59 protein-coding genes (2 of these 59 only partly in view) are annotated in these 57671 nt (G+C 67.9%); 48 read left to right on the forward strand and 11 right to left on the reverse strand.

Annotation, left to right across the window (positions count from 1 at the left end; genetic code table 11):
* The 27 genes from AC5Y39_RS10235 to AC5Y39_RS10365 form a co-directional block, all read left to right on the forward strand.
* Positions 1–131: the end of an aldo/keto reductase gene (locus AC5Y39_RS10235; RefSeq protein WP_500017386.1), read on the forward strand. The gene continues 736 nt to the left of window position 1, outside the view; 131 of the gene's 867 nt are visible here — the last part of the coding sequence; the start codon falls outside the window, past its left edge; its stop codon occupies positions 129–131.
* Between the two features lie 13 nt (positions 132–144).
* Complete coding sequence (locus AC5Y39_RS10240) at positions 145–720, forward strand: carboxymuconolactone decarboxylase family protein (RefSeq protein ID WP_500017384.1); 576 nt, start codon at positions 145–147, stop codon at positions 718–720.
* A gap of 12 nt (positions 721–732) precedes the next feature.
* A complete protein-coding gene (locus AC5Y39_RS10245) occupies positions 733–1356 on the forward strand; it encodes a PaaI family thioesterase (RefSeq protein WP_500017382.1) in 624 nt (207 codons plus the stop codon).
* Positions 1353–1757, forward strand: a complete 405-nt coding sequence (locus AC5Y39_RS10250) for a TIGR02611 family protein (RefSeq protein ID WP_500017380.1) — start codon at positions 1353–1355, stop codon at positions 1755–1757. Before AC5Y39_RS10245 ends, AC5Y39_RS10250 begins: the two co-directional genes overlap by 4 nt.
* A gap of 58 nt (positions 1758–1815) precedes the next feature.
* A complete protein-coding gene (gene thrS, locus AC5Y39_RS10255; protein ID WP_500048214.1) occupies positions 1816–3858 on the forward strand; it encodes a threonine--tRNA ligase in 2043 nt (680 codons plus the stop codon).
* Entirely contained in the window at positions 3855–4424 is a 570-nt protein-coding gene (locus AC5Y39_RS10260; protein ID WP_499912408.1) for an ATP adenylyltransferase, read from the forward strand. Before thrS ends, AC5Y39_RS10260 begins: the two co-directional genes overlap by 4 nt.
* Positions 4425–4441: 17 nt before the next feature.
* Positions 4442–5095, forward strand: coding sequence for a phosphatidylinositol phosphate synthase (gene pgsA / locus AC5Y39_RS10265; protein ID WP_500017376.1), 654 nt, complete (start codon positions 4442–4444; stop codon positions 5093–5095).
* Between the two features lie 20 nt (positions 5096–5115).
* Positions 5116–6042: a phosphatidylinositol mannoside acyltransferase gene (locus AC5Y39_RS10270; protein WP_500017527.1), complete on the forward strand. Its 927-nt coding sequence runs from the start codon at positions 5116–5118 to the stop codon at positions 6040–6042.
* Positions 6042–7166, forward strand: a complete 1125-nt coding sequence (locus tag AC5Y39_RS10275; RefSeq protein ID WP_500017374.1) for a glycosyltransferase family 4 protein — start codon at positions 6042–6044, stop codon at positions 7164–7166. The genes AC5Y39_RS10270 and AC5Y39_RS10275 overlap by 1 nt, the downstream gene beginning before the upstream one ends.
* A 38-nt stretch (positions 7167–7204) precedes the next feature.
* On the forward strand, positions 7205–8191 hold the full coding sequence (locus tag AC5Y39_RS10280) for an NUDIX hydrolase (RefSeq protein WP_500017525.1): 987 nt from the start codon (positions 7205–7207) through the stop codon (positions 8189–8191).
* A gap of 136 nt (positions 8192–8327) precedes the next feature.
* Positions 8328–9218, forward strand: coding sequence for a pyridoxal 5'-phosphate synthase lyase subunit PdxS (gene pdxS, locus AC5Y39_RS10285; protein WP_499912399.1), 891 nt, complete (start codon positions 8328–8330; stop codon positions 9216–9218).
* Between the two features lie 9 nt (positions 9219–9227).
* The gene (gene tesB / locus AC5Y39_RS10290; protein WP_500017372.1) at positions 9228–10064 is read left to right on the forward strand and encodes an acyl-CoA thioesterase II; all 837 of its coding nucleotides are present in this window, start codon (positions 9228–9230) and stop codon (positions 10062–10064) included.
* The gene (gene pdxT, locus AC5Y39_RS10295; protein WP_500017370.1) at positions 10061–10657 is read left to right on the forward strand and encodes a pyridoxal 5'-phosphate synthase glutaminase subunit PdxT; all 597 of its coding nucleotides are present in this window, start codon (positions 10061–10063) and stop codon (positions 10655–10657) included. The genes tesB and pdxT overlap by 4 nt, the downstream gene beginning before the upstream one ends.
* A gap of 284 nt (positions 10658–10941) precedes the next feature.
* Positions 10942–11697: a YebC/PmpR family DNA-binding transcriptional regulator gene (locus tag AC5Y39_RS10300; protein WP_500017368.1), complete on the forward strand. Its 756-nt coding sequence runs from the start codon at positions 10942–10944 to the stop codon at positions 11695–11697.
* A 202-nt stretch (positions 11698–11899) separates the two neighbouring features.
* Complete coding sequence (locus AC5Y39_RS10305; protein WP_500017523.1) at positions 11900–13501, forward strand: GAF domain-containing sensor histidine kinase; 1602 nt, start codon at positions 11900–11902, stop codon at positions 13499–13501.
* A 95-nt stretch (positions 13502–13596) separates the two neighbouring features.
* Positions 13597–14151 (forward strand): crossover junction endodeoxyribonuclease RuvC, encoded by a 555-nt coding sequence (gene ruvC, locus AC5Y39_RS10310; protein WP_500017366.1) that lies wholly within the window; start codon positions 13597–13599, stop codon positions 14149–14151.
* Positions 14148–14738 (forward strand): Holliday junction branch migration protein RuvA, encoded by a 591-nt coding sequence (gene ruvA, locus AC5Y39_RS10315; RefSeq protein WP_500017364.1) that lies wholly within the window; start codon positions 14148–14150, stop codon positions 14736–14738. Before ruvC ends, ruvA begins: the two co-directional genes overlap by 4 nt.
* Positions 14735–15799, forward strand: coding sequence for a Holliday junction branch migration DNA helicase RuvB (gene ruvB / locus AC5Y39_RS10320; protein ID WP_500017362.1), 1065 nt, complete (start codon positions 14735–14737; stop codon positions 15797–15799). Before ruvA ends, ruvB begins: the two co-directional genes overlap by 4 nt.
* 24 nt (positions 15800–15823) lie before the next feature.
* Positions 15824–16459: a hypothetical protein gene (locus tag AC5Y39_RS10325; RefSeq protein ID WP_500017360.1), complete on the forward strand. Its 636-nt coding sequence runs from the start codon at positions 15824–15826 to the stop codon at positions 16457–16459.
* Positions 16460–16528: 69 nt separating this feature from the next.
* Positions 16529–17206 carry a hypothetical protein gene (locus AC5Y39_RS10330; protein WP_500017358.1) on the forward strand — a complete coding sequence of 226 codons (678 nt, stop codon included), beginning with the start codon at positions 16529–16531 and terminating at the stop codon, positions 17204–17206.
* 151 nt (positions 17207–17357) lie between these two features.
* The gene (gene yajC, locus AC5Y39_RS10335; protein ID WP_500017356.1) at positions 17358–17690 is read left to right on the forward strand and encodes a preprotein translocase subunit YajC; all 333 of its coding nucleotides are present in this window, start codon (positions 17358–17360) and stop codon (positions 17688–17690) included.
* A 76-nt stretch (positions 17691–17766) separates the two neighbouring features.
* Positions 17767–19542: a protein translocase subunit SecD gene (gene secD / locus AC5Y39_RS10340; protein WP_500017354.1), complete on the forward strand. Its 1776-nt coding sequence runs from the start codon at positions 17767–17769 to the stop codon at positions 19540–19542.
* Positions 19543–19544: 2 nt separating this feature from the next.
* Positions 19545–20822 carry a protein translocase subunit SecF gene (secF, locus tag AC5Y39_RS10345; RefSeq protein WP_500017352.1) on the forward strand — a complete coding sequence of 426 codons (1278 nt, stop codon included), beginning with the start codon at positions 19545–19547 and terminating at the stop codon, positions 20820–20822.
* 50 nt (positions 20823–20872) lie between these two features.
* Positions 20873–22459: an ABC transporter substrate-binding protein gene (locus AC5Y39_RS10350; RefSeq protein WP_500017521.1), complete on the forward strand. Its 1587-nt coding sequence runs from the start codon at positions 20873–20875 to the stop codon at positions 22457–22459.
* Positions 22456–22983 carry an adenine phosphoribosyltransferase gene (locus AC5Y39_RS10355; RefSeq protein WP_500017351.1) on the forward strand — a complete coding sequence of 176 codons (528 nt, stop codon included), beginning with the start codon at positions 22456–22458 and terminating at the stop codon, positions 22981–22983. The genes AC5Y39_RS10350 and AC5Y39_RS10355 overlap by 4 nt, the downstream gene beginning before the upstream one ends.
* Before the next feature lie 31 nt (positions 22984–23014).
* Positions 23015–25363 carry a RelA/SpoT family protein gene (locus tag AC5Y39_RS10360; RefSeq protein WP_500017349.1) on the forward strand — a complete coding sequence of 783 codons (2349 nt, stop codon included), beginning with the start codon at positions 23015–23017 and terminating at the stop codon, positions 25361–25363.
* 300 nt (positions 25364–25663) lie between these two features.
* Positions 25664–27043 (forward strand): acyl-CoA dehydrogenase family protein, encoded by a 1380-nt coding sequence (locus AC5Y39_RS10365; RefSeq protein ID WP_500017346.1) that lies wholly within the window; start codon positions 25664–25666, stop codon positions 27041–27043.
* A gap of 12 nt (positions 27044–27055) precedes the next feature.
* On the opposite strand, the gene AC5Y39_RS10370 is transcribed toward AC5Y39_RS10365, so the two are convergent.
* Positions 27056–27937 carry a peptidylprolyl isomerase gene (locus AC5Y39_RS10370; protein ID WP_500017340.1) on the reverse strand — a complete coding sequence of 294 codons (882 nt, stop codon included), beginning with the start codon at positions 27935–27937 and terminating at the stop codon, positions 27056–27058.
* Between the two features lie 114 nt (positions 27938–28051).
* Here AC5Y39_RS10370 and AC5Y39_RS10375 point away from each other — a divergent pair, with 114 nt between their 5' ends.
* The 3 genes from AC5Y39_RS10375 to AC5Y39_RS10385 are packed head-to-tail and all read left to right on the forward strand — an operon-like array spanning position 28052 to position 30412.
* Positions 28052–28717 carry an MBL fold metallo-hydrolase gene (locus tag AC5Y39_RS10375; protein ID WP_500017338.1) on the forward strand — a complete coding sequence of 222 codons (666 nt, stop codon included), beginning with the start codon at positions 28052–28054 and terminating at the stop codon, positions 28715–28717.
* The gene (gene hisS / locus AC5Y39_RS10380; RefSeq protein ID WP_500017336.1) at positions 28714–29967 is read left to right on the forward strand and encodes a histidine--tRNA ligase; all 1254 of its coding nucleotides are present in this window, start codon (positions 28714–28716) and stop codon (positions 29965–29967) included. The genes AC5Y39_RS10375 and hisS overlap by 4 nt, the downstream gene beginning before the upstream one ends.
* A gap of 31 nt (positions 29968–29998) precedes the next feature.
* On the forward strand, positions 29999–30412 hold the full coding sequence (locus AC5Y39_RS10385) for an Rv2576c family protein (RefSeq protein WP_500017334.1): 414 nt from the start codon (positions 29999–30001) through the stop codon (positions 30410–30412).
* Here AC5Y39_RS10385 and AC5Y39_RS10390 read toward each other — a convergent pair whose 3' ends face one another.
* Positions 30413–30751 carry a gamma-glutamylcyclotransferase family protein gene (locus AC5Y39_RS10390; protein WP_500017332.1) on the reverse strand — a complete coding sequence of 113 codons (339 nt, stop codon included), beginning with the start codon at positions 30749–30751 and terminating at the stop codon, positions 30413–30415. It lies immediately after the preceding gene.
* A 64-nt stretch (positions 30752–30815) separates the two neighbouring features.
* Here AC5Y39_RS10390 and AC5Y39_RS10395 point away from each other — a divergent pair, with 64 nt between their 5' ends.
* On the forward strand, positions 30816–31826 hold the full coding sequence (locus tag AC5Y39_RS10395) for an Rv2578c family radical SAM protein (protein ID WP_500017330.1): 1011 nt from the start codon (positions 30816–30818) through the stop codon (positions 31824–31826).
* 77 nt (positions 31827–31903) lie between these two features.
* Here AC5Y39_RS10395 and AC5Y39_RS10400 read toward each other — a convergent pair whose 3' ends face one another.
* The 6 genes from AC5Y39_RS10400 to ypfJ are packed head-to-tail and all read right to left on the reverse strand — an operon-like array spanning position 31904 to position 38007.
* Entirely contained in the window at positions 31904–32809 is a 906-nt protein-coding gene (locus AC5Y39_RS10400; protein WP_500017328.1) for a MerR family transcriptional regulator, read from the reverse strand.
* Between the two features lies 1 nt (position 32810).
* A complete protein-coding gene (locus AC5Y39_RS10405) occupies positions 32811–34310 on the reverse strand; it encodes a flavin-containing monooxygenase (RefSeq protein ID WP_500017326.1) in 1500 nt (499 codons plus the stop codon).
* A 2-nt stretch (positions 34311–34312) separates the two neighbouring features.
* The gene (locus AC5Y39_RS10410; protein WP_500017324.1) at positions 34313–35233 is read right to left on the reverse strand and encodes a ferritin-like domain-containing protein; all 921 of its coding nucleotides are present in this window, start codon (positions 35231–35233) and stop codon (positions 34313–34315) included.
* A 9-nt stretch (positions 35234–35242) separates the two neighbouring features.
* Positions 35243–36076 (reverse strand): SDR family NAD(P)-dependent oxidoreductase, encoded by an 834-nt coding sequence (locus AC5Y39_RS10415; protein ID WP_500017519.1) that lies wholly within the window; start codon positions 36074–36076, stop codon positions 35243–35245.
* Positions 36077–36078: 2 nt separating this feature from the next.
* Positions 36079–37074: an alpha/beta hydrolase gene (locus AC5Y39_RS10420; RefSeq protein WP_500017322.1), complete on the reverse strand. Its 996-nt coding sequence runs from the start codon at positions 37072–37074 to the stop codon at positions 36079–36081.
* 51 nt (positions 37075–37125) lie between these two features.
* Positions 37126–38007 carry a KPN_02809 family neutral zinc metallopeptidase gene (gene ypfJ, locus AC5Y39_RS10425; protein ID WP_500017320.1) on the reverse strand — a complete coding sequence of 294 codons (882 nt, stop codon included), beginning with the start codon at positions 38005–38007 and terminating at the stop codon, positions 37126–37128.
* A gap of 36 nt (positions 38008–38043) precedes the next feature.
* Between ypfJ and AC5Y39_RS10430 the strand changes: the two genes are divergently transcribed.
* Positions 38044–39498 carry a carboxylesterase/lipase family protein gene (locus tag AC5Y39_RS10430; RefSeq protein ID WP_500017517.1) on the forward strand — a complete coding sequence of 485 codons (1455 nt, stop codon included), beginning with the start codon at positions 38044–38046 and terminating at the stop codon, positions 39496–39498.
* A gap of 86 nt (positions 39499–39584) precedes the next feature.
* On the opposite strand, the gene AC5Y39_RS10435 is transcribed toward AC5Y39_RS10430, so the two are convergent.
* A complete protein-coding gene (locus AC5Y39_RS10435) occupies positions 39585–40514 on the reverse strand; it encodes an oxidoreductase (protein WP_500017318.1) in 930 nt (309 codons plus the stop codon).
* Here AC5Y39_RS10435 and aspS point away from each other — a divergent pair.
* From aspS to AC5Y39_RS10480, 9 genes are read left to right on the forward strand one after another with little or no spacing between them, the layout of a single operon-like run.
* Complete coding sequence (aspS, locus tag AC5Y39_RS10440; RefSeq protein WP_500017515.1) at positions 40513–42312, forward strand: aspartate--tRNA ligase; 1800 nt, start codon at positions 40513–40515, stop codon at positions 42310–42312. The two genes, AC5Y39_RS10435 and aspS, sit on opposite strands and share 2 nt — an antisense overlap.
* Positions 42309–42740 (forward strand): nitroreductase family deazaflavin-dependent oxidoreductase, encoded by a 432-nt coding sequence (locus AC5Y39_RS10445; RefSeq protein ID WP_500017316.1) that lies wholly within the window; start codon positions 42309–42311, stop codon positions 42738–42740. Before aspS ends, AC5Y39_RS10445 begins: the two co-directional genes overlap by 4 nt.
* A 58-nt stretch (positions 42741–42798) precedes the next feature.
* The gene (locus AC5Y39_RS10450; protein ID WP_500017314.1) at positions 42799–43062 is read left to right on the forward strand and encodes a hypothetical protein; all 264 of its coding nucleotides are present in this window, start codon (positions 42799–42801) and stop codon (positions 43060–43062) included.
* A 25-nt stretch (positions 43063–43087) separates the two neighbouring features.
* Entirely contained in the window at positions 43088–44020 is a 933-nt protein-coding gene (locus AC5Y39_RS10455) for a DUF389 domain-containing protein (protein WP_500017312.1), read from the forward strand.
* Positions 44017–46623, forward strand: coding sequence for a circularly permuted type 2 ATP-grasp protein (locus AC5Y39_RS10460; RefSeq protein ID WP_500017310.1), 2607 nt, complete (start codon positions 44017–44019; stop codon positions 46621–46623). Before AC5Y39_RS10455 ends, AC5Y39_RS10460 begins: the two co-directional genes overlap by 4 nt.
* The gene (locus tag AC5Y39_RS10465) at positions 46620–47516 is read left to right on the forward strand and encodes a transglutaminase family protein (RefSeq protein ID WP_500017308.1); all 897 of its coding nucleotides are present in this window, start codon (positions 46620–46622) and stop codon (positions 47514–47516) included. Before AC5Y39_RS10460 ends, AC5Y39_RS10465 begins: the two co-directional genes overlap by 4 nt.
* The gene (locus AC5Y39_RS10470; protein ID WP_500017306.1) at positions 47509–48540 is read left to right on the forward strand and encodes a zinc-binding metallopeptidase family protein; all 1032 of its coding nucleotides are present in this window, start codon (positions 47509–47511) and stop codon (positions 48538–48540) included. Before AC5Y39_RS10465 ends, AC5Y39_RS10470 begins: the two co-directional genes overlap by 8 nt.
* Positions 48541–48580: 40 nt before the next feature.
* Positions 48581–48889 carry a DUF4333 domain-containing protein gene (locus AC5Y39_RS10475; RefSeq protein ID WP_500017304.1) on the forward strand — a complete coding sequence of 103 codons (309 nt, stop codon included), beginning with the start codon at positions 48581–48583 and terminating at the stop codon, positions 48887–48889.
* A gap of 6 nt (positions 48890–48895) precedes the next feature.
* On the forward strand, positions 48896–50245 hold the full coding sequence (locus tag AC5Y39_RS10480) for a replication-associated recombination protein A (RefSeq protein ID WP_500017302.1): 1350 nt from the start codon (positions 48896–48898) through the stop codon (positions 50243–50245).
* Between the two features lie 3 nt (positions 50246–50248).
* Here AC5Y39_RS10480 and AC5Y39_RS10485 read toward each other — a convergent pair whose 3' ends face one another.
* Both AC5Y39_RS10485 and AC5Y39_RS10490 read right to left on the reverse strand, forming a co-directional pair.
* Entirely contained in the window at positions 50249–50569 is a 321-nt protein-coding gene (locus AC5Y39_RS10485) for a GlsB/YeaQ/YmgE family stress response membrane protein (RefSeq protein WP_499911763.1), read from the reverse strand.
* A gap of 94 nt (positions 50570–50663) precedes the next feature.
* Positions 50664–51299 (reverse strand): antibiotic biosynthesis monooxygenase, encoded by a 636-nt coding sequence (locus AC5Y39_RS10490; RefSeq protein WP_500017300.1) that lies wholly within the window; start codon positions 51297–51299, stop codon positions 50664–50666.
* Between the two features lie 122 nt (positions 51300–51421).
* Between AC5Y39_RS10490 and AC5Y39_RS10495 the strand changes: the two genes are divergently transcribed.
* The 7 genes from AC5Y39_RS10495 to aroC form a co-directional block, all read left to right on the forward strand.
* Positions 51422–51823, forward strand: a complete 402-nt coding sequence (locus tag AC5Y39_RS10495) for a secondary thiamine-phosphate synthase enzyme YjbQ (RefSeq protein WP_500017298.1) — start codon at positions 51422–51424, stop codon at positions 51821–51823.
* A gap of 110 nt (positions 51824–51933) precedes the next feature.
* Entirely contained in the window at positions 51934–54627 is a 2694-nt protein-coding gene (gene alaS, locus AC5Y39_RS10500; protein WP_500017296.1) for an alanine--tRNA ligase, read from the forward strand.
* Positions 54628–54644: 17 nt separating this feature from the next.
* Complete coding sequence (gene ruvX / locus AC5Y39_RS10505; RefSeq protein ID WP_500017294.1) at positions 54645–55130, forward strand: Holliday junction resolvase RuvX; 486 nt, start codon at positions 54645–54647, stop codon at positions 55128–55130.
* Positions 55123–56355: an endolytic transglycosylase MltG gene (locus AC5Y39_RS10510; protein WP_500017293.1), complete on the forward strand. Its 1233-nt coding sequence runs from the start codon at positions 55123–55125 to the stop codon at positions 56353–56355. The genes ruvX and AC5Y39_RS10510 overlap by 8 nt, the downstream gene beginning before the upstream one ends.
* Complete coding sequence (locus tag AC5Y39_RS10515) at positions 56352–57143, forward strand: shikimate dehydrogenase (protein ID WP_500017291.1); 792 nt, start codon at positions 56352–56354, stop codon at positions 57141–57143. Before AC5Y39_RS10510 ends, AC5Y39_RS10515 begins: the two co-directional genes overlap by 4 nt.
* A 9-nt stretch (positions 57144–57152) precedes the next feature.
* A complete protein-coding gene (locus AC5Y39_RS10520) occupies positions 57153–57581 on the forward strand; it encodes a prepilin peptidase (protein ID WP_500017289.1) in 429 nt (142 codons plus the stop codon).
* A 50-nt stretch (positions 57582–57631) separates the two neighbouring features.
* Positions 57632–57671 carry the 5' portion of a chorismate synthase gene (gene aroC / locus AC5Y39_RS10525; RefSeq protein ID WP_500017287.1) on the forward strand. Its footprint extends 1163 nt past the window's final position, so the window shows 40 of its 1203 coding nt (coding positions 1–40); the start codon lies at positions 57632–57634; its stop codon lies off the right edge, out of view.

The following is a 57671-nucleotide window of genomic DNA, read 5'->3' on the forward strand; positions in this document are numbered from 1 at the left end:
TGAAACGGTCGCCGGTGATGCTGCCCATCCCCGGCACGTCGAAGGTCGCGCATCTCGAGGAGAACGTCGCCGCCGCCCGAATCACGTTGAGCGACGAGGAATTCGACGCGCTCAGCAGCCTCGCTGACTGACCGGCGTGACGCGGTGACCGAATCGCGAGTACCACGCCTGTCGGTCGAGGAAGCCAAGGCCGCCGCCGACGAGGCCGGCGTGCCGGACTACATGGCCGAGCTGTCGATCTTCCAGGTGCTGCTGAACCATCCGCGGCTGGCCCGCACCCTCAACGACTTATTGGCCACCATGCTCTGGCACGGCTGCCTCGACACGCGGCTGCGCGAGCTGGCGATCATGCGCATCGGCTGGCTTACCGCGTCCGACTACGAGTGGACGCAGCACTGGCGCGTCGCCACGCGGCTCGGCGTCTCGGCCGACGACCTCGCTGGTGTACGAAACTGGTCGTCCCACAACGGGTTTGGGCATGTGGAGCGGGCGGTGCTCGCCGCAGTCGACGACGTCGTACGCGACGGTGCGGTCAGCGCGGAGAGCTGGTCGGCCTGCGAACGCGAGCTCGGCAGTGATCCCGCGGTGCTCGTCGAACTGGTCACGGCGATCGGGGCATGGCGCATGGTCGCCTCGATCCTGCAGAGCCTCGCTGTTCCGCTGGAAGACGGCGTGGGCAGCTGGCCCCCGGACGGACAGGGCCCTGCGACGCTCGGATAGTAGCGTGACCGGGTGGCCACTGGAGTCGACGAGCACCCCGGCGGCGGGTTCAACCCGCCGGTCCCCACCACCAAAGGCGGCCCGGACTACGGCCGGTTCATCGACGCCGTCCGCGACCTCCAGGACCACGCGAAGGCCGCCGACGCGCCCGACGACGTCATCACCCGCGCGGCCGAGCTGATCGAAAACGTCAACGCACTGCTGGCCCCCTATTGGGCCGACGAATGGGCGTCGCCGTCGGGCCGTCGACTCGACCTGCCGAGCCGCGGCAACATCTTGCAGATCCCGGCCGAACTCGAGAAGACCGACGACGGACGCGTGCGCGGCACCGCACGGTTCCGCCGGTTCCATCTGGGCCGTAACGGCGCCGCCCACGGCGGGGCGATCGCGATGCTGTTCGATTCGCTGCTGGGCTACACCGCCGCCAAGCTCACCCGCAGCCCGTATCAGCGCACCGCGTTCTTGCACGTCAACTACCGCCAGATCGTGCCCGTCGAAAAGCAGCTGCACGTCGACGCGGGAATCGAGCGGGTCGACGGACGGAAGATCTTCGTCGAGGGGCAGCTGACCGACGGTGACACGGTGCTCGCCGATGGTGAGGCGCTGTTCGTACGGCTGCGACCGGGGCAACCATGAAGCACAAGCTGGCGCGCGGCCGCGAGAGACTGCGGCAACGCCCGGCGGCGGACTTCCTCTACCGGGTCGTCGTCGCCGTCGTCGGTATGGCAGTGCTCGCGGTCGGGGTGCTTGCGATTCCCTATCCCGGCCCGGGCTGGGCGATCGTGTTCCTGGGTCTCGGCGTGTTGGCCACCGAATTCGTGTGGGCGCGCCGTGTCCTGAGGTTCGCGCGGGACCGCTACAACACGGTGATGGAGTGGTTCCGCCGGCAAGGACTGTGGGTGCAGGCCGTCGGCGTGGCCGTCACCACCGCGGTGGTGCTGGCGACGCTGTGGCTCGTCGGCGCAATCGGCTGGGCGGCGGCGCTGCTGGGCATCGAATCGGAGCTGTTGCGCAGCCCGATCGGCGTGGGGGCGTAACTGCGCCCACGGATAGCATGGTGCGCGATCGAACACTGTTGAGACTGGAGATTTCGCGATGACTGCCGCCCCACGTGTCAGCCCTGCAGCCCCGGTTCGGGTGCCTGCCGGGACCAGCGCGGGGGCAGCGGTGCGCGACGCGGGCCTGCCCGGCCGCGGCGAGCCGAACGCGATCGTGGTGGTGCGCGACGCCGAGGGCCGGTTGCGCGATCTGAGCTGGACACCCGACACCGACGTCGAGGTCGTGCCCGTCGCCGCCGACACCGAAGAGGGCCGCAGCGTCATCCGTCACTCAGCGGCGCACGTGCTGGCCCAAGCGGTGCAGGACATGTTCCCTGAGGCCAAGCTCGGCATCGGGCCGCCGATCACCGACGGCTTCTACTACGACTTCGACGTCGCCGAGCCGTTCACCCCCGAGGATCTGGAAGCGCTGGAAAAGCGGATGCGCCAGATCGTCAAAGAGGGGCAGCTGTTTTCCCGCCGCGTGTACGAGTCGAAAGAGCAGGCGCGCCGAGAGCTCGCCGACGAGCCTTACAAGCTCGAGCTCGTCGACGACAAGTCCGGCGACCCCGAGGTGATGGAGGTCGGGGGCGACGAATTGACCGCCTACGACAACCTCAATCCCCGTACGCGCCAAGCGGTTTGGAGCGACCTCTGCCGTGGCCCGCACATCCCGACCACGCGCTACATCCCGGCGTTCAAGTTGACCCGCAGCTCGGCGGCGTACTGGCGCGGCGACCAGAACAACGCCAGTTTGCAACGCATCTACGGCACGGCGTGGGAATCGCAGGAGGCGCTCGAGCGGCACCTGCAGCTGCTCGAAGAGGCGCAGCGGCGTGACCACCGCAAGCTCGGTACCGAGCTGGACCTGTTCAGTTTTCCTGACGAAATCGGTTCGGGCTTGGTGGTTTTCCACCCCAAGGGCGGCATCGTGCGCCGCGAACTCGAGGAGTATTCGCGGTGCAAGCACATCGAGGCGGGCTACGACTTCGTCAACACCCCGCACATCACCAAAGCGCAGCTGTTCCATACGTCCGGCCACCTCGACTGGTACGCCGACGGCATGTTCCCGCCGATGCACCTCGACGCCGAACTCAACGACGACGGCACTGTGCGCAAACCGGGCCAGGACTACTACCTCAAGCCCATGAACTGCCCCATGCACTGCCTTATTTATCGGGCGCGCGGACGTTCATATCGGGAACTTCCGTTGCGGCTCTTCGAATTCGGCACGGTCTACCGCTACGAAAAGTCGGGCGTGGTGCACGGCCTGACCCGGGCGCGCGGGTTCACGATGGACGACGCGCACATCTTCACCACGCGTGAGCAGATGCGCGACGAGCTGGCCTCACTGCTGCGGTTCGTGCTGGAACTGCTCGGCGACTACGGGCTCACCGACTTCTATCTGGAGCTCTCCACCAAGGATCCGGACAAGTTCGTCGGCTCCGACGAGGCATGGGAGGAAGCGACGTCCACGCTGGCCGACGTCGCCACCGCGTCCGGCCTGGAGCTGGTGCCCGACCCCGGCGGCGCGGCGTTCTACGGCCCGAAGATCTCGGTGCAGGCGCGCGACGCATTGGGCCGGTCCTGGCAGATGTCGACGATCCAGCTGGACTTCAACTTTCCCGAGCGCTTCGGGCTGGAATACACCGCCGCCGACGGCACGCGGCAGCGGCCGGTGATGATCCACCGCGCGCTGTTCGGGTCGATCGAGCGGTTCTTCGCCATCCTCACCGAGCATTACGCCGGGGCGTTTCCCGCATGGCTGTCACCGGTGCAGGTGGTCGCCATCCCGGTTGCCGACGACCACGTGGCATACCTGGAAGATGTTGTGGCGCAGCTGACGTCGCGCGGCATCCGGGCCGAGGTGGATACCAGCGACGACCGGATGGCCAAGAAGATCGTGCACCACACCAACCAGAAGGTGCCGTTCATGTTGCTGGCCGGCGATCGCGACGTGGAGGCCGGCGCAGTGAGCTTCCGGTTCGGCGATCGCAGCCAGCTCAACGGCGTGCCGGCAGCCGAAGCGGTCGACGCGATCGCCGACTGGGTGCAGCGGCGTGAGAATGCTTCTCCCACAGCAGATCTGGTGAAGCCGTGAGCGAAGCGGCCGAAGGCGACAAGACTATCGTCGACCGCGGTGCGGGAGAGCCGGACCACCTGCAACGGCTGTGGACCCCGTACCGGATGAACTACATCGCCGAAGCGCCGGTCAAGCGGGACAACGCGGCCGAGCGACCGTTCACCGACATCCCGACGCTGTCGGACGAGGAGGGCCTGGTGGTGGCCCGCGGCGAGCACGTGTACGCCGTGCTCAACCTCTACCCGTACAACCCCGGGCATCTGATGGTGGTGCCATACCGGATGGTCTCCGAGCTGGAAGACCTCACGGAGGCCGAGAGCGCGGAGTTGATGGCGTTCACGCAGAAGGCCATCCGCGTGATCAAGGCGGTGTCGCGGCCGATGGGTTTCAACGTCGGGCTGAACCTGGGCAAGGTGTCGGGCGGCTCGCTGGCCGAGCATCTGCACATGCACGTCGTACCGCGCTGGGTGGGCGACGCGAACTTCATCACGATCATCGGCGGCACCAAGACCATTCCGCAGCTGCTGCGCGACACCCGCAAGCTGCTGGCCACCGAATGGGCGAAACAGTCCGAGAAGGCGTAGCGACGGGGGGTGGACCGGTGAGCAATTTCTACCTGATGACACGCGCGGCGTACGTCAAGCTCTCCACGCCGGTGGCCAGGGCCGCGCTGCGCATTGGGCTGACCCCCGACAGTGTGACGATCATCGGCACCGCCGCGTCGGTGATCGGCGCGCTGACCCTCTTCCCGATCGGCGAGCTGTGGTGGGGGGCCGTCGCCGTCTGGCTGTTCGTGCTCGCTGACATGCTCGACGGCGCAATGGCGCGGGTACGCGGCGGCGGCACCCGGTTCGGGGCGGTGCTGGACGCGACCTGCGACCGGATCGCCGACGGCGCGGTGTTCTGTGGGCTGCTGTGGTGGGCGGCGTTCGGGCTGGAAAGCCCGTCGCTGGTGGTGGCCACGCTGATCTGCCTGGTCACCTCGCAGGTGATCTCCTACATCAAGGCCCGCGCCGAAGCCACCGGACTGCGCGGCGACGGCGGGCTCATCGAACGGCCGGAGCGGCTGATCATCGTGTTGGCGGGTGCCGGGCTGTCGGACTTCCCGTTCTTCCCGCTGCCGTGGGCGCTGCCGATCGCGATGTGGGTGCTGGCGGCGGCGAGCCTGATCACCGTGGCCCAGCGGCTGCACACCGTGCGGTCGTCTTCGGGGGCGACTGACACCATCGAGAACCGGGAGAAAAGCGAGCCGTGATTCCGACGACCCCTCGGCTCATCCCCAACCGGCGCTTCAAGCTGAGCCAGCAGGTCACCGACTGGGGCTTCGCCGCCGGCTGGCGCGTAGTCCGGGCGATGCCGGATGTGTTGGCCCGCAGCACATTTGACGCGGGTGCGTTCTACGCCTCGCTGGGCGGCGGTCCCGAACAGCTGCGCAAGAACCTGGCCAGGGTGATCGGTGTGCCCGCGCCGGAGGTGCCTGACGCGCTGATGCGGGCCTCCCTCGCGTCGTATGCGCGCTACTGGCGGGAGGTGTTCCGGCTGCCGTCGATGGACCACGCGAAGATCGGCCGGGAGTTGTCCGTGCCGGGGATCGAGAACCTGTTCTCGGCGCTGGACGCCGGTCGGGGCGCGGTGGCGGCGCTGCCGCACAGCGGCAACTGGGACATGGCCGGCGTGTGGCTGGTGCAGAACCGCGGCACCTTCACCACGGTCGCCGAACGGCTCCAACCCGAATCGCTGTATCGCCGGTTCATCGCCTACCGCGAAACGCTGGGCTTCGAAGTTCTTCCGCTGTCGGGTGGTCAGCGGCCGCCCTACGAAGTGCTGGTCGACAGACTTCGCGCCAACGGCGTGGTATGCCTGATGGCCGACCGGGACCTCACCCGCAGCGGCGTGCCGGTGGAGTTCTTCGGCGAGCCCACTCGCATGCCCGCCGGGCCCGCGCGGCTGGCCATCGAAACGGGCGCCGCACTGTTTCCCGCGCACTGCTGGTTCGAGGGCGACGGCTGGGGAATCCGCGTGAACCCGGAAATCGACGTGAGCTCTGGTGACGTCCGCGCAATCACGCAGGCGCTGGCCGACCAGTTCGCCGTCGACATCGCTGCACACCCCGAGGACTGGCACATGATGCAGCCGCTGTGGCTCGCGGATCTGTCCGACGAGCGACGGGCGCTGCTCGCTGCCCCGGGAGACACTTCCTGATGCGCATCGGGATGGTGTGCCCGTACTCGTTCGACGTTCCGGGCGGCGTGCAGTCGCACGTGCTGCAGCTGGCCGAGGTGATGCGCGCCCGCGGCCACGAGGTGAGCGTGCTGGCGCCGTCGTCGTCACACGTCAAGTTGCCCGACTACGTCGTCTCCGGTGGCCGCGCCGTGCCGATCCCGTACAACGGCTCCGTCGCGCGGTTGCGGTTCGGCCCGGCCACCCACCGCAAGGTCAAGCGCTGGCTGGCCGAGGGCAACTTCGACGTGCTGCACCTGCACGAGCCCAACGCGCCCAGCCTGTCGATGCTGGCGCTGCAGGCCGCCGAAGGTCCGATCGTCGCGACCTTCCACACGTCCACCACCAAGTCGCTGACGTTGTCGGTGTTCCAAGGGATTCTGCGGCCGTATCACGAGAAGATCGTGGGCCGCATCGCGGTGTCCGACCTGGCGCGGCGGTGGCAGATGGAGGCGCTGGGCTCCGACGCGGTGGAGATCCCCAACGGCGTCGACGTAGCGTCGTTCGCGAATGCCCCTCTGCTGCAAGGCTATCCACGCCCAGGCAAGACTGTGCTGTTCCTCGGCCGGTTCGACGAGCGCCGCAAAGGCATGGACGTGCTGCTGCGTGCGCTGCCTGCGCTGGTGGAGAAGTTCCCGGACGTGCAGGTGTTGGTCGTCGGCCGCGGCGACGCCGACGAACTCTGCGAGGAAGCCGGTCCGCTGGCCGACCATCTGCGGTTCCTCGGCCAGGTCGACGATGCGGAGAAGGCCTCCGCGCTGCGCAGCGCCGACGTGTACTGCGCCCCCAACACCGGCGGCGAGAGCTTCGGCATCGTGCTCGTCGAGGCGATGGCCGCCGGCACGGCCGTGGTGGCCAGCGACCTCGACGCGTTCCGCCGGGTGCTGCGCGACGGCGAGGCAGGCCGGCTGGTGGCGGTGGATGACGCCGACGCGCTGGCCGCCGGCTTGATCGAGGTGCTCAGCGACGACGCGCTGCGGGAGCGCTACGTCGCGGCCGGCCGGGTCGCGGTGCGCCGCTACGACTGGTCGGTGGTGGCCCAGCAGATCATGCGGGTCTACGAGACCGTCGCCGCGACGGGCGCCAAAGTCGAGGTGGCCAGTTGACCGTCTGGCTCGTCGCAGCCGCGGCGCTTGCGCTGGTGATGGTCGTCGTCGTCGCGGTGTGGGCGTACCAGACCGCCAACCGGCTGGACCGGCTGCACGTGCGCTACGACCTGTCCTGGCAGGCGCTGGACGCCGCACTGGCGCGCCGTGCGGTGGTCGCGCGGGCGGTGGCCGCGGACGCATACGGCAACAGCGAGCGGGGGCGGCGGCTGACCGCACTGGCCGACGCCGCCGAACGCGCGCCACGGGCCGCGCGCGAGACCGCCGAGAACGAGCTGTCCGCCGAGCTGGCGATGGTCGACACCGCGGTACTGCGGCCGGCCTTGATCGCCGAGCTCGCCGACGCGGAGGCGCGGGTGCTGCTGGCCCGCCGGTTCCACAACGACGCAGTCCGCGACACCTTGGCGCTACGCGAGCGCCGTGCGGTGCGGTGGCTGCGGCTTGGCGGAAGGGCGCCGCTGCCAACGTATTTCGAGATCGCGGAGCGCGCGCAGGTTGTCGACGGCGACGACGGCGCGGTGACCGTGCGCACGTCGGCGCGAGTGGTTTTGCTCGACGAGTACGGGCGCGTGCTGCTGTTCTGCGGGTCGGACCCGGCCCGCGGCGACGGCGACGCACCCACCTGGTGGTTCACGGTCGGAGGTCAGATCCGCCCCGGCGAGGACGTGCGCGCTGCGGCGGCACGCGAGGTGTTCGAGGAGACCGGGCTGCGGGCCGACCCCGCGGACATGGTCGGCCCGGTGTGGCGGCGCGACGCGATCCTGGATTTCAACAATGCCGTCGTGCGCAGTCACGAGTTGTTCTTCGTGTACCGCACCAAGCGGTTCGACCCGTCGACCACCGGCCGCACTGCGCTCGAGCGGCGCTACATCCACGGGTATCGGTGGTGTGACTCTTCTGACATCGCCGCTTTGGTGGCCGCAGGGCAGGCGGTCTACCCCGAGCAGCTCGCCGAACTGCTGGCCGAGGCCAACGCCATCGCCGACACAGGTACACAAGCGCGCGAGCCGCAGCCGATCCGCTGACTTTTGCCCGCTGACACTGCGTACAGATCGCGATCCGCGCGGATTCTGCGATCTGTACGCAGTCTCGACGCGAAAAGCGCTGGTGCCCACCCACTAGACTGATGCGGTACCACGGGTTACCGACGGGAGAGCAGCAGTGGAGCACGGGCAGACCGGGACCGCGCGGGTCAAGCGCGGCATGGCCGAGATGCTCAAGGGCGGCGTGATCATGGACGTCGTCACGCCTGAGCAAGCCCGCATCGCCGAGGGTGCCGGCGCCGTCGCGGTGATGGCGCTGGAGCGCGTGCCCGCCGACATCCGCGCGCAGGGCGGTGTGTCCCGGATGAGCGATCCGGACATGATCGAAGGCATCATGGCCGCGGTCACCATCCCGGTGATGGCCAAGGTCCGCATCGGCCACTTCGTCGAGGCGCAGATCCTGCAGAGCCTCGGCGTCGACTACATCGACGAGTCAGAGGTACTCACTCCCGCCGACTACACCCACCACATCGACAAGTGGAAGTTCACGGTGCCGTTCGTCTGTGGCGCGACCAATCTCGGCGAGGCGCTGCGCCGGATCAACGAGGGCGCGGCGATGATCCGGTCCAAGGGTGAAGCCGGCACCGGCGACGTCTCGAACGCCACCACCCACATGCGGGCCATCAGTGGTGAAATCCGCCGTCTCGCATCGCTTTCCGACGACGAACTGTACGTCGCCGCCAAGGAACTGCAGGCCCCCTACGAGCTGGTGGTCGAGGTCGCCCGGGCGGGCAAGCTGCCGGTGACGTTATTCACCGCCGGCGGCATCGCCACCCCGGCGGACGCGGCGATGATGATGCAGCTCGGCGCCGAGGGCGTGTTCGTCGGCTCCGGGATCTTCAAGTCAGGGGACCCCGCCCAGCGGGCGGCCGCGATCGTCAAAGCGACCACGTTCTACGACGACCCGGACGTCTTGGCCCGGGTGTCGCGCGGGCTCGGAGAGCCGATGGTCGGCATCAACGTCGAGGAGATCGCGCAGCCGCACCGACTCGCCCAGCGGGGCTGGTAGCCCAGCGGTATGGCGATCGAAGAGATCCTGGATCTGGAGCAGCTCGAGGTCAACATCTATCGCGGCCGCATGGCCGGTGTCGGGCCCGGTGTGCCCACGCGCACGTTCGGCGGCCATGTCGCCGGGCAATCGCTGGTGTCGGCGGTGCGCACCGTCGACCCGCATTTCCTGGTGCACTCGCTGCACGGCTACTTTCTTCGACCCGGAGATCCCAAGGCGCCCACCGTGTTTCTGGTCGAGCGGCTGCGCGATGGCGGCTCGTTCTGCACCCGGCGGGTCAACGCGATCCAGCACGGCGAGACCATCTTCTCGATGTCGGCCTCGTTTCAGACCGACCAGAGCGGCATCGAGCACCAGGACGCCATGCCCGTGGCGCCGGCACCCGACGAGCTCGACGAGGTGCACGAGACCGACTACATCGACGCGGACGGCTGGACCCAGTTCCGTGAATGGGATCTGCGGATCGTGCCGCGCGCCAAGCTGAAGACGTTGCCGGGCAAGGCATCTCAGCAGCAAGTGTGGTTCCGGCATCGCGATCCGCTGCCGGACGACCCGGTGCTGCACATCTGTGCTCTGGCCTACATGAGCGACCTCACGCTGCTCGGGTCCGCACAGGTCAACCACCGCGCCGAGCGCAAGCATCTGCAGGTCGCGTCGCTGGATCACGCGATGTGGTTCATGCGTACGTTCCGCGCCGACGAATGGCTGCTGTACGACCAGTCGTCGCCCTCGGCCTGCGGCGGGCGATCGCTGACCCAGGGCAAGATCTTCAACCAGTACGGAGAGATGGTGGCGGCCGTGATGCAGGAAGGACTGACCCGCTACCCGCGCAACTACAAGCCGTGAGCGATCCACACGTCGGAGTGCTTGCGCTGCAAGGCGATACGCGTGAGCACCTGGCGGCATTACGGGAAGCGGGCGCGGAGGCGACAACGGTGCGCCGCCGGGCTGAACTGGACGCGGTCGACGCGCTGGTGATCCCGGGCGGGGAGTCCACCACGATGAGTCACCTACTCGCGGAGTTCGAGCTGCTGGAGCCGCTGCGTCAGCGGGTGGCGGATGGCCTGCCGGTGTACGGGTCATGCGCCGGAATGATCCTGCTTGCCAGCGACATCGTGGACGCGGGCGCCGACGGCCGCCGCGCTCTGCCGCTGTCGGGCATCGATATGACAGTGCGGCGCAATGCTTTTGGGCGTCAGGTCGACTCCTTCGAGGAAGACATTCCGTTCGACGGGCTCGACGGGCCGGTGCACGCGGTGTTCATCCGGGCGCCGTGGGTGGAACGCGTCGGACCAGGCGTGCAGGTGTTGGCTTCGGCTGCGGGTCATCCCGTCGCGGTGCGACAGGGCCGGACGCTGGCCACTGCGTTCCATCCGGAGATCACCGGGGACCGGCGGGTGCACCGACTGTTCGTCGACATCGTCACCGGCCGGGCATAGCGCCGAGTGTGCGGTTTCGTATGCGACACACCGGTCAGGCCGTACGAAAACGCACAGTCGCGGCAGGCATCGGGTGCGGGCACAGTCTTCCGCTGACTCGACGCCGCGCTCGCTCGTTTCGAGGAACTCAGCGCATCGGCCCCAAACGTCGGGTTGTGACACGCCCCGGGGCCGAAACCGCGCCCTAACTCCTCACTCGGGCAATTGCCGGAGCACCGGCAGCGCGGCGGCGCCGGAATCGCGCCCACGTAGACTCGTCCCGTTGTCACGGGAGGTAATCACTGATGAGCGGCCATTCGAAGTGGGCCACGACCAAGCACAAGAAGGCCGTCGTCGACGCACGCCGCGGCAAGATGTTCGCCCGGTTGATAAAGAACATCGAGGTGGCCGCCCGTGTCGGCGGCGGTGACCCGGCCGGCAACCCGACGCTCTACGACGCGATCCAGAAGGCCAAGAAGAGCTCGGTGCCCAACGAGAACATCGAGCGTGCCCGCAAACGCGGCGCCGGCGAGGAAGCCGGCGGCGCCGACTGGCAGACCATCACCTACGAGGGCTACGGACCCAACGGCGTCGCCGTGCTGATCGAATGCCTGACCGACAACCGCAACCGCGCCGCCAGCGAGGTGCGCGTCGCGATGACCCGCAACGGCGGCAACATGGCCGACCCCGGATCGGTGTCCTATCTGTTCTCCCGCAAAGGTGTGGTGACGCTGCCTAAGGACGGATTGACCGAAGACGACGTGCTGGCCGCGGTACTCGACGCCGGCGCTGAGGACGTCAACGACCTCGGGGATAGCTTCGAGATCATCACCGAGCCGTCCGATCTCGTCGCGGTGCGCACCGCGCTGCAGGAGGCCGGCATCGACTACGAGTCCGCCGAAGCCGGGTTCCAGCCGTCGGTCACCGTGCCGCTGGACACCGAAGGCGCGCGCAAGCTGCTCAAGCTCGTCGACGCGCTCGAAGACAGCGACGACGTCCAAGACGTCTACACCAACGCCGATATCCCCGACGAGGTGATGGCCGAACTCGACGAGGAGTAGCGGCCTGGTCGCAAACCTGCGATGGCGTCGAAGGCCTGCTACGTGAGTTCAAGGTGAGTTAAGGTAAGCGGGATCGACGACGCGCCTGAGAGGTGGGGTCGTGACGAGCAAGCGGACTACGTCAGACTCTGATCGGCCGCGCGATCGCCTCTTCGACCGTATCCGCCAGCAGCTCGACGAGCTTCAGAACGCCCGCGACCAGATGGACATGCTGCTCGAGGCGGTCGTCGAAATCGGGTCGGACCTCAACCTGGATTCCACGCTGCGCCGGGTGATGACCGCCGCGCAGCGACTGACCGGTGCCCGCTACGCAGGTCTGGGGATTCGAAGCGCCGACGGCAAGATAGCGGAGTTCCTGCATGCCGGAATCGACGACGCACTGGCGAAGCGAATCGGCCACCCGCCTGTGGGCAAAGGGCTGCTGGGGCTGCCGATGTACCGCAACGACACCGTGCGTATCGACGAGGTGGCGCACCATGGTGCCGCGGTCGGCTTCCCTGAGCATCATCCGCACATGCGGGCATTCATGGGAGTGCCAATCACCATCCGCGGCAAGATCTTTGGCAGCATTTACCTGGCAGACGACCGGCCGGACCATGTGTTCAAAGAATCGGACGAGATCGCTGCCCGCGCGCTCGCGTCGGCAGCCGGGGTGGCGATCGACAACTCACGGCTGTTCGAACGCTTACGGGCGTCGGCGAAGTGGATGCGGGCCAGCCGCGAGATCACCACAGCGCTGTTGTCCGGAGCCGACCCTCACGTCCGGGCACTCCGCCTCGTCGCCGAGCACGCCCGGGAACTGACCGACTCCGAACAGGCGATCGTGCTGGTCCCGGAAACGCCCGATCAGCCTGCCGCCGAAGTGGACACGCTGGTGGTCTCGACGGCCGTCGGCGTGCACTCGTCTGAGGTGATCGGCCAGCGCGTCCCGGTGAGCGAATCGACCACGGGTGCGGTTTATCGCTCGGGCGCTCCAGTGATCACCGACTCATTGCGCCACCCGATTCCGGGTTTCACCGACGTGGGCCAGCGGCCGGCGATCGTGATGCCGCTGCGTGTGCAGAACACCGTGACCGGCGTCATCGCCGTGGCCCGCAACGCTCACCAACCGGTGTTCGACGCCGTCCACATGGGGCTCATGGCCGACTTCGCAGACCACGCTGCGATGGCGCTGACGTTGGCCGAGGCCCACGAGCGCAGCCGCGAGCTCACGATCTTGGCGGATCGCGAGCGCATCGCACACGACCTACACGACCACGTCATTCAGCGACTCTTCGCTGCCGGCATGGATTTGCAAGGGACACTTGCGATTTCGCGATCACCGGAGATCGCATCCCGGCTCAACCGTACGGTGGACACGCTGCAGTCGGTGATCGACGAGATTCGCACTGCGATCTTCAACCTCCAGGCGTCCGCAGACATCAGCGGCGATCTGCGCCAGCGCATCCAGTCGGCGCTCACCAAGATGACCGAGAACACCGACCTGGCGACCACACTGCGGGTGGTGGGTCCGTTGATTGCGATCGGTCCGCAGCTGGCCGCCCACGCCGAAGCGGTGGTCACCGAGGCGGTCAGCAACACCGTCCGGCACTCGGGGGCCACCAGCGTCACGGTCGAAATCACCGTGGCCGACGAACTCGTCCTGGAAATCACCGACGACGGGCACGGCATACCCGCCCAAATCGACCGGCGCAGTGGGCTGAACAACATGCAGCGGCGCGCCGAACAGGTCTCCGGCAGCTGCCACATCAGCGCATCGGCGAACGGCGGAACCAGGGTTCGCTGGAGCGCGCCGCTGATCTGAACCGCGCGAACGGACACGTGTCGTTGCCCGGACTTGTCGGGTCAACCCGCTAAGGTTTCGTCGAACAGTTGTTCGGCATCGACGGAGGGCGGCGCGTGCGCGTCATGGGAGTGGATCCGGGGCTGACGCGCTGCGGGCTGTCACTGATCGAAAGCGCGGGCGGCAAGCAGGTGATCGCGCTCGACGTCGACGTGGTGCGCACGCCCACCGACATGCCCCTGCCGCAGCGGCTACTGGCGATCAGCGACGCCGCGGAATATTGGATGGACACTCACCACCCGGACGTGCTGGCGGTCGAGCGGGTGTTCTCCCAGCAGAACGTGGCGACGGTCATGGGCACCGCCCAGGCCGGGGGAGTGATCGCCCTGGCCGCCGCCCGCCGCGGTATCGACGTGCACTTCCACACGCCCAGCGAGGTGAAGGCGGCGGTCACCGGCAGCGGCGGTGCGGGCAAGGCGCAGGTCACCGCGATGGTCACGAAAATCCTTGCGCTGCAAACCAAGCCGACACCCGCTGATGCTGCCGACGCGCTCGCGCTGGCGATCTGTCACTGCTGGCGCGCGCCTATGCTGGCCCGGATGGCCGAGGTGCAGGCACGGGCAGCCGAGCAGCGCAAGACTTTCGAAGCCAAGCTGAAGGCGGCCAGATGATCGCATCGATCCGCGGGGAAGTCCTCGAGGTGGCCCTCGACCACGCCGTCATCGAGGCGTGCGGGGCCGGCTACCGGGTGAACGCCACACCGTCGACGTTGGCCACGTTGCGGCGCGGCACCGAGGCCCGGCTCGTCACGGCGATGATCGTGCGCGAGGATTCGATGACGCTCTACGGGTTCGCCGACACCGACTCACGGGACCTCTTCCAGACCCTGCTGTCGGTGTCGGGCGTCGGGCCCCGGCTGGCCATGGCAACGCTGGCCGTGCACGAGGCGCCCGCGCTGCGACAGGCGCTGGCCGACGGCGACGTCACCGCACTCACCCGGGTGCCCGGCATCGGCAAGCGCAGCGCCGAACGCATGGTGCTCGAACTGCGTGACAAGGTCGGTGCCGCCGCGACGGCCGGTGCCCCCGTCACCAACGGTCATGCGGTGCGCGCACCAGTGGTGGAAGCCCTTGTGGGACTTGGCTTTGCGGCCAAACAGGCGGAGGAGGCCACCGATGCGGTGCTGGCCGGCGGCGACGGCGCCACCACGTCCAGCGCACTGCGGGCGGCACTTTCGCTGTTAGGAAGAAGTAAGTGAGCCGCTTCGAGCCGGGCGACGACGACGAGCGCGAGGTCTCGGCGGCGCTGACCGTCGGCGAAGGCGACATCGACGCCAGCCTGCGGCCCCGCTCGCTCGACGAGTTCATCGGCCAGCCGCGGGTCCGCGAGCAGCTTCAGCTGGTCATCCAAGGCGCCAAGAACCGCGGCGGCACACCGGATCACATCCTGCTGTCGGGGCCGCCCGGGCTCGGCAAGACGTCGCTGGCCATGATCATCGCCGCCGAGCTGGGCTCCTCGCTGCGGGTGACGTCGGGGCCTGCACTGGAACGGGCCGGCGACCTTGCCGCGATGCTGTCGAACCTGCTCGAGCACGACGTGTTGTTCATCGACGAGATCCATCGCATCGCGCGGCCGGCCGAGGAGATGCTGTACCTCGCGATGGAGGACTTCCGCGTCGACGTCGTCGTCGGCAAGGGACCCGGCGCCACGTCGATCCCTCTCGAAGTCGCGCCGTTCACGCTCGTCGGCGCCACCACCCGCTCCGGCGCACTCACCGGCCCGCTGCGCGACCGGTTCGGCTTCACCGCGCACATGGACTTCTACGAGCCGCGCGAGCTGGAGGCGGTGCTGGCGCGGTCGGCGGGCATCCTCGGGATCAGCCTCGACGCGGACGCGGGCGCGGAGATCGCCCGGCGATCTCGGGGCACGCCGCGCATCGCCAACCGGCTGCTGCGCCGGGTCCGCGACTACGCCGAGGTGCGCGCCGACGGGGTGGTCACCCGCGACGTCGCCAAGGCGGCGCTGGAGGTCTACGACGTCGACGAACTCGGCCTGGACCGGCTCGACCGCGCGGTGCTGGCGGCGCTCATCCGCAGCTTCGGCGGCGGCCCGGTCGGGGTGTCCACGTTGGCCGTGGCGGTCGGTGAGGAAGCGGCGACGGTCGAGGAGGTGTGCGAGCCATTTCTGGTGCGGGCCGGGATGATCGCCCGCACCCCACGGGGACGCGTCGCGACGGCGTTGGCCTGGACGCATCTGGGTATGACCCCGCCCAGCGGTGTGCACGGTTTGGGACAGGCCGGGCTGTTCGACGCGCTCTAGCCGGCCTGACGGGAGGAGGCGACGGTGGACAGCACGACGGTCAGGATCGGTGGAGCGTTCGGCGTCATCTGCGCGCTGGCGATGGTCCCGGCCTACATCGTCGGATCGCCCGACGCTCCGCGCACCCCGCAGGCGGCCCGCGACTATTACGACAGCGGTTCGGCCTTCGTCGCCGCCAACGGCGTGGTGCCGCTGCTGCACATCTTGTTCGGGCTGGCGTTCCTGGGTGTGCTGGTGGCGATGCTGCGCCAGGCATCCGGGCCCAGCGCCGCGTCGTACACCGCGCTGGCCGGCGGTGCGTTCTTCTTTGCGCTGACCGCGGGCGGGTTCGCTGCCGAGGTGGCTTATCCGGCGGCGGTGGTGCGGTTCGGGGATGCCACGATCACCGAATTCAACGAGCCGCTTCTGACGTTGTCGACGTGGCTTTACCACTACTGCCAAATCGGCGCCGTCGCAATGATTTTCGCGACGTCGGTGGTGATCTGGCAGACGGCCGTGCTGCCGAAGTGGGCGGCGTGGCTCGGAGTGTTGGGCATCCTGCCGCTGCTGCATCTGTGGATTCCGGTGTTTGCGGCGGTGTCCAGTCTGGTCTGGATTTTTGTGATCGGCCTCGTGATGCTCTTCGCGCCGGTGTCAGAGCGGTCGTCACCTGTCGCCTGACCTGCGAAGTTACGGTTACGGGCCGCCCAGATCGGGGTACTCATGGCGGATTACGACAAAGGAGACGTCATGAACGAATCGGACACCGGCGCTCCGGTGCGAGGAGCGAGGATGCGAATCCCGCGCAGCCGCGGCGCGGCAAGCGGATTTCTGCTGATTCTGTTGGGCGCGTGGGGGGCGCTGATTCCGTTCATCGGGCCGTACTTCGATTTCGCGTGGGGCACGAACCAGGAATGGACGTGGACCTCGCCTCGCGGCTGGCTCGAGGTACTGCCCGGCGCCGCGACCGTGCTCGGTGGCCTGCTGCTGCTGAGCTCGCGCAACCGCGCCACCGCAATGCTGGGCGGTTGGATCACCGTGCTGGCCGGCGCCTGGTTCGTCGTCGGGCGTCCGCTCTCCGACGTGTTCAGGATCGGCGACGTGGGCCGGCCTTTGGCGACGACCAACGCGAAGTACGCGGCGCTGGACCTCACCTACTTCACCGGGCTGGGGGCGCTGATCGTGTTCCTCGGCGCGCTCGCGCTGGGCCGCTTGTCGATTCGCTCGGTGCGCGACGTCCAGTACGCGCAGCGTCCGATCACTCAGCCGACGCCGGTCGTGGCCGAGGGGTCCGCGGACCAGACGACAGCAACGACCGCGCCAGAGGGCGAGCGTGTCACCGCACCGGTGCCCGCAGACCAGCCGCGGCGTCGTCGCTTCGGCGGGCTGTTCAACCGACGCCGGGAAACCACCACTACCGCCGGCTGACGCGCGGAGCGTGAAACCACGGCTGTAAATCGCGACGGACCGACGGGCCGACGGGCGCGACCGTCGCAGATGGCACACTGGTCTGTTGCGAGGCCCTGTGCACTGCCCGTTCGGGCCTACCGACCTGCACTCAAGGAAAGAACGTGCCCTCATGGAACAGCTGATCGTCTTCTTACCGCTGCTCATCATCCTGGGCGCATTCATGGTCATGGCCTCACGACGCCAGAGGAAGGCCTTGCAGGCCACGATCGACCTGCACGACTCGCTGCGCGTCGGCGACCGCGTGCACACCACGTCGGGCCTGCAGGCCACCATCGCCGGCATCACCGACGACACCGTCGACCTGGAGATCGCGCCGGGCGTGGTCACCACCTGGATGAAGCTGGCGATCCGCGACCGCATCGAGCCCGACGAGGACGACGACAGCGTCGACATCACCGAGACGGACGTCGCCGACGAGCCGGACCGACTCACCAAAGACTGACCAGAGACCGAAAGCGCGTCGGCGGCACGTACGCTTTGGCCTGCAGACGAACCGAACCTGAGGAGACCAACGGACCGTGGCATCGCCGTCGTCGCCGGTGCGTCCTTTCCGGTATTTGTCGCTGTTCTTCATTCTTCTGATCGGCGTGTACCTGCTGGTATTCCTGACCGGCGACAAGCAGGCCAAGCCGAAGCTGGGCATCGACCTGCAGGGCGGCACCCGGGTGACGCTGACGGCGCGCACCCCGGACGGGTCGCGGCCCACCCGCGAGGCGCTCGACCAGGCCCAGCAGATCATCAGTGCACGCGTCAACGGTCTGGGCGTGTCCGGTTCCGAGGTCGTGGTCGACGGCGACAACCTGGTGATCACGGTGCCGGGCAGCGACGGCAACCAGGCCCGCAACCTCGGGCAGACCGCGCGGCTGTTCATCCGCCCCGTGATCGACTCGATTCAGATTCCGCCGGAGAACCAGCAGCCGGGCACGACACCGGGATCCCCGGGAACACAGCCGCCTCCGGGCGCAGCGCCCGGCCCGCTTCCTGCCGAGGCGCCGCCACCGGGGCCAGGAACCGAACCGGCGCCTGGGCCAGAGCCGGCCCCGCCGGCGGAGCCGACCTCCGGTCAGCCCGCTCCTCAGCCCCGGCCTTACCCGCAGGATCCGCCGCCACCGAGCCCGCCGCCCACGCCCGCCCCCGCGCCGGCGTCCCCGGCGCCCAATCCTGTTCCGCCACAGCCGGACCCGCGCAAAGACCTGGCCGACAGCATCAATTTCGAGAAGCAGCTGCGCCAGAACCCGGCGCTGTCACAGGTGGCGCTGGGCGTGCTGTTGCAGCGCCGCTGCCAGGGCCCCGATCCGCTCGCCGGTAACGACGATCCCAATCAGATCCTGGTCACCTGCTCGCAGGACCGCACGCAGATCTACCTGCTGGACAAGTCGATCATCAGCGGCGATCAGATCGACAACGCGTCGGCGTCGTTCAACCAGCAGCCGCCTCAGTGGGTGGTCAATCTGAAGTTCAAGTCCGCGGCCGCCAACACCTGGGCTGACTACACCGCCGCGCACGTCGGCACGCAGACCGCGTTCGTGCTCGACTCGCAGGTGGTCAGCGCGCCGGCGATCCGCGAGGCGATTCCCGGCGGCAACACCCAGATCACCGGCGATTTCACTGCGGGTAAAGCGCGCGACCTGGCCGCAGTGCTCAAGTACGGATCGCTGCCGCTGTCCTTCGAGTCCTCTGAAGCCGAAACAGTCTCTGCGACATTGGGTTTGACGTCTCTGAAGGCAGGCTTGATCGCGGGCGCCATCGGCTTCGCGCTGGTGCTGCTGTATTCGCTGCTGTACTACCGGGTGCTGGGTCTGCTCACCGCCCTGTCGCTGGTGGCCTCCGGCGCGATGGTGTACGCGATCCTGATCCTGCTGGGCCGCTACATCAACTACACGCTCGACCTTGCCGGCATCGCGGGTCTGATCATCGGCATCGGCACCACCGCCGACTCGTTCGTCGTGTTCTTCGAACGGATCAAAGACGAGATACGAGAAGGCCGTTCGTTCCGCTCGGCGGTGCCTCGCGGTTGGGTGCGGGCCCGCAAGACGATCGTGTCCGGTAACGCGGTCACCTTCCTGGCCGCCGCCGTGCTGTACTTCCTGGCGATCGGGCAGGTCAAAGGCTTCGCGTTCACGCTCGGATTGACGACGATCCTCGACGTTGTGGTGGTGTTCCTGGTGACCTGGCCGCTGGTGTACCTGGCGTCCAAGTCGACGATGATGGCCAAGCCGTCGTTCAACGGGCTGGGCGCCGTGCAGCAGATCGCCCGTGAACGCCGCGCGGCAGCGCATGCGGGGCAGAGGTAGGTATGGCTGAAGTTCCTGGGAGAGGTTCGGACGAGACGACCTCGGCCGTCGAGCTCGACGACGCGGCCGCCGAAACGCTCGAGTCGGGCGCGATCGAAGACAAGCTCGACACATCGACGGCACAGCGGCATGGGTTCTTCGTCCGGCTGTACACCGGCACCGGCGCGTTCGAGGTCGTCGGCCGTCGCAAGCTGTGGTTCGCGGTCAGCGGGCTGATCATCGCGATCGCGGTCGCCAGCATCGCGATCCGCTGGTTCAACTTCGGTATCGACTTCGAGGGCGGCACGAAGGTGTCGTTCCCGCGCGGCGACGCCACTGTCGAACAGGTCGAAGACGTGTTCCGCACTACGCTGGGCACCGACCCCGAGCAGGTGGTGGTCGTCGGCAACGGCGCGTCGGCCACGGTGCAGATCCGCTCTGAGACGCTGTCCAACGAGCAGGCCGGCAAGCTCAAAGACGCGCTGTTCGACAAGTTCCACCCGGTCGGCGTCGACGGCAAGCCGTCCAAGGACGCGATCAGCGACTCAGCGGTGTCGTCGACGTGGGGCGGCCAGATCACCAAGAAGGCGCTGATCGCGCTCGGCGTGTTCCTGGTGCTGGTCAGCCTCTACATCACGATCCGCTACGAGCGCTACATGGCCGTCTCGGCGCTGGCCACCATGTTCTTCGACATCATCACCACCGCGGGTGTGTACTCGCTGGTCGGGTTCGAGGTCACGCCGGCCACAGTCATCGGGCTGCTGACCATCCTGGGTTTTTCGATCTACGACACCGTGATCGTGTTCGACAAAGTCGAGGAGAACACCCACGGCTTCCAGCACACCACCCGTCGCACGTTCGCCGAACAGGCCAACCTCGCGGTCAACCAGACCTTCATGCGGTCGATCAACACCAGCCTCATCTCGGTGCTGCCCATCGCTTCGCTGATGGTGGTGGCGGTGTGGCTGCTGGGCGTGGGCACGCTGAAGGATCTGGCGCTGGTGCAGCTGGTCGGCGTCATCGTCGGGACCTACTCGTCGATCTTCTTCGCCACCCCGCTCCTGGTGACACTGCGCGAGCGCACGGAACTCGTGCGCGCACACACCCGCCGGGTGCTGCGTCGGCGCAAGGCCGCCGAGGGCGCCGAGCCGTCGGCAACCACCGCGGAGGCCGACACGCAAGAAGGACCCGCGGAGCAGGACAAGGAGCCCGTCGCGCTCGCCGCGAAGCCCGCTCCGGGTGCCCGGCCGATCCGGCCGACCGCCCGCAGCGGCCGGCCGTCGGGCAAACGGCGGCGCTAGTGCGGCACTGGACGGCTGTGCTGGCCGCGGCCGCGCTGCTGGTCGCGCCTATGGCGTTGACGTCGTGCTCGAACACCCCCGCCGAGCAGCTCGACTACTCCGTCGACGGGCCGCTGCCCACTTACAACCCGAACACCGTCGCCGGGGCCGCATCGGCCGCGCCTCAGGCGTTCGCCCGCGTGCTGACCGGGTTCGGCTACCACGGCCCCGACGGCCAGATCATCGCCGACCACGACTTCGGGACCGTGTCGGTCGTCGGCCGTGAGCCGCTGGTGCTGGACTACCAGATCGCCGACTCCGCGGTGTACTCCGACGGCAAGCCGGTGACGTGTGACGACATGGTGCTGGCCTGGGCCGCCCAGTCAGGGCGGCTCGCAGGTTTCGACGCCGCCAGCCACGCCGGCTACGCCGACGTCGAGTCCATCGATTGCACGCCGGGACAGAAGAAGGCCCGGGTCACGTTCGTCGGCGGCCGGTCGTTCACCGACTACGCGCAGCTATTCACTGCGACGTCGATGATGCCGTCGCACGTGCTGGCCGATCTGCTCGGCGTGGACGTCACCGCCGCACTTCAGAACAACGACGCGCCGGTGGTGGCCCGGATTGCCGACGCGTGGAACACGATCTGGGACCTCAAACCGGGCGTCAACGTGCGATGGTTCCCGTCGTCAGGGCCCTACAAGCTCGACTCCGTGAAATCGGACGGCTCGGTGGTGCTCGTCGCCAACGACAAGTGGTGGGCCAACAAGCCTGTCACGCAGCGGGTGACGGTGTGGCCACGTGGCGCCGACGTCCAGGCGCGCCTGAAGAACAACTCCGTCGACGTCGTCGACGTAGCGACCGGGTCGATCGGCGGCTTGACTGTGCCCGACGGCTATCAGCGCACCGACAGCGCGTCGGCCGGTATCGAGCAGCTGATCTTCTCCAGCCAGGGTCCGCTGGCCGCGCCGGCTGCGCGCCGAGCACTGGCACTGTGCACGCCCCGCGACACGATCGCCGGCGAGGCGAAGGTGCCGATCGCCAACGCGCGGCTGAACCCGGCCAGCGACGACGCGTTCAGCGCCGCAGAAAGCGCCGCGGCCAACAATCGCTACGTCGCGGCGAATGCCGACGCTGCCAAGGCAGCCGTCAACGGCACCCCGTTGACGGTGCGGATCGGCTATCAGGCACCCAACGCCCGGCTCAACGCGGCGGTCGGCGCGATCACCAAGGCGTGTGCGCCGGCTGGCATCACCGTGCAAGACGTGTCGTCGGAGAACACCGGGCCGCAGACCATGAAGGCGAACCAGGTCGACGTGCTGGTGGCCGGCACCGGCGCAGCGACGGGCAGCGGCTCGAGCGGATCGTCGGCGATCGACGCGTACCAGTTGCACACCGGCAACGGCAATAATCTGTCGGGCTACTCGAACCCCCAGGTAGACGGGATCATCGACAAGCTCGCCGCCACCACCGATCCGAAGGAGGTGGCGGGTCTGCTGTCCGACGGCGCCGGGGTGCTGTGGAACGACATGCCGACGCTGCCGCTGTATCGCCAGCAGCGCACGCTGATCTGGTCGAAGAAGATGTCATCGGTGGTGGCCAACCCGACCCGCTGGGGCGCCGGCTGGAACATGGACCGGTGGGTGCTGAAGGAATGAGTCGCGACGTTCGCGACGTCATCGTCTCGCTGATGCGCAATGTCCCGGACTTCCCGACGCCCGGTGTTCAGTTCAAGGACTTGACGCCGCTGCTGGCCGATCCGGACGGGCTTGCCGCGGTCACCGATGCGCTGGCCGAGTCCGCTTCCGGTGCGGAGTTGATCGCCGGGATCGACGCCCGCGGCTTTCTGCTCGGCGCGGCAGTGGCGACGCGGCTCGGCACCGGGGTGCTGGCCGTCCGCAAGGGTGGCAAGCTGCCGCCACCGGTGCACAGCGAAACCTACACCCTGGAATACGGGACGGCCACGCTGGAGATACCGGCCGAGGGCGTCGAGCTGACCGGCCGCAGCGTGGCGATCGTCGACGACGTGCTGGCCACCGGCGGCACGCTGGCGGCCGCGGCCCGGTTGCTCGACGACGCCGGCGCGGCGGTCACCGGGGCGGTGGTGGTGTTGGAGCTTGCCGCGCTCGGCGGGCGCGAGGCGGTGGCTCCGCTGCCTGTCACCAGCCTGTACGAGGTCTGAAGCGTTTATCCTCGGTACGGGAGGTGCACAGATGGCGGCTGACGACCAAGGCGTAGGCCAGGCCGTGCAGACACCGCCTGCGCCGGAAACGCCTGCTACCGCACCGGCTCCCACGCCGAAGTCCTCCAGCGCGTCGCGGCGGGTTCGGGCGCGGCTGGCGCGGCGGATGACCGCGCAGCGCAGCGCCGTCAATCCGGTGCTCGAACCGCTGGTCGCGGTGCACAAGGAGATCTATCCCAAGGCCGACCTGACCATGCTGCAGCGGGCCTACGAGGTGGCCGAGCAGCGGCATGCCGAGCAGTTCCGCCGCTCGGGCGACCCGTACATCACGCATCCGCTGGCCGTCGCGAACATCCTGGCCGAGCTCGGCATGGACACCACCACGCTGGTCGCGGCGCTGCTGCACGACACCGTCGAAGACACCGGCTACACGATGGAGGCGCTCACCGCCGACTTCGGCGAAGAGGTGGCGCACTTGGTGGATGGCGTCACCAAGTTGGACCAGGTGGCGCTGGGTACCGCCGCGGAGGGCGAGACCATCCGCAAGATGGTGATCGCGATGGCCCGCGATCCGCGCGTGCTGGTGATCAAGGTCGCCGACCGGCTGCACAACATGCGCACGATGCGGTTCCTGCCGCCGGAGAAGCAGGCCCGCAAAGCCCGCGAAACGCTGGAAGTCATTGCGCCGCTTGCCCATAGGCTCGGGATGGCAACCGTCAAGTGGGAGCTCGAAGACCTGTCGTTTGCGATCCTGCACCCCAAGCGCTACGAGGAGATCGTGCGGTTGGTGGCTGACCGGGCGCCGTCGCGCGACACGTATCTGGCCAAGGTGCGCAGCGAGATCATCGCGGCGCTCGACTCGGCGAAGATCAACGCGGTGGTCGAGGGCCGGCCCAAGCACTACTGGTCGATCTACCAGAAGATGATCGTCAAGGGCCGCGACTTCGACGATATCCATGACCTCGTCGGTGTACGCATCCTGTGCGACGAGATCCGCGACTGCTATGCCGCTGTGGGCGTTGTGCATTCGTTGTGGCAGCCGATGGCGGGGCGGTTCAAGGACTACATCGCCCAGCCACGATTCGGCGTATACCAGTCGCTGCACACCACGGTGGTGGGGCCGGAGGGCAAGCCACTGGAGGTGCAGATCCGCACTCGCGACATGCACCGCACCGCCGAGTACGGGATTGCCGCGCACTGGCGCTACAAGGAGGCCAAGGGGCGCAACCTTCCGCATCCGCATGCGGCCGCAGAGATCGACGACATGGCGTGGATGCGTCAGCTGCTCGACTGGCAGCGGGAGGCGGCAGATCCCGGCGAGTTCCTGGAGTCACTGCGTTACGACCTTGCGGCACAAGAGATTTTCGTGTTCACCCCGAAGGGCGATGTGATCACTCTGCCGGCGGGGTCCACGCCGGTGGACTTCGCGTATGCGGTGCACACCGAGGTCGGGCACCGATGTATCGGCGCCCGGGTGAACGGCCGGCTGGTGGCGCTGGAGCGCAAGCTCGAAAACGGCGAAGTGGTCGAGATTTTCACCTCCAAGGCGCCCAATGCCGGGCCGTCACGCGACTGGCAGCAATTTGTGGTGTCGCCGCGGGCGAAGGCCAAGATCCGGCAGTGGTTCGCCAAGGAGCGTCGCGAGGAGGCGCTGGAGGCCGGTAAGGACGCGATCGCGCGCGAGGTACGGCGCGGCGGACTTCCGTTGCAGCGCTTGATGAATGCCGAGTCCATGAGCTCACTGGCGCGGGAGTTGCGTTACGCGGACGTGTCGGCGCTCTACACCGCGGTGGGCGAGGGGCACATCTCGGCGCGCCATGTGGTCCAGCGTTTGTTGGCGCAGCTGGGTGGCGACGAGGCCGCTGAAGACGAGCTCGCGGAGCGCTCGACTCCCGCGACAATGCCTGTGCGCCAACGCAATACGGAGGACACCGGAGTGGCGGTACCGGGGGCGCCGGGCGTGTTGACGAAGCTGGCCAAGTGCTGCACGCCGGTGCCGGGGGACAACATCATGGGTTTCGTCACCCGTGGCGGCGGGGTGAGCGTGCACCGCACCGACTGCACCAACGCCGCGTCGTTGCAGCAGCAGTCTGAGCGGATCATCGAAGTCGAGTGGGCGCCGTCGCCGTCGTCGGTGTTCTTGGTGGCCATCCAAGTTGAGGCGCTCGACCGTCATCGGCTGCTGTCGGACGTGACACGGGTGCTGGCCGATGAAAAGGTGAACATTCTCTCCGCGTCGGTGACCACGTCCGGCGATCGGGTGGCGATCAGCCGATTCACCTTCGAGATGGGTGACCCCAAGCATCTAGGGCATGTGCTCAACGTGGTGCGCAATGTCGAGGGCGTGTACGACGTCTACCGCGTCACGTCGGCGGCGTGAGAGCCGGCAATTCGTCACCCCTCTGATTGACTACGCATTCGGCGAACAGCGGCGCCTCCCGTACAGCGTGGCGGCCGCCACCGTCGGCCTGTCGCTATGAGGCGGGCACGGGCACGTGTTGGTCGGAGAGTTCCCGGCGTGACCGTCTGACCGCATGGGCCACGTCCGCCCCAGAGACCACCCAGCCAGCCGACTACCGATGTGCCCGCCTCATAGCGACAAGTCGACGCCCTCTGCCCGTCGTCAACTGGCGATGGTGAACAGATGTTTCGCTTGCGGTACCGCGGGTAACGGAACAGCGTGACGTTCGACCTCACGCCCACCGAGGCGCAACACGACCTGGCCCAACGTGCGCACAAATTCGCCGAGGACTGTATCCGCCCGGTGGCCGCCGAATACGACAAGCGCCAGGAATTCCCATGGCCAATTCTGGAGGAAGCCGCCGAACAAGGCTTCTACAGTCCTCTCTTCTACCGCGACCTCATCGGCGACCCGACCGGCCTGTCGCTGCCGATGTTCATGGAAGAGATCTTCTGGGGCTGCGCGGGTATCGGTCTGGCGATTGTGATGCCGGCCCTCGCACTGTCGGCTATCGGTCAGGCCGCCACCCCCGAGCAGATGCTGCAATGGGCGCCTGAATGTTTCGGCACACCCGGAGACATCAAGCTCGCCGCGCTCGCGATCTCCGAACCCGAGGGCGGCAGCGACGTGCGCAACCTGCGCACCACCGCGACTCGTGACGGCGACGACTGGATCATCGACGGGCACAAGATGTGGATCGGCAACGGCGGCATCGCCAACGTGCACGTGGTCAACGCGGTGGTGGACCAGGAGCTCGGCCACCGCGGTCAGGGGCTGTTCGTGGTGCCTGGCGGCACACCAGGACTGGAGTTGGTGCGCAAGCTCGACAAGCTCGGCTGCCGGGCGTCACACACCGCGGAATTGAAGTTCAACAGCGTCCGCGTGCCGGGTGACCACCTGCTGGGCGGACAGGACAAACTCGAGCACAAGCTCGCCAAGGCGCGCGAGGCGGTCGAGGGCGGTCGCCGCTCGGGTTCCGCGACGCTGGGCACCTTCGAGCAGACCCGCCCGATGGTCGCTGCCCAGGCTCTCGGGATCGCAAGAGCCGCACTGGAATACATGACGGCATACGCGAAGGAGCGGGAGGCGTTCGGCGCCCCGATCATCGACAATCAAGGCATCGCCTTCCCGATCGCCGAGATCGCCACACAGATCGACGCGGCACGGCTACTAACCTGGCGCGCGTCGTGGATGGCCGCCAACGGCATAGCATTCGACCGCGGTGAGGGCTCGATGTCCAAGATGGCCGCCAGCGAGGTCGCGGTCCGGGCCACTGAACGCGCGATTCAGACCATGGGCGGCTGGGGCTACATCACCGACCATCCGGTCGAGAAGTGGTACCGCGACGCCAAGCTGTACACGATCTTCGAGGGCACCAGCGAGATCCAGCGGATCGTGATCTCCAACGCTCTGGGCGCCGCGGGCGACAAGCCGCCGCTGCACTTCGAGCTCGAACCCTCGGGCGGACCGCTGAACAAGGTGTTCGGCCGGGGCACTCGGCTCCGCGGCCGTGCCGCGGACACCGCTCTCGCAATGAAAGACCGTGTGCCGCAACCCGTTATGAGGGCCGCGATGCGTTTCCTGCGTCCGCCGCGCTGACGGGCCCAGAGCCTAGTCCAACCGAGCCGACTTGATCACCACGTCGGTCTTGGGCTTGCCGTCCTGCGAACCGTCGACCGTGCCCGCCGCGGCGATCTTGTCCAAGACGGCCATGTCCTTCTCGTCGACCTTGCCGAACACCGTGTAGTTAGGCGGCAGGTGCGAATCCTTGTAGACGATGAAGAACTGGCTGCCGTTGGTGTTCGGCCCTGCGTTGGCCATCGCCAACGTGCCGCGTGGATAGACGATCGCCTGGTTTCGGGCGGGATCATCGGGCAGATATTGGTTCGACGGATACTCGTCGGCGAACTGGTAGCCAGGACCGCCAGAGCCGTCACCCTTGGGGTCGCCGCATTGCAGCACGAAGAGATCAGGGCCGGTGGTCAGCCGGTGACAATGCGTGTCGTTGAAATAGCCCTTCTGGGCCAGGCTGGCGAAGCTGTTGACCGTGCACGGGGCCTTCGCGTTGTCCAGTTGCACGCCGATTGGCCCCTGGTTGGTCGCGATGCTCATGCTGATCTGCGCGGGATCGGTCGGCACCTTGCCCGACTTGGGCGGGTCGACCTTCTTGGCCGCGGGCTCCGGACTGGCCGGGTACTGGCAGTTCGCTCCGAGATCGGCCGGCGGCTTGAACGGCGGCAGCACCCCGGCCTGAGGCGCGGCGGTGTCCTGCGTCGGTGCCACCGACGTCGTCGTGCTCGACGCGGTCGGCGTCTCGTTCGATCCCTTGCGGAAGAACACGCCCCACACCGCGAGGCCCGCCACCACGACGACCACCGCCGCCAGCCCGGCAATGGTCAGGATCCGTCGACGCCGCGCCTGCTGAGCGCGCCGCTCGAGCTGGCGCTCCAGTTTGCGCTTGGCCGTCGCACGCCGCTGCTTTTCGGTCGGCACGCCGCAGTCCTCCTGTTACGGGGTCGTGGTTCTGGCCATCGAGTGTGCCATGCAACGCCCGACGGCCGGCCCGGCAGTGCCAAACCAACGCTGCCTGCGTGGGAAACTAGACTGGTGTTGCTGACTGGATTCCCCGCCGGCATGTTGCAGTGCAACTGCTACGTGCTGGCCCCACGACCGGGGTCCGACGCCATCGTCGTCGACCCTGGGCAGCGGGCGATGGCGCCGCTGCGCCGGATCCTCGACGAACACCGGCTCACGCCTGCGGCGGTGCTTCTCACCCACGGCCACATCGACCACATCTGGTCAGCGCAAAAGGTGGCCGACACCTACGGCTGCCCCGCCTACATCCACCCCGAAGACCGATTCATGCTGACCGATCCGATCAAGGATTTCGGACCCCGAATCGCCCAGCTACTGTTCGGCGCGCTGTTTCACGAGCCCAGGCAGGTGGTCGAACTCGACCGCGACGGCGACAAGATCGATCTCGGCGGCATCACTGTGACCGTCGACCACACCCCGGGACACACGAGAGGCTCGGTGTGCTTCCGGGTCGCAGACGGCCCGGATGAGATCGTGTTCTCCGGCGACACGCTGTTCAAGCAGTCCGTGGGCCGCACCGACCTGCCCGGCGGGAGCGGCCGGGATCTGTTGGGCTCGATCGTGACGAAACTGCTGGTGCTCGACGACGACACCGTGGTGCTGCCGGGACACGGCGAGGCCACCACGATCGGCGCCGAACGCCGTCACAACCCCTTCCTCAAAGGCCTGAGCTCGTGACCGAATTCCAGGCGCCCAAGGGCGTCCCCGACTATCTGCCGCCGGAGTCGGCGCAGTTCGTCGCCGTGCGCGACGGGCTGCTCGACGCCGCGCGCCGAGCCGGCTACGGCGACATCGAACTACCGATCTTCGAGGACACCGCGTTGTTCGCCCGTGGTGTCGGCGAGTCGACTGACGTCGTCAGCAAGGAGATGTACACGTTCACCGACCGCGGGGACCGATCGGTGACGCTGCGCCCGGAAGGCACCGCAGGGGTGATCCGCGCGGTGATCCAGCACGGGCTGGACCGCGGCCCGCTGCCGGTCAAGCTGTGCTACGCCGGGCCGTTCTTCCGGTACGAGCGCCCTCAAGCCGGCCGCTACCGCCAGCTGCAGCAGGTGGGCATCGAGGCGATCGGTGTCGACGATCCCGCACTGGACGCCGAAGTGATCGCGATCGCCGACGAGGGCTTCCGATCGTTGGGGCTCAACGGGTTTCGCTTGGAGATCACCTCGCTGGGCGACGACAGCTGCCGCCCGCAGTACCGCGAGTTGCTTCAGCAGTTCCTCCTCAGCCTCGACCTCGACGAGGACACCCGCCGACGCGCGCAGATCAACCCGCTGCGCGTACTCGACGACAAACGGGACTATGTCCGTGCGCAACTGGCCGGGGCCCCGGTGATGCTGGACCACCTTTCCGATGACGCCAAACAGCACTTCGAAACCGTGCTGGCACACCTGGACCGGCTCGGCGTGCCCTACACGATCAATCCGAAGCTGGTGCGCGGGCTGGACTACTACACGAAGACCACCTTCGAGTTCGTGCACGACGGACTCGGCGCGCAGTCGGGAATCGGCGGAGGCGGCCGCTACGACGGGCTGATGCGCCAGCTCGGCGGAAAAGACTTGTCCGGCATCGGGTTTGGGCTCGGGGTTGACCGCACGGTCCTGGCACTTCGTGCAGAGGGCAAGAGTGTCGGTGACGAGAAGCGCGCCGAGGTGTTCTGCATTCCGATCGGCGAGGACGCCAAGCTCGACGTCGCGGTCACCGCTGCGGCGCTGCGCCGGGCCGGCCTGCGGGTGGACGTCTCCTACGGCGACCGCGGGCTCAAGGGCGCGATGCGTGCCGCCGACCGTTCCGGGGCGTCGGTGGCGCTGATCAAAGACCACGATCCTGAGGTCAAGGTGAAGGACCTTGCCACGGGGGAGCAGGTCGCTGTCCCCGCCGATGCAGTCGTCGGCGAGGTTCTCGCCCGACTCGGCCGCGCGTAACAATCCGGTAGCCTCCGGCGATGTGATGTACATGCAGAAAGCTGCCATCCGTTTCGCCGCAGCGACGCTCGCGGGCGCCGGTCTCCTGTCAATTCCTGCCATCGCCACCGCCGATCCGGGCGGCCATCAGGTGGTCTACACGATCACCACGGACCAGGAGGCGACTGTCAGCCTCAATTACCTGGTGTCGGACCCCCCGAGCAAGGCGGCGTTGGACGCCAACTCGGGCGCCTATCTGCGCAACGAGCGCGTCACTGTTGCACCGGGGGCGCCCTGGACGTTCTCAACGACGTTGACCGACCAGAGTTGGGCCTATGTCATGGCTGGCGGCGCGGCCCGATACAACGGGACGCCCAACCCGCACTGCGAAATCTCCGTCGACGGCAGCGTGGTGGCGCAGAACAGCGGTGAGACTGCCGCCACCTGCGCGCTCAAGGCCTGGTAGCTAACCGGCGAATACGTACACCCACGCGTCGTCGCCGGAGCGCAGGGGCACTCGAATCCGCTTGTAGTCGTCGACCTCGTACTCGTCGGCGGCGGCCAGCTCCTCTTCGCTGATCGAGAACACCGTGCCGTGCACTTCCGCACCGGGATGCGACGATCGCCGCAGAATCGGATGGCGGTCGCTGCCGCTGGTGGCGATGACGTGCGGGTCGGTGATGGTGACGTGGTCGAGCTCGAAGCCGACGATTGCGTCGTCGCGGCCGTCGAGCTCGCGGCCGAACGTTGCCAGCTGCACCTCGCGCAGCCGCAGTGTGCCATAGGAAAACAGCAATTCGGTCACGCCGGAGAGTCTTGCATCAGCATGGCGAGTTGACAGATTTTCGAACTAGAGTTCGAATGGCAGAGTGCGATGGGACGGCCAAGGCGTTCGGGTAGACGACGGGGCTCTGCCTGGACTCGCGCGTATCGGATTTGTGCGCAGCGTGCGCACACCACAGTTCGAGGGCATCACGTTCCACGAGGTGTTGTGCAAGTCGGCGGTCAACAAGATTCCCGACTCGGCGATGCTGCCGTTCAAGTACACCGTCAACGGCTACCGCGGGTGTTCGCACGCCTGCCGCTACTGCTTCGCCCGGCCCACCCACGAGTACCTGGAGTTCGACCCCGGCCAGGATTTCGACAGCCAGATCGTCGTCAAGACCAACGTCGCCGAGGTGCTCCGCCGCGAGCTGCACCGGCCGTCGTGGCAGCGTGAGACGATCGCGCTGGGCACCAACACCGACCCGTACCAGCGTGCCGAAGGCCGCTATGCGTTGATGCCGGGAATCATTGCTGCGCTTGCAGATTCGGCTACACCGTTCTCGATATTGACGAAGGGAACGCTGTTGCGCCGCGATCTGCCGTTGCTCGCCGCGGCAGCTGAGCAGGTGCCCGTGAGTCTGGCGATCTCACTGGCGGTCGCCGACCCGAACCTGCATCGCGAGGTCGAGCCGGGCACCCCGTCGCCGCAGGCCCGGCTCGGGCTGATCACCGCGGTCCGCGACGCCGGGTTCGACTGCCACGTGATGGTGGCGCCGGTGCTGCCGCATCTGACCGACTCGACCGAACACCTCGACGCGCTGCTGCACCAGATTTCGCAGGCCGGCGCCACGTCGGTCACCGTGTTCGGCCTGCACCTGCGAAGCTCGACGCGCGGCTGGTTCATGGCGTGGCTGGCCCGCTCGCATCCTGAGCTGGTCGCACGGTACCGCGACCTGTACCGCCGCGGCGCGTACCTGCCGGCCGATTACCGCGAGATGCTGCAACGCAGGGCCGCACCGCTGGTGGCCAAGCACGGATTGGCAAGAGACAGAAGAGAATTCACGACGCCGACGCCCGCGCCGGTGGCTGCGACCGTCCAGCCGACACTCTTCTAACCTCTGGACCCGCGAGCAGACGCCAAATCGCATCATTACTCCGGAATTCATGCGATTTCGCGTCTGCTCGCGGCGGTCTAGATCGCCTGGCGCCCGAGGTTGTCCTGAATGTAGTCCTCCAGCAGCTGCGCGGCCAGCGTCTCGATCCGCGCCTCGATTGAGGACGCCAACGTACCGGCGACCGACGCCACCGCCTGAGTGCGGAACCGGACCAGCATCGTGATCAGCTCGGCCACCTCGGTGTCCTCCGGCAGGGCCTCGCCGGGTTTGATCAACCCGACGACGTGTTCGGCCCCGGTCTGCACCAGGATGCCGCTGATCTCGTCGACAAGCGGCGCGATCCTCTCGTGCAGGTCGATCAGCTTGTCCAGGCCGATTCCATAGCCGCGGATCTCATTGAAAGCCTCGATCAGCTTGGGACGCAACACTGTTGCGTTGTCGCCGTCGACCTTAATCAGGTGCGACTCGACCAGCCGGGCGAATGCATCGTCGTCGCCGATCAGCCGCTTCACGTCGGCGAGCCGGCGGGTCTGCGGCTTCTCCGCCGCCCAGGTACCCACCAGCGCGGTCTCCAGCCCCAGCACGTCGCCCAGGTCTTTGCCCTGCTCCCATGCGCTGAGCATCTCGTGGACGTGGGCCAGCGTGTACCCGCGATCCAGCATCGACGTGATCAGCCGAAGCCTCGTCAGGTGCGTGTCGTTGTACAACGCGATCCGCCCGACCCGCAGCGGCGGCGGCAGCAGTCCGCGGTCGCGATACACCCGGATGTTGCGGGTGGTGGTTCCCGCAATGCGGGCCAGATCCTCGATGCGGTATTCCCCGGACAAACTGCTGCCGTACGGCTGCCGGGTGGCGGCGTCGAAAAGCTGTGCCACCGCGGTTTCCACGAGATCGCGGGAGTGCCGCCGCACCCGCCCCGGCGCGCGGCGCAGGTTGGCCAGCACCGCGGTGATGCCACTGGGAGCAGGGCGGTCGGTGGCCATGTCAGGCGGGCGACCGGGTGACGGCTTGAGCCGCGAGCTCGCGGCCCACGACGTGATAGTGGTCGAGCCGGAAAGTGCGCATCTGCCGAAGATACTGCGTCGCGAACCCCGGATACATCGCGGCGTTGAACCCATCCTCGGTGAGGTACCAGCTGCGGCAACCCGACATCCAGGTGGTGGCCTTCAGCCGCCGCTGAATGTCGGCGTTGTGGCGGCGCTGGACCTCCTCTCGCACGTCGAGATACCGCAGGTTCTTACGCAGGATCGTGGTGATCGCGGCCACCGCGTAGTCCAGCTGACCCTCGACGTACGTCAGCAGCGAGTTGTGGCCGGGGCCGGAGTTCGGGCCGGTCATGAAGAACAGGTTGGGGTAGCCGTGAGCGTTGATGCTCTTGTACGCCTGCGCGCCGCCGGCCCACTCGGCGGCCAGTGAGCGGCCGCTGAGCCCGGTCACCGGGAACGGCGGGCCCGTCAGGTGCACGTCGTAACCAGTGGCGAACACGATGCAGTCCAAATGGTGCTCGACACCGTCGCTGGTGCGCACTCCGACGGGGCTGATTGTGGCGATCGGCCAGTCGATCAGCTTGCAGTTGTCGCGCTGCAGCGCCGGGTAGTAGTCGCTGGAGATCAGCATCCGCTTACAGCCGGGCGTGAAGCCCGGTGTGAGCTGACGACGCAGCCACGGATCCTTCACCGCGGCCCTGAGGTGAAGCTTGCCCAACTGGCTGACCACGGACGTCAACGGCGAATTCCACACCAGCGCAAGTGCGCTCGCCTCGTGTCCCCAGTACAGCGCTTCGCGCGCCAATTGCTGTGCGGCAGGCAGCTTTTCGAACAGAGCCTGCACCGCCGGGGGGATCGGGGGATTCAGACGGGGGAGCACCCAGCCGGGCGTGCGCTGGAACACCTTGACGAATTCGGCGCGTTTGACCAACTCCGGCACGATCTGGATGGCACTCGCCCCTGTGCCGATGACGCCGACGCGCTTGCCGGCGAAGTCGTAGCCGTGATCCCAGCGGGCACTGTGGATCTTGTGGCCTCGGTAGCTGTCTATGCCGCGAATGTCCGGCAGGCTCGCGTCGGCGAGGGGGCCGGACGCCAACACCACAGTGCGCGCGCGAAAGCGCTTGCGCTGCTTGGTGGTTACCGCCCAGAGCCCGGCGTCTTCGTCGAACGACAAGCCGGTGACCTCGGTGTTGAACCGGATGCGCCGGCGCAAGTCGAAGTCGTCGGTCAGCTCCTCGATGTGCTGGCAGATTTCAGCGCCGGACGGATACGCACTGGACCAGTTCGGGTTCTTGGCGAACGAGAACGAGTACAGCAGCGACGGGATGTCGCAGGCGATGCCGGGATAGGTGTTGTCGCGCCATGTTCCGCCAACGCGGTCGGCGCGTTCGAGGATGACGACATCATCGACGCCGGCCTCGGTGAGCTTGATCGCCGCGCCCAGACCGCTGAACCCGGCGCCGACGATCAGCGTGGAGTAGACCTGGTCTGTCATGGTCAGGCCGCCGGCTCGTAGGTGAGTTCTTTGAACCAGCTTGGGATCGGTCGCAACAGCGCCCTGGGGTAGCGGTCGGACAGCCACACCATCGAGTTGGCCAGCAGGTGGTACGGATGCCGGGGGTTGACGACCATCGCCGCGTGCCGCTTGAGCAGCTGGTAGGTCGGCACCCGCCAGGTGTGCTCGCTGCGCTCGCCGAGCTGCTTGAACCGCAGCATCGCGTTGTACAGCCGCTCTGGATCCATTCCCATGCCGACGATTTCGTTGCGCACCCGGTTGAGTAGCGGGACGTACATCAGCAGGCCGATGATCAGGCCGGGAGTGGCGATATTGCCGACGAGCTGGATCGCCAGCCGACGGGCGGTGGCGTGACCGATCATGTCGAGGACTTCGAAATCGACGACCAGATGCCGTGATTCGTCGTTGTTGATCTTCTCGAACACCTGGTGGCACACCGGATCGTGCACCTCTTCCAGCAGGAATTTCAGCAGCGCGCCGTCGAGCGCGACCTCGAGCATCGGAATGACGGTGCCCAGCACGGACAATGGCATGTCGTCGGCGTAACGGTCCAGCCAATCGATGGCCAACCTGATGTTGACGTTCGGTTCAGGCATCTCGCCCTCGTCGAGCATGCCCCACCGTTTCATCAGCGCCAGTTCGGCATTGGCGTGGCGCTGCTCCTCGGCGTGGAAGTACCGGTAGATCTCTGCGATCGTCGGGGTCGGCGCCTTCTTGGCCAGTGCGGCGAATCCGCGCGCGCCGATGTTCTCGATCCAGCAGAGGTCGGCCATGAACTCCTTGAGCTTCGGCCGGAACTCGTCGCTGATGGTCTCGGCTCCCGGCGCATCCCAGTCGATGTCGGCCAGCGCCCATTGCCGGTCCTTGATCTTGTCGAGCATCTTGTCCATGTCGATGGCCATGACAACCTCCTAGGGTGTGACGGTTGGAAGACGAGCGATCAACCCGGCCGCTCGCGTGTAGGTGCCCGGTGCAAAGCGCTTGATGCCCCAGCCGATTCGGGCGTCGGGTTGAGGCATGCAGTACAGGCCGCCGCGGTCGTGGGTGTCCAGGCACATCTTCGCGACCCGGTCCGCCGAGAACCCCGTCCACCTCATCAGGTTGTTGGCCAGATTGCTGGATTGCGGTGTGATGCGGCCGGATTCGACGATGTTGGTCTTGACGAACGTGGGGCATAACACCGTGATGGCGACGCCGGTGCCGGACAACTCGGCGGCCAGCGTCTCCGACAGCGAGAGCACCCCGGCCTTGCTGACGTTGTAGGCGGCCATGTTCGGTGCGGCGCCGAACGCGGCCGCGGAGGCGACGTTGATGATGCCGCCGTAGCCGGCTTCCCGCAGGATCGGCGTGAACACATGGCAGCCGTGAATGGCGCCCCACAGGTTGATGCCGAGCACCCACGACCAGTCGTCGAGCGACATCTCGCCCACGCCCTGACCGCCGCAGCCCACTCCTGCGTTGTTCACCACGAGTGTCGGTGCGCTGCCGAACCAGTCCTGCGCGTCGGAGGCCAGCCGCGACACGTCGTCGAAGCGCGACACGTCGCAACCCAACGCGATCGCTGCGCCTCCCTTCTCGGTCACGGCGACAGCAGTGCGCTGCGCGGCCAGCTCGTCGACGTCGCTGCACACCACCCGGCCACCGCGGCGGCCCAACTCGACCGCGAACGCGGCACCGATGCCGCTGCCGGCGCCGGTGACCACCGCACGCGCATTGCGGCTGCGTTTGCGTGAGCTTCCGAACATCGTCATCCCGTCCGCTCGATGGTGGCCTGAGCGCTGCTGCCCAACGCGTCGGCGACGAACGACGCGACGTGGCGCATCGCTTTGGCCGCTTCGGGCGTCAGCCGCGGCAAGGCCTGGAACACGTGCACTTGGTCCGGCCAGATCTGCAGTTGACAGGAGCCGCCCGCGGCGCGGATGTCGCGCGCGAGATGGCTGGCGTCCGCCGACAGCATCTCGGCGCCACCGGCCTGGATCAAGGTAGGCGGTAAGGCCGGGCCGCGGCTGACGTCCAGAGCGAGCCGGGGATGGGCCGGATCGATGCCCTGGCAATACAACTGGATCAGCCGGGCCGCGTCGGCGGACCTGATCGCAGGATCGCGACGGCGCGCCTCCTGCGCCGCGGCGAGGGCCAGTGTCAGATCGAGCAAGGGAGAGAACAGCACGAGGGCGGCCGCCTGCCGCGGAGTGTGACCGCCGTGCAGCATCAGATCGACGGCCAGGTGCCCGCCGGCCGAATCACCTGCTACCACAACTCGATTCGGTGGCAATCCCGTAGTCGACAGCAGCCAGTCCCAGCCGGCGTGGACATCCTCGGCGGCACCGGGGAACCGGTGCCGCGGAGCCAGGCGGTAGTCCACCGAGAACACCGGCAGTCCGGTCAGCCGCGACAGCCACGCCACCAGGCGCCGGTGCGTGCGCGGCGAGCACAGCGCAAAGCCGCTGCCGTGGATGAAGTAGATCGCCGCGTCGGCGCGCCGCACACCGCGGCCTCGCACCCATTCACCTGTGACCGGACGCCAGTCAGCAGTGGCTGTGCGGACCTGCTCGACGGTGGTGCCAGCCAGTGACGGCCCGAACACATCCATGATCGTCGCGACGATGCGGCGCGAGACCCACAGCCCCCACGCGCGCTCGGGCGGAAGCAGGAGGCTGACCTGCCGCAACGTCAGCGCACTGACGACTGCGGCGCCACGAGAACGCAGGGAGCCTCGACTGGGCAGCACGCCGTCATTGGCCACAGTTGCATACAACGGCTAATGTCGCCATTTGTCAATGGCACATTTGGTGGGCTAGCCGAGATCGGACGCGTCGAACGTGTCGCACTGTTTCGGATCGCCCAGTTGGTAGCCGACGGTGAACCAGTGTTGCCGCTGTTCTGAGGTGCCGTGGGTGAACGACTCCGGATTGACCCTGCCGGTGGACTGCTTCTGGATCCAGTCGTCGCCGACGGACCGCGCCGCGGACAGCGCGTCGCTGATGTCCTTGTCCGTCAACGGGTTCAGGTAGGGCGTGCCGTTCTTCTGCTTGACGGTCGACGCGTAGTGGGCCCAGACGCCGGCGTAGCAGTCGGCCTGCAACTCGGTGCGCACACCTTCACCTTGCGCGCCCTGGGTGGCGCCGGACTGCTGTGCGCGGCCCAGATCGCCGAGAAGGTTCTGCACGTGGTGGCCGTACTCGTGGGCGACCACATATTCCTGCGCGAAAGGCCCTCCGCTGGAACCGAATTGGTCCTCCAGCACCTTGAAGAAGTCAGTGTCGAAGTATGCGGTCCGGTCGACCGGGCAGTAGAACGGACCCACTTCGGTGGTGGCGCCGCCGCAGCCGGTCTGCACCGAGCCGGAGAACAGGTGCACCTTCGGCCGGGTGTATCCGCGCAGCTGCTCACTCCACACCGCGTCCACCGAATTACCCGTTGCGATGATCCGGCAGCCCAGAATCCTGTTGGCATCGGCGCCGGTCTTGCACTGGCTGACGTCGAAGCCGCCGACCTGCTGCTGTGGGCCGGCCCGCGGCGACGATGTGACGGAGCCCGGGTCCACGCCGAGCAACAGCGCGATCACCACGATCACCAGTCCGCCGACGCCGCCGCCGATGGCCAATCCGCGTCCCGGACCGCCGCCGCTGCTCGACGCGGTGCTCGTGTCGATTTGCATGCCCTCGTTGAAGGTCATAGCTCAGCTTCCCACAACTACGATGCGGACGTGTCGATGCTCGTCCATGCGCCGTGTGGGGCGCTACGAGGCACGACCGAGTTCGGCGTGCGCGTTTGGCGCGGGGTGCCCTACGCCGAGCAGCCGGTGGGTGAGCGCCGATTTCGGGCGCCCGAGCCGGTGGTCCCCTGGTCGGGGGTGCGTGACGCCGTCGAGCACGGTCCAATTCCGTTGCAGCCCAAGTCATCTGCTGGCCGTGGTGCGGTTCCGATGAGGCGTGACGAAGCCTGCCTCACGCTGACGGTGTGGTCGCCGGACAATGCCGCGGCGTTGCCGGTGATGGTGTGGCTGCCCGGGGGTGGATTCATGACGGGTGCCGGGCAGTTCGACCTCTACAACGGCGCGCGGCTGGCCCGCAACGGCAACGTGGTCGTCGTCAACGTCACCTACCGCGTCGGGGTGTTCGGCGGGCTGGATCTTTCGAGTCTCGGGAAAGCGTTCGACGACAACCTCGCGCTACGCGATCAGATTGCCGCGCTGCAGTGGATACGCGACAACGTCGCCGCATTCGGCGGCGACCCGCACCGAGTCACGGTGTTCGGTGAATCCGCCGGCGCCACATCGGTATTGGCGTTGCTGGCTAGTCCCGCCGCGAGCGGGTTGTTCGGCCGCGCGATCGCGCAGAGTCCGGCGTTGCCACTGATCGCCGACACAGAACATCGCGCCCGTCTCGCCCGGGAGTTCGTCCGCGAACTGGGCGTGGACGTCACTGAGATCAAGGGCCTGCCGCAGCGGCAGCTGCGCCGCGCGGCGGGTGTGCTGCAGCAGCGCAGCGCGGCGACCACGCCCACGCTCGCCCACGGACTCACCCACGGCGTCGAGCTGCTGCCGCGGCATCCGATCGAGGCGGCCCGGCGCGGCGAGATCGCCCGAGTGCCGCTGATCGTCGGCACCAACCGCCACGAGGCGACGATGTTCGCGTGGGACAAGCAGCCGATGCTGCCCTTTACGCCGGCGCGCATCGACGACTACTTTCGCCGGTCTGCCCCGGATGCACGAGACCGCGTGCTCGCCGCCTACCCCGGCTATCCGCGCAGGCGGGCGGCGATTGCGGTCGCCTCCGACGTCATGTTCGGCGGACCCGCCTGGGCATTCGCCGATGCGTACAGCGTTGTCGCGCCGACGTACGTGTACCGCTTCGACCACATGAGTGCCGGCCTGCGGGCAGTGGGCCTGGGCGCCACCCACGGCAGCGAGATCGTGCACGTTCACCACACGTACGGCTCGCCCATGGGGCGGCTGATCCATCCGATCGGCCGGCGGGTCATGCCGTCGGTGGGCCGGCGGATGCAGCGCGCGTGGCTGGCCTTCGCGGCCGAAAATCAGCTGGACGGCGACTGGCCGTGCTACGAAGTGCCGAGCCGTGCGACCCGGCTGATCAAGACCACACGCGATGTCGTGGTCGACGATCCGGATCGGCGGCGGCGCGAGGCCTGGGCGACGGTGTACTGACTTGCCGCGCCGAGCGTGCGGATTCGTACGCCAACAGCGGCGTGTCACCTACGAAACTGCACGCTCGGCGACGCCGGACACGGCAATCAGCCGGGCCCGTCACTGGCCGCCGCCAACAGCGGCACGACCACCTCGCTTATCGGCGCGGGCAGGCCATGCGCCCGGGCCCGGCGCAACACCACGCCGTTGCGGACGTCCCACTCCAGTGGCCGGCGTGCCTCGCGGTCGAACAGCATCGAGGTGCCGAGATCCTCGGGCGCCTCGCTGAACAGCGCAACCATGTCGTCGACCACGTCGTCACCCAGATGCGCTCCCTCGGCGCGGGCAACCGCCAGGCACTCGCCCAGATACGCACGAGCCAGCACCGCGACATCGTCGCGCCGGAACATCCCTGACCGCCGGCCGGTGAGCACCATCAATCCGGCCAGCGCGTTGACCAGCAGCTTGCGCCACGCCTCGGTGGCGAAGTCGGCCGCCGCGGTCACCACGCAACCGCCAGCACGCAGCACGTCGATCACCGGCGTGGCGGACGCTGGAAGGGTCAGCCGCGGTTCGCCACGCAGCCGCACCCATCCCTCGGGTTGCACTTCGGCGCCGAACCACACAATCGCCGGCACGACCGTGGACTGCGGGCACAGCGGCTGCACCAACTGAACCTGCTCGACGCCGTTCTGCATCACGCAGACCGTGGTGTGCGAGTCGCACAGCGCCGCAAGCCAGCGCGCAGCCGCCGCCAGCTGAGTGGCCTTGACGGCCAGCAGAACGAGGTCGACCGGCCCCGTCAGGGAGCCTGGGTCGGTATGCACCGGGCCCGGCACCGCAAGGGCGGGCGCGCCGTCGGGGCGCACCTCGAGGCTGTCGCGTCGCGTCCGCCCGCACAGCGTGACGCCGAATCCGGCGTTGTGCAGATACGCCGCCACTGTCGCTCCGATGGCCCCAGGCCCTACCACCGCGATGCGCGCGACCACCTGCGCCACGCTACCGGCGCGACGCTCGCCTTTAGACTGGGCTGTCATCCCGAGATCACGTCAGGAGTCTTTTGTGCTGCGCACTCACGCCGCGGGTTCGTTGCGGGCCACCGACGCCGGGCAGAAGGTGACCTTGGCCGGATGGGTGGCGCGCCGGCGCGACCACGGCGGCGTGATTTTCATCGACCTTCGCGACGCGTCCGGCGTGACGCAGGTGGTGTTCCGTGAGGGGGACGTGCTCGCCAAGGCGCACCGGCTGCGCGCCGAATTCTGCATCGCCGTGCAGGGCGTCGTCGAAATCCGCCCGGAAGGCAACGCGAACCCCGACATTCCCACCGGCGACGTCGAACTCAACGCCACGTCGCTGACCGTGCTGGGCGAAAGTGCGCCCCTGCCGTTCCAGCTCGACGAGCCCGCGGGAGAGGAGGCGCGGCTGAAATACCGCTACCTCGACCTCCGCCGGGACGGCCCCGGCGGCGCAATTCGGTTGCGCTCCAAGGTGAATGCCGCTGCCCGCGACGTGCTGGCCCGCCATGACTTCGTCGAGATCGAGACCCCGACGCTGACCCGGTCCACGCCTGAGGGTGCCCGTGACTTCGTGGTGCCGGCGCGGCTGCAGCCCGGCACCTTCTACGCGCTGCCGCAGAGCCCACAGCTGTTCAAGCAGCTGCTCATGGTTGCCGGCATGGAACGCTACTACCAGATCGCCCGCTGCTACCGCGACGAGGACTTCCGCGCCGACCGCCAACCGGAATTCACGCAGCTCGACATGGAGATGAGCTTCGTCGACGCCGAGGACGTCATTGCGATCTCCGAAGAAATCCTGGCGGCGCTGTGGGCACTGGTCGGCTACCAATTGCCGCGGCCGCTGCCGCGCATCACCTACGCCGAGGCGATGCGGCGGTTCGGCTCCGACAAACCCGACATGCGGTTCGGGCTGGAGCTGGTGGAGTGCACAGAATTCTTCCGCGACACGCCTTTTCGTGTCTTTCAGGCGCCGTACGTCGGTGCGGTCGTGATGCCAGGCGGTGCGTCGCAGCCGCGCCGCACGCTCGACGGCTGGCAGGAGTGGGCCAAGCAACGGGGCCACCGCGGCCTGGCTTATGTGCTCGTCGGCGACGACGGGACGCTGAGCGGACCGGTGGCCAAGAACCTTTCCGACGCCGAACGGGCGGGACTCGCCTCACACGTCGGCGCGAATCCCGGTGACTGCGTGTTCTTTTCGGCCGGCCCGCCCAAGTCGTCGCGCGCGCTGCTGGGCGCCGCACGCATCGAGATAGCCCGCCGGCAGAACCTGATCGACCCCGATGCGTGGGCCTTCGTCTGGGTGGTGGACCCGCCGTTGTTCGAACCGGCCGACGAAGCCACCGCGCACGGCGATGTCGCCGTCGGCTCGGGCGCGTGGACCGCAGTGCACCACGCTTTTACCGCCCCCAAACCCGAATGTGTGGACGCTCTCGAGGCGGACCCCGGCACTGTGCTGGCCGACGCATACGACATCGTTTGCAACGGCCACGAGATCGGCGGCGGCTCAATCCGTATCCACCGCCGCGACATTCAAGAACGGGTCTTCGCGGTGATGGGCATCGACAAAGCCGAAGCCGACGAGAAGTTCGGATTCTTGTTGAACGCGTTCACCTTCGGTGCCCCGCCGCATGGCGGCATCGCATTCGGCTGGGATCGCATCACGGCGCTGCTGGCCGGCATGGATTCGATCCGCGAGGTGATCGCGTTCCCGAAAACCGGCGGCGGCGTTGATCCGTTGACCGATGCACCTGCGCCCATCACTGCCCAGCAACTCAAAGAGGCTGGTATCGCAGTGGTTTCGAGGAAGGACGACAAGTGAGCGAGACACCGGACACCTCAGAGCTGAAAGGCTTCAACGCCAGGATCATCGAGGAGTTTCGCGCCAACGGTGGAAAGGTGGGCGGCCCGTTCGAGAATGCCGACCTGCTGTTGCTGACCACGACGGGCGCCAAGTCGGGCCAGCCGCGCACCAATCCGCTGGCATATCTGACCATCGACGGCAAGATGCTGATCATCGGCTCGTACCGCGGCGCCGACGTCGACCCCGCGTGGGTGCACAACCTGCGCGCCGACCCGCAAGCGCACATCGAGGTGGGCACCGACTCCTATGACGTCGTCGCCCGCGAGCTCCCCCGCGAGGAGCGCGACGCCGCATGGGAGAAAATCGTCGCTGTCGCACCGGGATTCGGTGAATATCAGGCCAACACCGAGCGGGTGATTCCGCTCTTCGAGCTCACTCGCCGCTGACCGTAGCCGGAACGCCGAATCGGGGTTCGCGGCAGTCTTGCGGCAGTACCATTGCTCGATGGCATCAATTCGTTCCACAGCACGCCGCGCTGCCGTCACGCTCGGCGTGACCGCCGCCGTCTTCGTCGCACCGCTCGCGGCTGCATCTCCGGTCCTCGCCGAGCCCGACGAGTGCACCACCAGTACCGAGCCGGGCAACGCGTCGTTGAATTGCGCGCCCGCCGTCATCCCGAACATGGGTGCGCCCAGCGAGATGGAAGTCAACGACGCCAACCCCGGCATCGCGTCTGCCGAATCTCCGGAGCACAGCGGCCACCACTGACGTTCTGCCCGCTAGTGTGCGGTGAGTGTTGCACTTGCGGGTGATTGCGCCGACGGAGCTGCGCGATTCAGTGATCGACATCCTGCACCGGGAAAAGGGTGTGACGCACCTTGTCGTCCATTCGAACGCCGCACTCGACCCGCCCGGTGACGAAATCACCGCCGACATCGCCCGCGAGGTCGCCAACGACGTCATCGACGACCTGAAAGACCTCGGCCTGAAACGGCGCGGTGCGATCACGCTCGATCTGGTGGACACGGTGGTCTCCACGGCTGCCTACCGTGCCGAAAAGGAAGCCGAGGGAGATCCCGCCGACGCTGTCATCTGGGACGAGCTGGCCGCGCGAACCCGGGAAGAGTCGACACTGAACGTCACCTACCTGACGTTCTTGTCGCTGGCCTGCCTGATCGCCGCGGTCGGCGTGGTGACCGATTCGCCGGTCACCGTCGTCGGCGCGATGGTCGTCGGCCCCGAGTTCGGACCGCTCGCGGCGCTGGCGGTAGCTGTGGTGCGCCGACGGGGCTATCTCGCGCGGCGCGCGGCACTGGCACTGCTGGTCGGCTTTCCGCTGGCCATGGTCGTGACGGCGATCGGTGTCCTGGTGTGGGAGGCCACGGGGTGGGTCAAACTCGCGACGACCGCCCAACTCAGCGAGGTCGACTTCATCTTCCAGGTCGGGCCAATGTCATTCGTCGTCGCGCTGTTCGCCGGTGCTGCAGGAATGCTTTCGCTGGTGTCCGCGAAGTCGTCGGCGCTGGTGGGCGTGTTCATCTCGGTGACGACGGTGCCGGCCGCCGGCTTCGCGGTGGTAGCGGCCACGGTCGGCGACTGGGCAATAGCCGCCAAATCTGCGGCGCAACTCGGGGTCAACCTCGCGGGAATCGTGGTGGCCGCCGTGCTGGTGCTGTCGGTGTACCTGCGGGTCAGCTCGAACCACCGGTCGGCGCGGCGACGATGACGCTCACCGGCGGCGCCTCCACCGCGCCGGCGCGCGACCCTGACCGGCTGCTTGCCGGCTACCGCAGCGCGCGCACCCAGCAGGCGTTGTTCGAACTGCGCGGGGGACCTGACGCCGGCTACGACGAGTTCGTCGACGCGGCAGGCCAGGTGCGGCCGGCGTGGACGGAGCTGGCCGCTGCCGTCAGCGAGCGCGGTCGAGCGGGACTCGACCGGCTGCGGTCCGTCGTCGGCGAACATGTCGACCATGACGGCATCACCTACGGGACGGCGCCCGTGCCGTGGCAGCTCGACGGGCTGCCGCTGCTGATCTCGGCTGCCGACTGGGAGACGCTGCAAACCGGTCTGCTGCAGCGGTCGCGGCTGCTGGACGAGGTCCTCACGGATCTGTATGGCCCCCAGCGACTGATCACCGGCGGCCTGGTGCCGCCGGAGCTGGTGTTCGCCCATCCCGGGTACATCCGCGCGGCGCGCGGCATCGACATCCCGGGCCGCCATCAGCTGTTCCTGCACGGCTGTGACGTGAGCCGTGCCGCCGATGCAACGTTTCGGGTCAATGCCGACTGGACGCAGGCGCCGTCGGGCGCCGGCTACGCGCTGGCCGACCGGCGGGTGGTCGCGCACGCTGTGCCCGACCTCTACGAGCAGATCGGGCCGCGGCCCACGTCGCCGTTCGCCCAAGCGTTACGGCTGGCGCTGATCGACGCCGCCCCGGACGCGGCCGACGACCCGGCGGTGGTGGTGCTGAGCCCCGGCAGCCACTCCGAAACCGCTTTCGACCAGGCTTACCTGGCGACCGTGCTCGGCTTCCCGCTCGTCGAGAGCGCCGACCTCGTGGTGCGCGACGGCAAGCTGTGGATGCGGTCGCTGGGCACGCTCAAACGCGTCGACGTGGTGCTGCGCCGCGTGGACGCAGACTACGCGGATCCGCTTGACCTGCGCCCGGATTCGCGGCTGGGCGTCGTCGGCCTCGTTGAGGTGCAGCGGCGCGGCAACGTCACCGTGGTCAACACGCTGGGCAGCGGAGTGCTGGAAAACCCTGGGCTGCATCGGTTCTTACCCGATCTTGCCCGCCGATTGCTCGGCGACGAGCTACTGCTCGGCAGCGCGCCGGTGTTCTGGGGCGGCATCGACGCGGAATGCAGCCACCTCGTCGCGCGCCTGCCGTCGCTCGTGGTCAGATCCACGGTCGGCGGCGACACGATCGTCGGACCGGCGTTGTCAGTGCGGCAACGGGACCGGCTGGCCGACCGAATCAGAAGGGCCCCGTGGCAGTGGGTGGGCCAGGAACTGCCCCAGTTCTCCTCCGCGCCTATCGCATTGCGCGGGAGCGGGCTGAGCTCCGGCAGTGTCGGCATGCGGTTGTTCTCGGTGTCGCAACGTGGCGGATATGCCCCGATGATCGGCGGACTGGGATACGTGATGGGACCCGGGATTGCGGCCTACCGGTTGGATACCGTTGCCGCCAAAGATGTTTGGGTCCGGCCGACCGAGCGGGGCCGAGCCCAGACCGTAACGATCCCGTCGATGGACCTGCCGACGATCACCGGCGCCGGAGCCCAGGGCGTCAGCTCGCCGCGCGTGCTGTCCGATCTGTTCTGGATGGGACGGTACGCGGAGCGCGCGGAAACCCTGGCCCGGCTGCTCGTCGTCACCCGTGAGCGTTATCACGAATTCCGCCGCCGCCAGGGCGCTGAGGAAAGTCAATGCGTTCCAGTACTTTTCGCGGCACTAGAGCAAATCACCGGAACCGAAAGCGGCGCTGACGCCGACGACCACGAGATCATCGCGGTCGCCCCGTCCACTTTGTGGTCGCTGACCGTAGATCGTGCGCGCCACGGATCCCTGGCTCATTCGGTGGAAGGCCTCGGGCTTGCCGCACGTGCGGTGCGCGACCAGTTGTCCGCCGACACCTGGGGTGTGCTGGCCGCGGTCGAGCGGGCGGTAGGGCGGAGATCGGACTCACCGCCTGAGTCCCTGGCCGAAGGCGACGCGCTGCTGGCCGCGGCACAGCAGCAGACGCTCGCCGGAATGCTGGCCCTCTCGGGCGTGGCCGCGGAGTCGATGGTGCACGACGTCGGCTGGACGATGGCGGACATCGGCAAGCGGATCGAGCGTGGGCTCGGGCTGACCGCACTGCTGAGTGCCACGATTACGCAGACCCGCAGCGCCGGCGCCGAACAGACGGTCATCGAGTCGACGCTGGTGGCGTGCGAGTCGTCGGTGATCTACCGGCGCCGCAACCCAGGCAAGGTCAGTGTGGCTGCCGTGGCGCAGCTGCTGCTGCTGGACGCGGCCAACCCGCGTTCTCTGGTGTTCCAGCTGGATCGGATTCGCACCGACCTGAGGGCGCTGCCGGGCGCATCGGGATCGTCACGGCCGGAGCGGTTGGTCGATGAGATCAGTACGAGACTGCGCCGGCTGGATCCCGACGACCTCGAAAACGTCGACCAGAACGGTAAGCGCGTCGAGCTGTCCGCGCTGCTCGCCGGCATCCACGTGTCGCTTCGGGAGCTGTCCGACGTGATCACCCGCACCCAACTCGCGTTGCCCGGCGGCATGCAGCCGCTGTGGGGACCAGACCAGCGGCGGACGATGCCGTGACCCGCCGCTACCGGATCCTGCACCGCACCGCGTACCGCTATTCCGACGTGGTCACCAGTTCGTACGGCCGTGGGTTTCTCACTCCGCGCGACCTGGCGCACCAGCGCCGCCTGCATCACGAGTTGCGCGTCGAGCCCGAACCGGCAGACCGCTCCACCAGCCGCGACGGCTACGGCAACATCAGCACGTACTTTCACGTCACGACGCCGCACCGCGAGCTGTCGGTCACCAGCGCGTCCGTCGTCGAGGTGGATCCCATCACATCGCAACGCTATTCGGCCGCACCGGCCACCGCCGCGTGGGAGCACGCTCGGCCGGCCGGCGCGGAAGGTGCGTTGGCCGTCGAATTCGCCCTCGATCTGAGCCCGCCGGAGATCACCGACGCCGTCCGCGAGTATGCGGCGCCCAGCTTTACCCCGGGTCGTCCGCTGGTCGACGCGGTGCGCGATCTCTCCTCGAGGATCTATACGGACTTCACGTACCGCTCCGGGTACACCACGGTGTCGACGTCAGTCGCCGACGTGGTGGCGGCAAGAGCAGGAGTGTGTCAGGATTTCGCCCGCCTGGCCGTCGCCTGTCTGCGCGCCAACGGTCTTGCGGCAAGCTATGTCTCGGGATATCTGGCCACCGATCCGCCACCGGGCAAGGACCGCATGATCGGCATCGACGCCACCCACGCGTGGGCGGCGGTCTGGACACCCGGCGGCCAGTGGCTGGGTTTCGACCCGACCAACGACCAGATGGTCGACGAGCGATACATTCTGGTCGGGTGGGGCCGCGACTACGCGGACATCCCGCCGCTGCGCGGAATCATCTACACCGATTCCGAACACAGCGAGATCGACGTGTCCGTGGACGTGGCGCCTTTCGAGGGGGATGTGGTTCATGCGTGATTTCGTCTGCCCCAACTGCGGACAACATCTGACGTTCGAGAATTCGGTGTGCCTGTCCTGCGAGAGCCACCTCGGGTTTTCCCTCGACGACATGGCACTGCTGGTGATCGCGCCGAGTCCCGACAGTGCCGAGCCGGGTTTCGTCGACTCCGACGAATACGAGTTGTGTGCGAATCTTCATCTGGCGCAATGCAACTGGCTGGTGCGCAAGGAGCCGGTTCGGCGGTTGTGTCTGTCGTGCCAGCTTACCCGGACGCGGCCCAACGACGCGGACACGTCCGCGCTGGCGGCGTTCGCCGACGCCGAGAAGGCCAAGCGGCGGCTGATCGCCGAACTTCACGAACTCAACCTGCCGATCGTCGGCCGCGACGAGGACCCCGACTTCGGGCTGGCGTTCGATCTGCTGTCCAGCGCGCAGGAGAAGGTGTTCACCGGCCACCACAACGGTGTGATCACCTTGGATCTGGCCGAAGGCGACGACGTCCACCGAGAGCAGTTGCGTATCGAGATGGACGAGCCGTATCGCACGCTGCTGGGCCATTTCCGCCACGAGATCGGCCACTACTACTTCTACCGCCTCGTCGCGCCATCGGCGGAGTACTCCAAGCGGTTCCGCGAACTGTTCGGCGACCCGGACGCCGACTATCAAGAGGCGCTGGATCGGCACTACAGCGACGGGCCGCCCGCCGGCTGGGAAGAGGACTACGTGTCGTCCTACGCGACCATGCACGCTGCCGAAGACTGGGCGGAGACATTCGCCCACTACCTTCACATCCGCGACACGCTGGACACCGCAGCCGCATTCGGGTTCGCCCCGGCTAACGCCACCTACGGCCGAAGAGTCTTGGGGCCCAGCGGGTTTGACACAATCATCGACATGTGGCTGCCGCTGTCGTGGGGGCTGAACATGGTGAACCGGTCCATGGGCCGCGACGACCTGTATCCGTTCGTGCTGCCGGTGCCGGTGCTCGACAAGATGCGGTTCATCCACACGGTCGTCGACGAGGTGACCAGCTCACCATGACGCTTGACGGGCTCGAGATTTCCGAGCACCATCGCGCGGCATGAGCCAACGTTGTGCCACTGTGGTCGGCGCGACGCTCCTCACCGGGGCGCTGATGCTTCAGCTGACGGCCTGCGGCAAGACCATCAAACCCGAAGGCGCTGCGAAACAGGTGGCCGATCTGGTGTCCCAGAAGGCCCACTTCACACCGACCGATGTCAGCTGCCCGGACGGCGTGCCCGCCAAGGCGGGTGAGCAGTTCCAGTGCCACTTCACCGGCCCGGAGGGCAAGCCCTACACCGCCGAGATGACGGTCACGAAGGTCGACGGCGCCGACGTCGTCTTCGACATCAAGACCCACCCGAGTTAGCGGACCATGGCGTCAGACGGCCTCTTCGATCTCGCGGGCGCCGGCGACTCCGCCGACTGGCAGGGCCGCCGCGAGGCCGTGCCCGCGCCGCTGGCGGTGCGGATGCGCCCGACCACTCTCGACGAGGTCGTCGGGCAGTCGCACCTGCTAACTCCCCGCTCGCCGCTGCGCCGGCTGATCGAAGGCTCCGGTGCGGCGTCGGTGATCCTGTACGGGCAGCCCGGCACGGGCAAGACCACGCTGGCGTCGCTGATCTCGCAGGCCACGGGCCGCCGGTTCGAGGCGCTGTCGGCCGTGTCGGCGGGGGTGAAGGAGGTGCGCGCCGTCATCGACACTGCGCGCCGCGCCGCCGCGCACGGCGAGCAGACCGTGCTGTTCATCGACGAGGTGCACCGGTTCTCCAAGACGCAGCAGGACGCACTGCTGGCCGCGGTCGAGAACCGGGTCGTGCTGCTGGTGGCGGCCACCACCGAGAACCCGTCGTTTTCCGTGGTGGCGCCGCTGCTGTCGCGATCGCTGATTCTGCAGCTGAAGCCGCTGAGCGCCGACGACATCCGCACGCTGATCCAACGGGCGATCGACGATCCCCGCGGGCTCGGTGGGCGACTGGCCGTGGAACCCGATGCAGTCGAGCTGCTGGTTCGGTTGTCCGCCGGCGACGCGCGCCGGGCGCTGACGGCCTTGGAGGTCGCCGCCGAAACGGTCGCCGACCAGGGCGGACCGGTGACGGTAGCGGCCATCGAGGAGTCGCTGGACAAAGCGGCGGTGCGCTACGACCGCGACGGCGATCAGCACTATGACGTGATCAGCGCGTTCATCAAGTCGGTGCGCGGCTCGGATGTCGACGCGGCCTTGCACTACCTGGCCCGCATGCTGGTGGCGGGGGAGGACCCGCGGTTCGTGGCGCGGCGGCTGATGATCTTGGCCAGCGAGGACATCGGCATGGCCGATCCCACCGCGCTGCCGCTAGCGGTCGCCGCCGCCCAGACCGTCCAGCTGATCGGCATGCCGGAAGCGCAGCTCACACTCGCGCACGCCACCATCCACCTGGCCACCGCGCCGAAGTCCAACGCGGTGGTGGCCGCCATCGGAGCGGCAACCAACGACATCAAAGCCGGCAAAGCCGGGCTAGTGCCTGCGCATCTGCGCGACGGCCACTACTCCGGGGCGGCCGCACTCGGCAACGCGATCGGCTACAAGTATTCGCACGACGACCCGGATGGCGTTGTGCCGCAACAGTATCCGCCTGACGAGCTGGTCGGCGTAGACTACTATCGCCCCACCGACCACGGCCATGAGCGGGAGATCGCCAAGCGGCTCGACCGGCTGCGGGCGATCATCCGTCGCAGGACCTGACGGCTACCACCGCCGCGTCAGGCCGGAACGCGGCCGCCCGAACCTGCTGCGCCCGAACGACGAGCGGCCCAAGCCCGCGGACACCAGAGCGACGCCCAGCACGGCCACGATCACCTGAACCAGCAACTCACCCCAGTCGATGCCGGGTGTGTCGATCGGAATGCCCATCGCCCGGGCCAGCGCGGTGCCGATGAACGCCGACACGATCCCTACGAGGATGGTCAGCCAGATCGGAATCGCCTGCTTGCCCGGGAGCACGAACCGCGCCAGTGCGCCGATCACCAGACCGATGACGATTGCGCCCAGCACACTGTGAATTGTCATGTCGCCTCCAACGATGAAGATTCAGGCGGCATACCCGCGCCAGAGGCCGATAAACGCGCGGGGAAACCGGTCGGCGTGGCGACCGCCCGCACTGCTATGCCAGCTCGGGCACGCGTAGATGGGCGACAGCGAGATCGAACTCGCCGACGTCGAGTTGGTCTGCACCCAGGTCGCGCAGCCGCTCCGTGCGCAACGACCTGGCCTGTTCCCGGTTGCGGTCCATAGCGTCGCTGCTGTCGAAGCTGACCGACGATACTGCCCGGCCGGACGTTCGGTCGACTAACAGGCTTGCGCTGCAGAACCCTTCGAGGGCTTCCAGGTCCGGCAGCACCGATTCCCGGTAGAAATCGATCGCCGCGTCGAGCCGGCCTCGCGCCACCTTGAACCACGTGGCCCGCACGCAGGCGCCCGCCCCGGAGCGGTGATCACGGTGCAGTGCGGCGATCTCCCACTCCTGCACCGCAGGGGTGCCGCCGAACGCCGCCGCAACCCGCTCGCGAAGTGGCGCGGTCCTTCCGGCGCTGGCGTGCATCGCCTCCTCGGACTCCCACGCGCTGGTCGCGATGCACCGGCCGGTTTCCCGGTCGACCAGCAGCGACACGCCGACGCAGCCGTCCATGGCTTCCAGTGCCGGCATGACCTCGTCGCGGACGAGCGCGATTCCGGCGTCGATGGCGTCTGGACGCGCGTCGATGGTGGTAGTACGTGCGACTGGGTGACTGGCCAGCATGGGCGCACCCCCTCTTGGGGTCGGGGCGGCGCCCCGGCGGCGCCACCGGTCCGCTGATTACCTTGCTCCTCTGATCGCGGCCTGGCAATGGGCGGCAGCGCTTCCGTCCGTACCCTGGAGATGTGGATAGCGCCGTTCTCGACGTCGACACCGCGCGCCGGCGCATCGTCGATCTCACTGACGACGTCCGTGCGTTCTGTGCGTCACACGGCGATGGTCTGTGCAACGTGTTCGTGCCGCACGCCACCGCCGGAGTGGCGGTGATCGAGACCGGTGCGGGCAGCGACGACGACCTCGTCGACACGCTGGAACGCCTGCTGCCGCGCGACGACCGCTACCGCCACGCCCACGGTTCGCCCGGGCACGGCGCCGACCACGTGTTGCCGGCGCTGGTGGCGCCGTCGGTGACGTTGCCGGTCGAGAAGGGCAAGCCGCTGTTGGGCACCTGGCAGAGCGTCGTGCTGGTGGATCTCAACCGCGACAACCCCCGGCGGTCGGTGCGATTGAGCTTCGTCGACGGCTGATCGGCGCCGGGCACCAGCGCGTCGCCCGGATCGTTGACGAAGGGCAGACCGGTAAGGTAATCGGGTCCGAGCGCCGAGACCGTCGGCTCACAGAAAAGACAGACAGCAAAGTGCGAACTCACGACATCAGGAAGCGGTTCACCGACCACTTCGTGAAGGCGGGTCACACCGAGGTGCCCAGCGCGTCGGTGATCCTCGACGACCCCAATCTGCTGTTCGTCAACGCCGGCATGGTGCAGTTCGTGCCGTACTTCCTCGGTCAGCGCACCCCGCCGTACCGCACGGCCACCAGCATCCAGAAGTGCATCCGCACTCCTGACATCGACGAGGTGGGTGTCACCACCCGCCACAACACGTTTTTCCAGATGGCCGGCAACTTCAGCTTCGGTGACTACTTCAAGCGCCGTGCGATCGAGCTGGCGTGGACCTTGCTGACGAACCCGGTCGAGGACGGCGGTTACGGGCTGGACCCTGAAAGACTCTGGTCGACAGTCTATTTGGACGACGACGAGGCTGCGCAGCTGTGGCAGGAAGTGGCGGGTCTGCCGCCAGAACGGATTCAGCGCCGCGGCATGGCCGACAACTACTGGTCCATGGGAATTCCCGGGCCGTGCGGCCCGTCGTCGGAGATCTATTACGACCGCGGCCCGCACTACGGCCCCGAGGGCGGTCCCGTCGCGAGCGAGGACCGCTACATCGAGATCTGGAACCTCGTGTTCATGGAGAACCTGCGCGGCGAGGGCACCTCGAAAACCGACTTCGAGATCCTGGGGCCATTGCCGCGCAAGAACATTGACACCGGCATGGGCGTCGAGCGAATTGCGTGCGTGCTGCAGGGCGTCGACAACGTCTACGAAACCGACCTGCTGCGGCCGGTGATCGACAAGGTCGCCGAGATCGCGCCGCGCGGCTACGGCGCGGGCGATCATGACGACGACGTGCGTTACCGGATCATCGCCGACCACAGCCGCACCGCCGCGATTCTCATCGGCGACGGGGTCAGCCCCGGCAACGATGGCCGCGGATATGTGTTGCGCCGCTTGCTGCGCCGCATCGTGCGGGCGGCGAAGCTGCTGGACATCGACAGGCCGATCGTCGGTGAACTCATGGCCACGGTGCGCGACGCGATGGGGCCGTCGTATCCCGAACTGGTCACCGACTTCGCCCGGATCAGCCGCATCGCCGAAGCCGAAGAGGCGGCATTCAACCGGACGCTGGCCTCGGGGTCGCGGCTGTTCGAGCAGGCCGCCGGCGCCACCAAAGCGGCGGGCAAGACAGTGCTGTCCGGCGACGATGCCTTCACGCTGCACGACACCTACGGATTTCCCATCGATCTGACCCTGGAGATGGCTGCCGAGGCTGGGCTCACGGTCGACGAAGCCGGATTCCGGCGCCTGATGGCCGAGCAGCGCGACCGCGCCAAGGCCGACGCCGCCGCGCGCAAGCATGCCCACGCCGACCTGTCGGCGTACCGGGAACTGGTCGACGCCGGGCCCACCGAGTTCACCGGCTTCGACGAATTGGTTTCTGAGGCAAAGATTCTCGGCATCTTCGTCGACGGCAAGCGCGTACCGGTGGTCGCGCACACGCCCGAAACGCAGGCCGCGCAGCGCGTCGAGCTGATCCTCGACCGCACCCCTCTTTACGCCGAGTCGGGCGGCCAGATCGCCGACGAGGGCACCATCACCGGCACCGGCGCGGGCGCTACCGCCAAGGCCGCCGTCACCGACGTGCAGAAGATCGCGAAAACGCTGTGGACGCACCGGGTCAACGTCGAGTCCGGCGAGTTCGTCGAGGGCGACACCGTGGTCGCCGCTGTGGATCCGCGCTGGCGCCACGGCGCCACCCAAGGGCACTCGGGCACCCACCTGGTGCACGCCGCACTGCGACAAGTCTTGGGCCCCAACGCGGTTCAGGCCGGTTCGTTGAACCGCCCGGGTTACCTGCGATTCGACTTCAATTGGCAGGGACCGCTTTCCGAACACCAGCGCACGCAGATCGAAGAAGTCACCAACGAGGCCGTCGAGGCCGACTTCGAGGTGCATACGTTCACCACCGAACTCGACAAAGCCAAGGCGATGGGCGCGATCGCGCTGTTCGGTGAAAGCTATCCGGAGCAGGTGCGGGTGGTGGAGATCGGCGGCCCGTTCTCGCTGGAGCTGTGCGGCGGCACGCATGTGCACAACTCCGCGCAAGTCGGCCCGGTGACCATCCTGGGCGAATCGTCGATCGCCTCGGGTGTACGCCGGGTCGAGGCTTACGTGGGACTCGACGCGTTCCGGCACCTGGCCAAGGAACGCGCGCTGCTCGCCGGGCTGGCGTCGTCGCTGAAGGTGCCGTCTGAGGAAGTGCCCGCCCGGGTAGCCACCCTGGTCGACAGGCTCAAAGCCGCGGAGAAGGAACTCGAGCGGATGCGCCAGGCCTCTGCCCGGGCGGCCGCCGCGAATGCGGCCGCTGGAGCCGAGCAAATCGGTAGGGTCCGGGTGGTGGCTCAGCGAATGGCGGCGGAGACGGCGGGGGATCTGCGGAACCTCGTTTCAGACATCCGTGGCCGGCTGGGCAGCGACCCGGCGGTGGTGGCGCTGATCGCCGAGGGCGAGAACGGTGCGGTGCCGTACGTGGTGGCGGCCAACCCCGCGGCCGTGGACCTCGGCCTGCGGGCCAACGAGCTGGTCAAGCGGTTCAACGAGGCGGTCGACGGCCGCGGCGGGGGAAAGCCGGAGCTGGCTCAGGGCTCGGGGAAGAACGCGGCCGGGATCGACGCGGCGCTCGCCGCGCTACGAGCCGAGATCGCCCGGAGCTAGTGACCTTGGCTGTCGGTATGGACCGTGTGCCGGACCGGCCCGGCCTCGACGACCCCGGACGTGGTCGACGGCTAGGTGTCGACGTGGGAAGCGTCCGTATCGGGGTGGCCGTCAGCGACCCCGATGGCATCCTGGCCACACCGGTGGAAACCGTGCGGCGCAACAGGTCGGGCAGCCACCTCAAGCGACTGGCGGCCCTGGTGGCTGAGCTCGACGTGGTCGAGGTGGTGGTCGGGTTGCCGCGCACGCTCGCCGACCGCGCCGGCTCCGCTGCCACGGACGCGATCAGCATGGCCGACGCCCTCGCCCAGCGGATCTCAGGTGTCCCGGTGCGGCTGGCCGACGAGCGGCTGACCACGGTCAGCGCGCAGCGGTCGCTGCGCGAGGCCGGGATCTCGGCGAAAGACCAGCGGTCCAAGATCGACCAGGCCGCCGCGGTCGCGATCCTGCAGGGATGGCTGGATCAGCGACGTGCGCACGCCGGAAAGGGCGGCGGTGGCTGACGGGCGTGCGTCGGGCCGGGCGGAGCCCGTGGCGGTCAACTCGCCGCGGCGCAGTTCACGCGCCGAGCGGATTCGACGGGAGCGAATTCGCCGGCGCCGTAACAACATTCGGATGGCGATTGTGGGCCTGCTGGTCGTGGTGGTGATCGCGGCGGTGTTCGTGGGATCCCGGCTGTGGCACTCGTGGTTCAGCGACTACTCCGGCGGCGGCAAGAACGACGTCGTGATCCAGGTGCACAACGGCGACTCCACCACGGCCATCGCACAGACGCTCGTCGACAACAACGTGGTCGCCTCGGTGCGCGGCTTCGTCGACGCGGCGCACGGCAACTCGCAGATGTCGTCGATCCAGCCGGGCTACTACCAGATGCGCACCGAGATCTCGTCCGCCGACGCGGTGCGCCGGTTGACCGACCCGCACAACCGGGTCGGCAAGCTGGTGATCCCGGAGGGCCGGCAGCTCGACGACGTGGCTGACGTCAAGACCAACGCGGTCACCGAGGGCATTCTGACGTTGATCTCTCGCGCGTCATGCGTTCAGCTCGACGGTAATCGGCGCTGCGTACCGGTCACCGAGCTGCGTGAGGTGGCCGGCACCGACGCGCCGGCGGCGCTGAACGTGCCGTCCTGGGCGGTTCAGCAGGTAGCTGCGATGGGCGGCGACCACCGGCGGCTGGAGGGGCTGATCGCGCCCGGCACGTGGGACATCAACCCGGCATGGACGGCGCACGAGATCCTGGCGAAGCTGATCGGCGACAGCGCTGGCCTGTACTCGGAACGTGGGCTGGGCACCTCGCCGGACGGGCAGTCGCTGTCCACCTATCAGACGCTGATCGTGGCGTCGCTGGTGCAGCGCGAATCCAAGCCGGCGGACTTCGCGAAGGTCGCCCGCGTCATCTACAACCGGCTGCAGGCGCACCAGCGACTGGAGTTCGACTCCACCGTCAACTACCCGCTGGACCGCCAGGAGGTGGCCACCACCGACGTCGACCGCGGCCGCGACACCCCGTGGAACACCTACATGAGCGAGGGACTGCCCAAGACGCCGATCTGCTCGCCGGGGGATCAAGCGCTGGCCGCCGCAGAACGACCGGAACCGGGGGATTGGCTGTACTTCGTCACTGTGGACATGCAGGGCACCACGCTGTTCACCCGCGACTATCAGCAGCATCTGGCCAACATCGAGCTGGCCAAGCGCAACGGTGTCCTCGACAGCGCGCGATGAGAGCTGGCGTCCTGGGTTCGCCGGTCGCCCATTCGAAGTCGCCGCAGCTGCATCTTGCCGCCTACCGGGCGCTGGGACTGGCCGACTGGACCTATGAGCGCATCGAGTGCACGGCCAAGCAATTGCCCAGCCTGGTAAGCGGACTGGGCGCGGACTGGGTGGGGCTGTCGGTGACGATGCCGAACAAGTTCGCCGCGCTGGCCTTCGCCGACGAGCGCACCGAACGTGCACAGCAGGTGGGATCCGCGAACACGCTGGTGCGCATCGGACACGGCTGGCGCGCGGACAACACCGACGTCGACGGCGTGGTCGGGGCGCTGGGCAGCGTCGACGGTGCGCTGGTCGTGCTCGGCGCGGGCGGCACCGCCCGCGCCGCGGTGGTCGCGGCCGCCGACCTTGATGCCCGCCGCGTGATCGTGGTCGCCCGAGATCCTGCCAAGGCGCAGCCGCTTCTGGCGCTGGCCGACGATGTCGGTCTTGCGGCGTCGTGGCGCGCCTTCAGCGACCCCGCTCTGGACGACGACGTCGCGAGCGCCGGCGCCGTCGTCAACACGATCCCGGCCGAGGCCGCGGCGGCGCATCTGGCGGTGTTGCGGCGCGCGCCGGTACTGCTGGACGCCGTCTACGATCCATGGCCCACGCCGCTGGCCGCGGCGGTTTCAGAGGCGGGCGGCGCGGTGATCGACGGGCTGCAGATGCTGCTGAACCAGGCGTTCGCCCAGGTCGAGCAGTTCACCGGACGACCGGCGCCAAAAGAAGCGATGAGAGCTGCGCTCCAGCGGGGTTAGCCTCCATCCGTGGGGGTGGGGGAATTTCTTGCGGCGCTGGTGTGGCTGGCGTTGTTGAGCGGCTATGACCTGCGGCAGCGCCGATTGCCGAACTGGTTGACGCTGCCGGGCGCCGTCGTGGTGCTGGTATTGGCGACTGCCTGCGGACGGGGTGTGCCCGCCTTGGCCGGGGCCGCCGGCCTCGGCCTGCTGTACCTGCTGGTGCACGCTGTCGCGCCGGCGGCGATGGGCGCCGGCGACGTGAAGCTGGCGCTCGGGGTCGGCGCGCTGAGCGGCTACTTCGGAGCGGACGTGTGGCTGCTCGCCGCGCTGGCCGCGCCGTTGCTGACCGCGATGTGGGCGGCGGTGGAGCTGCTGCGCCGCGGCGCACGCACGGTGCCGCACGGTCCGGCGATGTGCTTCGCCACGGCCGCCGCCGCCACGCTGGCCCTCCTCTGACGCCCAATCGCGATTAAGCCCAGCGGCGGTCGCGTGGGAAGATGGGACGCGTGTTGCGATGGACGACAGCCGGCGAGTCGCACGGCCGCG

The organism is Mycobacterium sp. NGS39 (assembly GCF_059812765.1).

Coding starts and splice junctions, on each gene's coding strand:
- AC5Y39_RS10250 (WP_500017380.1), top strand. CDS start 1,353: ATGAAGCACAAGCTGGCGCGCGGCCGCGAGAGACTGCGGCAACGCCCG.
- thrS (WP_500048214.1), top strand. CDS start 1,816: ATGACTGCCGCCCCACGTGTCAGCCCTGCAGCCCCGGTTCGGGTGCCT.
- AC5Y39_RS10275 (WP_500017374.1), top strand. CDS start 6,042: ATGCGCATCGGGATGGTGTGCCCGTACTCGTTCGACGTTCCGGGCGGC.
- AC5Y39_RS10280 (WP_500017525.1), top strand. CDS start 7,205: ATGGTCGTCGTCGTCGCGGTGTGGGCGTACCAGACCGCCAACCGGCTG.
- tesB (WP_500017372.1), top strand. CDS start 9,228: ATGGCGATCGAAGAGATCCTGGATCTGGAGCAGCTCGAGGTCAACATC.
- AC5Y39_RS10300 (WP_500017368.1), top strand. CDS start 10,942: ATGAGCGGCCATTCGAAGTGGGCCACGACCAAGCACAAGAAGGCCGTC.
- AC5Y39_RS10305 (WP_500017523.1), top strand. CDS start 11,900: ATGGACATGCTGCTCGAGGCGGTCGTCGAAATCGGGTCGGACCTCAAC.
- ruvA (WP_500017364.1), top strand. CDS start 14,148: ATGATCGCATCGATCCGCGGGGAAGTCCTCGAGGTGGCCCTCGACCAC.
- AC5Y39_RS10330 (WP_500017358.1), top strand. CDS start 16,529: ATGAACGAATCGGACACCGGCGCTCCGGTGCGAGGAGCGAGGATGCGA.
- yajC (WP_500017356.1), top strand. CDS start 17,358: ATGGAACAGCTGATCGTCTTCTTACCGCTGCTCATCATCCTGGGCGCA.
- secF (WP_500017352.1), top strand. CDS start 19,545: ATGGCTGAAGTTCCTGGGAGAGGTTCGGACGAGACGACCTCGGCCGTC.
- AC5Y39_RS10350 (WP_500017521.1), top strand. CDS start 20,873: ATGGCGTTGACGTCGTGCTCGAACACCCCCGCCGAGCAGCTCGACTAC.
- AC5Y39_RS10355 (WP_500017351.1), top strand. CDS start 22,456: ATGAGTCGCGACGTTCGCGACGTCATCGTCTCGCTGATGCGCAATGTC.
- AC5Y39_RS10360 (WP_500017349.1), top strand. CDS start 23,015: ATGGCGGCTGACGACCAAGGCGTAGGCCAGGCCGTGCAGACACCGCCT.
- AC5Y39_RS10385 (WP_500017334.1), top strand. CDS start 29,999: ATGCAGAAAGCTGCCATCCGTTTCGCCGCAGCGACGCTCGCGGGCGCC.
- AC5Y39_RS10400 (WP_500017328.1), bottom strand. CDS start 32,809: ATGGCCACCGACCGCCCTGCTCCCAGTGGCATCACCGCGGTGCTGGCC.
- AC5Y39_RS10405 (WP_500017326.1), bottom strand. CDS start 34,310: ATGACAGACCAGGTCTACTCCACGCTGATCGTCGGCGCCGGGTTCAGC.
- AC5Y39_RS10410 (WP_500017324.1), bottom strand. CDS start 35,233: ATGGCCATCGACATGGACAAGATGCTCGACAAGATCAAGGACCGGCAA.
- AC5Y39_RS10415 (WP_500017519.1), bottom strand. CDS start 36,076: ATGTTCGGAAGCTCACGCAAACGCAGCCGCAATGCGCGTGCGGTGGTC.
- ypfJ (WP_500017320.1), bottom strand. CDS start 38,007: ATGACCTTCAACGAGGGCATGCAAATCGACACGAGCACCGCGTCGAGC.
- AC5Y39_RS10430 (WP_500017517.1), top strand. CDS start 38,044: ATGCTCGTCCATGCGCCGTGTGGGGCGCTACGAGGCACGACCGAGTTC.
- AC5Y39_RS10435 (WP_500017318.1), bottom strand. CDS start 40,514: ATGACAGCCCAGTCTAAAGGCGAGCGTCGCGCCGGTAGCGTGGCGCAG.
- AC5Y39_RS10450 (WP_500017314.1), top strand. CDS start 42,799: ATGGCATCAATTCGTTCCACAGCACGCCGCGCTGCCGTCACGCTCGGC.
- AC5Y39_RS10460 (WP_500017310.1), top strand. CDS start 44,017: ATGACGCTCACCGGCGGCGCCTCCACCGCGCCGGCGCGCGACCCTGAC.
- AC5Y39_RS10470 (WP_500017306.1), top strand. CDS start 47,509: ATGCGTGATTTCGTCTGCCCCAACTGCGGACAACATCTGACGTTCGAG.
- AC5Y39_RS10475 (WP_500017304.1), top strand. CDS start 48,581: ATGAGCCAACGTTGTGCCACTGTGGTCGGCGCGACGCTCCTCACCGGG.
- AC5Y39_RS10480 (WP_500017302.1), top strand. CDS start 48,896: ATGGCGTCAGACGGCCTCTTCGATCTCGCGGGCGCCGGCGACTCCGCC.
- AC5Y39_RS10485 (WP_499911763.1), bottom strand. CDS start 50,569: ATGACAATTCACAGTGTGCTGGGCGCAATCGTCATCGGTCTGGTGATC.
- AC5Y39_RS10490 (WP_500017300.1), bottom strand. CDS start 51,299: ATGCTGGCCAGTCACCCAGTCGCACGTACTACCACCATCGACGCGCGT.
- ruvX (WP_500017294.1), top strand. CDS start 54,645: ATGGACCGTGTGCCGGACCGGCCCGGCCTCGACGACCCCGGACGTGGT.
- AC5Y39_RS10515 (WP_500017291.1), top strand. CDS start 56,352: ATGAGAGCTGGCGTCCTGGGTTCGCCGGTCGCCCATTCGAAGTCGCCG.